This window comes from Streptomyces sp. Tue6028 (assembly GCF_002300165.1).
GTDB lineage: Bacteria > Actinomycetota > Actinomycetes > Streptomycetales > Streptomycetaceae > Streptomyces > Streptomyces siamensis.
In genome coordinates this window covers 1-57191 of sequence record NZ_MLCE01000009.1, presented here as the reverse complement: position 1 = coordinate 57191, position 57191 = coordinate 1, and the positions used below count along the sequence as shown (strand labels likewise).

Genomic DNA, 57191 nt, shown 5'->3' with positions numbered 1-57191 from the left:
CCTGCCCGGCGTCGCGGGCACCGGGATGACGTGGATCGGTGCCTCCGAGGACCCGCACGACGTCGTCGTCGTGTACGACAACGCCAACGGCACGCCGAAGCCGGACGGTTCGGGCACCTACGGCACCTCCGGCTCGGCCACGACCACCGTGCGCACCGACGGCTTCACGGCCCGCTGGATCACCTTCGCCAACGACTGGCTGCGCGCGGACCACCCCGGCATCACCGGCACCCAGGCCGTCGCGGTGAAGGTCCAGGGCGACCGTTCGGCCTTCCACCACTGCCGGTTCCTCGGCCATCAGGACACGCTGTACGCCGACTCGATCGCGCTCGGTACCTTCGCCCGCCAGTACTACCGGGACTGCTACGTCGAGGGCGACGTCGACTTCGTCTTCGGCCGGGCCGCGGCGGTGTACGAGCGCTGTCACTTCCACACGCTCGACCGCACCGACCTGGCGTCCGCCCCGTACGGCTTCGTGTTCGCGCCGTCCACCGCGGTCGCCGCTCCGCACGGCTACCTGGTCGTCCGCAGCCGGGTCACCAGCGCCGCCCCCGACGGGTACTACAAGCTGGCCCGCCCCTGGGTGCCCAGCTCGGACACCACCGCCCGGCCGATGCTGACGGTGCGCGAGACCCGTCTGGACGCCGGGACCGACGCGGTCGCGCCCTACGCCGACATGTCGTCCGCCCACCCGTGGCAGAACCAGCGCTTCGCCGAGTACCGCAACACCGGACCGGGCGCGGCCGTCACGGTCCCCGCCAACCGGCCCCAACTCACGCCCGAGGAAGCCGAGTCCGCGACCCGGGAGGTACATCTCGGCGACTGGGCACCCTGGAAGGACCGCTGATCCGTCGACCGCCGGCGCCGGGTACTTCGGTGCCGCCGGGGCCCGTTGCCTGTGGAGTATGTATCGATCGGGCAACGGGCCTCGCGTTCCCCTGGGTGACGCGCGTAGAAACCTGTCATGCATAAGCCACGCATCGCGGCCATCGCCGCCGCCTGTGCCGTCGCCGGCGCCGCCCTGTACGGCGCCGGTGCGGCCACCGCCGGCCAGTCGACCGCGAACTCGACCCACGAGCCCTACAACATCGGGGTCCTGGTCAAGGACATCGACACCTACTACGGCACGACGCTCGACGGCAACGGCGTGTACCAGGCCTCCCCGGACAGCCCGTACGCCAAGGACCTGGCGCGCATCGAGTCCGACGCCGAGCGCTACATCGACAAGGCGGCGCACAAGGCCCGCCACCACGGCGAGAAGCCCGCGGTCGTCTTCGACATCGACGACACGCTGCTGCTCTCCCTCGACTACGAGAAGAAGACCAACTACACCTACAACTCGGCATCCTGGGCCGCGTACGTCGCCCAGGCCGACCGCCCGGCCGTCTTCGGCACCCCGGCACTCGTCGAGTACGCGCGGTCCAAGGGCGTCGAGGTCTTCTACAACTCGGGCCTAAAGGAGTCGCAGCGCGCCGACGCCGTCAAGAACCTCAAGAAGGTCGGCGCCGACGTCAACCTCGACGCCGACCACATGTTCCTCAAGGACGCGGCCAACCCGCCCGCCTACCTGAGTGACTGTGCCACGGCCACCGCCTGGAACTGCACGACCGTGCAGTACAAGTCCGGCACCCGCAAGCACATCGAGTCCCTCGGGTACGAGATCGTCGCCAACTTCGGCGACCAGTACTCCGACCTCGACGGCGGCTACGCCGACAGGACGTACAAGCTCCCGAACCCGACGTACTTCGTGAGCTGAGCCCTCCCGGGAGACGAACGCCCCCGCCGGTCGTCACCGGCGGGGGCGTTCTCTGCTGACCGAGGGGGGCTCAGGCCAGCAGGTCCGTGCAAAGGAAAGGACGCCGGAATCGAACGTCCGGTTGTTTCCCCCGGCAATCCATTCGTAAGTGACGTCGTGCCGTCGCGAAGCGAGTTCCTCGGACGGCGAGGAGACCTTCGCGTCTTTGGGTCGCCCCCCACGGGAAAAGCGTTGCCGCGTCCTGCGGGGCGGGATCACGAGGTGCCGTCGGACACCGTGCCGTCGTCCGCGTGGACCGCGAAGTCACCCGCGACGACGGACCGTTCGCCGTCCGTCACTGCCGTGGCCGTGTACCGGTCGTCCTTCGCGTCCCGGCCGCCGCGCTCGTGGTCGTACTGTCCCGCGAAGACCCACTCGCCGGGCCAGACCGTACGCCCCGGCTTCAGCACCCAGGTGTAGACGAGGAAGCCGTCCCGCTCCCGGACCGTGGTCGTGAAGTCGTCCTCGGGCAGGGACCGCCAGGCGCCCGTGTCGCTCACCCCACCGGTCTGCCGGATCCTCAACCGGACCGTGAGGGACGTCAGTTGCCGGCTCGTCCTCACCGTCACACTGCTCTGCGCCCAGAAGTCGTTGCTGTGCGGGTCGACCGAGCCGTCGGACCACAGCGGACCGTCCTCGCTGCCGGTGGCCGGCGGGCGGCCCGTCGTGTCCGGCGACGGTTCGGGGGTCGGCGAGACCGCGACGGTCTGCTGCGGTGTCCCGTCCCGCACGGCCGAGGCGACCGCGTAACCGCCCGCCGCGAGGACTCCGGCGACGGCCGCCGTGGCACCCATGACCCGGACCCAGCCGAACAGGGGCGTGCCTGCCCCGCGCCGTGCGGGCCGCCGCTCCCGAGCGCCCGCCATGCCGCGCTCCACCCGGGCCAGGATGCGCGCGCGGTCGGGCTCGTGCGCCTCGACGGCATCCCGCAGCCCGGCACGCAGCTCGTCGTGCACGTCCCGCGCCTTCCTCATCGGTCCGATCCTCCGGCTCCACCCGCGGGCAGCGCTCCCGCATGCACCCGCACCGGCGTCCCGTCGGTGCCGAGGAGCCGCTTCAGTTCCGCCATGCCCTTCGAGGTCTGGCTCTTCACCGTACCCACGGACACACCGAGGGCGAGGGCCGTGTCCTTCTCCGAGAGGTCGAACGCGTGCCGCAGCACGACGCACGCCCGCTTGCGGAACGGCAGTCTGCGCAGCGCCTCCTGGACGTCGATCGCACCCGGCACATCGGGGTTCTCGGCCCTGTCCTCACGGCTCGACCAGAAGAGCGTGATCCGCCGCCGCTCGCGCACCGCGCTGCGGATGCGGCTGCGGGCGAGATTGGCGACCACACCGCGCGCGTACGCCACCGGGTGGTCCGCCGCGCGCACCCGGTCCCAGCGGTGCCACAGGGCGAGCAGCGCGTCCGCCGCCAGATCGTCCGCGACGTCCGGTTCGCCCGTCAACAGGGCGGCGAGACGGGAGAGTTCGGCGTAGTGCCGCTCGAAGAAGGCGTGGAACTCCACGGAGGCGTCGTCGTCGAGGACCGTGCCCACGGGTGACCTCTCCTTGCTGCGGCTTGGGGCACCGGTGCAGGTGCGTGGTCATGCGGCCCCGTGTGCCACCCGTGACGAAGTGGCGTGTCCGTGGGGCGGGATGCGAGAGCGTATCAGCGTCCGTACGGAGCTTCGAACGCCGTATGGCGGGCCGAACTCGATTCCGTAACACGGAGAAAACCTGAAACCGGTGCGACGCGGGAACAATCCAGCCAGCATCCGCACACCCAGCACGCAGGCATCGAGGAGCAACGCCATGTCCGAATCCCAGAAGGTGGCCGACCGGCCAAGTGCCGCGCCCCCCGCGGCGAACAGCGTCGACGGGTTCTTCAAGATATCCGCCAGGGGCTCCACCTTCGGCCGGGAGATACGCGGCGGCTTCGCCACGTTCTTCACGATGGCCTACATCCTTGTCCTGAACCCGATCATTCTGGGCAGCGCCAAGGACAAGTTCGGCCACCAGCTCGACGCCGTCCAACTGACCACCGCCACCGCCCTGGTGGCCGCCGTCATGACCGTCGTCATGGGCCTCGGCGGCAACCTCCCGCTCGCACTCGCCGCGGGCCTCGGCCTCAACGCGGTCGTCGCCTTCCAGATCGCCCCGCTGATGAGCTGGGACGACGCGATGGGCCTGATCGTCCTGGAGGGCCTGCTGATCTGCGTACTGGTGGTGACGGGCCTGCGTGAAGCGGTCATGCACGCCATTCCGCAACCGCTGAAGCAGGCGATCAGTGTCGGCATCGGTCTGTTCATCGCCTTCATCGGCTTCGTCGACGCCGGGTTCGTCACCCGCATCCCGGACGTCGCGAGCACCACGGTCCCGGTGCAGCTCGGCGGCACCGGCACGCTGACCGGCTGGCCGGTCCTGGTCTTCTGTCTCGGCGTGCTGCTGACCATCGGACTGCTCGCCCGCAAGGTCAAGGGCGCGATCCTGATCAGCATCGTGACCATGACGATCGTGGCGATCGTCATCAACTCCGCGGCCGACATCAAGAGCTGGGGACTGACCACGCCGAAGCTCCCCGACGACGTGGTGGCCTCACCGGACTTCGGGCTGCTCGGTCACTTCAGCCTGTTCGGTGCCTTCGGCGAGACCGGCGCGATCACGGTCGTCCTGCTGATCTTCACGCTCGTCCTGTCCGACTTCTTCGACACGATGGGCACCGTCGTCGGCATCAGCGCCGAGGCCGGCCTGCTGGACGAGGAGGGCAAGGTGCCGAACCTCGGCCGGGTCCTGCTCATCGACGGCGCCGCCGCGGTGGCAGGCGGTGCCGCCTCGGCCTCCTCCTCGACCTCGTACATCGAGTCGGCGGCGGGCGTGGGCGAGGGAGCCCGTACCGGCTTCGCGAACCTGGTCACCGGCGGGCTCTTCGCGCTCGCGCTGTTCCTGACCCCGCTGCTCACGATCGTCCCGCTGCAGGCCGCCGCGCCCGCGCTCGTCGCGGTCGGCTTCCTGATGATGACCCAGGTCAAGCACATCGACTGGGACAGGTACGAGATCGCCATCCCCGCCTTCCTGACCATCGCCGTGATGCCGTTCACCTACTCGATCACGAACGGCATCGGCGCGGGCTTCCTGGCCTACGTCCTGATCAGGACGGTCCTCGGCAAGGCGAAGGAGGTCCACTGGCTGCTGTGGGCCTCCTCGGCACTGTTCCTCGTGTACTTCGCGATCGACCCGATCGAGCAGATCCTGGGCGTGAAGTGAAGACGAGGGCCCCGCACCCGGACGGGGGTGCGGGGCCCTCGGCGGGTGGCGCTCAGCCCTTCAGCGCGGCCCGCATCGCGGCCTTCGCGACCGGCGCCGCCAGGCCGTTGCCGCTGACCTCGGAACGGGCCGCGTCGGACTGCTCGACCATCACCGCGACGGCGACCTCCTTGCCGGTGGAGTCGGACTTCGCGTACGACGTGAACCAGGCGTAGGGCGTCTCGCTGTTGTTCTCGCCGTGCTGGGCCGTGCCGGTCTTGCCGCCCACGGTCGCGCCCGAGATCCTGGCGTTCGTGCCCGTGCCGTCCTCGACGACCGTCTGCATCGCCGACTGGAGCTGCTGCGCCGTGGACGAGCTGACGATCTCCTTCGTCCGCGTGTTGTCGTCGTAGTTCCTCAGGACGTTCCCGTCGGCGTCGCTGGTCTGCGCCACCATGTGCGGCGAGACGAGCTTGCCGTCGTTGGCGATCGCGGCGGACACCATGGCCATCTGGAGCGGCGTCGCCGTCACGTCGAACTGGCCGATGCCGGTCAGCGCCGTCGAGGACCTGTCCATGCCCGAGGGGTACACGCTGGCGTAGGCCCGCACCGGCACGTCCTGCTCCTCGTCGTTGAAGCCGAACTTCTCCGCCATCGCCCTGACCTTGTCCTGGCCCAGGTCGACGGCCATCTTCGCGAAGACGTTGTTGCAGGAGTACTGGAGCGCGACGCGGATGGAGGCGTCCTCGCAGGGGGCCGAGGTGTTCTCGTTCTTCAGGACGCGGCTCGTGCCCGGCAGCGTGTACGGGTCGGGACTGTCCGTTTTCGCGTCCACGTCCGAGTACAGCCCGTCCTCCAGCGCGGCGGCCGCGACGACCAGCTTGAACGTCGAGCCCGGCGGCAGCGGCTGCCGGAGCGCGCGGTTGACCAGCGGCTTGTCGGCGTCCTTCTTCAGCTTCTGCCAGACGCTGTCGTTGCCCGCGGAGATCGTCGTCGGGTCGTACGACGGTGTGGAGACGGCCGCGAGGATCTTGCCCGTCTTGGGGTCGATCACGACGGCTCCGCCCTTCTTGTCGCCGAGCGCGTCGTACACCGCCTTCTGCACGTCCGGGTCGATCGTCGTGATCACGTCACCCGGGTCGGCGTGCTTGTTGGTGAGCGCGTCCAGCGGGTTCTTCAGCTGGGTGTCCGTGCCGTCCAGCAGGTCCCGGTAGATGCCCTCCAGCTGGGTCGCCCCGTACACCTGCGAGCTGTACCCGGTGACCGCCGCGTACAGGCTGCCGTCCTTGTACGTCCGCTTGTACTTGAGGTCGCCGCCCTTCGTCGGCGCGGAACCGGTGATCGCGTCGCCGGCCACGATGATGTCCCCGAGCGGGTTCGCGTACAGCGAGATCGCGTTCCGCCGGTTGTCCTTGTCTTCCGCGAGCGCCTTGCCGTCGTAGAACTGCACCCAGGTCGCCCTGACCAGCAGGGCGAGCACGAGCAGCAGAGAGAAGACGGCGGCCCGCCTGATCGTCTTGTTCATCCCGCTCAGGAGGACGAGTGGGGGAGGGCGGATCGTTCCCTTCCGCCCCGGTTTCTCATCCGTCCTTCATGAAGCCGGCCTCGTAGGCGGCGATCACCGCCTGGGTGCGGTCCCGCGTCCCCGTCTTCGCCAGCACCGCCGCCACGTGCGACTTCACCGTGGCGGGACCCACTCCCATGCGTGCGGCGATCTCGGCGTTGGTGAGCCCCGTCGCCATCAGCCGCAGCACGTCGCCCTCCCGCGCGGTGAGCTTCGCCACCCACGGCGGTGGCGCGGGACGGGACCGGGCGTGCCCGGCGGCCAGCGCGCGCACCGCCGACGGGAACAGCAGCGTGTCGCTGCGCGCCACCAGCCGCACGGCCTGCACGAGCGCGTCCGCGTCGGCCCGCTTGAGCAGGAAGCCCGCGGCTCCGGCGCGCAGCGCCTCGTACACGTGGGCGTCGTTCTCGAAGGTGGTCACGACGACGACGCGCGGGGGGTCCGGCAGCGTCGCGAGGATCTGCTCGGTGGCGCGGATGCCGTCGACCTCGGGCATCCGCACGTCCATGAGCACGACGTCCGGGGCCAGCTCCCGCACGACCGACACGGCCTCGGCGCCGGTGGCCGCCTCGCCGACCACCTCCAGGCCGGGCTCGGCGTCGAGGATCACGCGCAGGGCGGTGCGCACCATGCGCTCGTCGTCGGCGACGACGATGCGCAGGGCGGCGGTGCCGGGGGACGGGCCGGTCATGCGGGCTCCTCGGTTCTCGCGGCGGGCGGTCCTACGGGCAGGCGCACGGCCAGGCGCCACAGCCCGCCGGCGGGGCCGGCCTCGGCCGTGCCGCCGAGGAGGCGGGCACGGTCGGCGATGCCGCGCAGACCGTGGCCGCCGCCGGGACGGGGCGCGGGGAGCGCCGCGGCCACCGGGTTCTCGGCGGTCATGCACAGCTCGGTGCGCGGCCCGTCGCCGGTGAGCGCGATCCGCAGCGTGACACGGGTGCCGGGACCGGCGTGCTTCAGCGCGTTGCTCAGTGCCTCCTGCACGATGCGGTACGCCTCGCGGGACACCAGTGGCGGCAGGGTCTCCGGGCGTACCTCGACGGCGGCCATGACGCACAGGCCACCGGCGCGGGTGCGGCGCAGCAGGCCGTCGAGGTCGGCGTCGAGCGTGGGGGTGGCGGGCTCCCTGAGGCCGCGCCCCGGCTCCGCTTCCGGGCCGGGCCGCCGCTCCCGGTCGTCGCCCTCCCTCAACATGCCGAGGACCGTGTCCAGTTCGCCGACCGTGCGCCGCGTGGTGTCCTCGATGGCGGCGAGCGCCTCCCGGACGAAGTCCGGGTCGGTGTCGAGGACCCGGCGGGCGGCGCTCGCCTGGAGGGTGACCGCGCTGAGGGCGTGGCCGACCGAGTCGTGCAGCTCGCGGGCGAGGCGGTTGCGTACGGCGAGGTCGGCGGCCCGGCGTTCGGCCGCCGCGAGCCGGTCCTCGGGTGTGGGGCCGAGCAGCCGGGGCGCCCAGCGGGCCAGCAGCCCGGCGGACCCGGCGGCGCAGGCCGCGAGCGCGATCAGCGTGGCGGTCCCGGCGACCGGGGAGAGCGCCAACGCCCAGCCGTGGTCGAGGACTTCGGGCAGGCCCAGGCGTGAATCGCGCAGCAGGGCGACGGCGGGCAGCGCGATGAGGACGGCCGCGAACGGCGGTACGGCCAGCGACATCCCGCTGATGATCCCGCCGAACCCGAGGTGCAGGGTGAACCAGCCCGCCGCCCGCCGACGGCCCGCCCAGGTCCGCGCGGGTCCTTCGGCGAGCACGTCGCCGTCGATGCCGCACAGGGCGCGCACCGCGGCCACCGACATCGGCCGGGTCAGGGGGAACAGCGCGGTGATCGCGGCGAGCGGCAACCCGACGGCGAACGAGAGGAGTTGGAGCGGCAGCGAGTCGAACACGTGCCGCGCGCCGGTGGCGGGCCCGACGATCACCTCGCCGACCAGTACGTACGGCATGGCGAGCGCGCCGCCGAGGATCAGGTGGACCCATCGCCGACGGGCCCGCCGGCCGAACAGGAAGCGGGCGGCCCCCCTCACGCGGTCCCCCTCACGCGGTACGCCGGGGTGGCCCGGCGGCAGCGGACCGCTCCGCGAAGAAGGAGGCGCCGAGGGTGACCACGAGCACGCCGACGATCATCTGCACAGAGTAGGTGAGGTTCATCAGGCCCGTCGGGCGATCGGCGACGTCGTCCCCACCGCCCAGGCTCGCCAGCGACATCCAGCCGCCCCAGCACGCCACCGCGCCGGAACCGGCCCAGCCGAGGGCGAGCGGCACGGCCAAGGGCAGCTCCCGGCCGCGCCGGAAGGCGAGCATCCAGGCGGCCGCGACGGTGCACAGCAGATAGACCAGGTACATCGCCTCCAGCACCCGGAAGTCGCCGGACCGGTCGGCGATCCGCCCGGCGCTCAGCCCCGACGTGCCGCCGCAGGCCCACACCAGATGCGTGGTGAGCGGGAACAGCGTGAGCACGGCGGCGGCGACCGCCGTGGCCCGCCGGGCGGCGTCGCCCGGACCGGCGGACAGCTCCCGGACCCGGCCCCGCCACAGATGGGCCCAGCGGTCCCGCGCGTACAGCACGAACAGCGTGCCCAGCGTGAGGCCCTGCACGATGAATCCGGTGTAGACGACGCCGAAGACCCATTCGTCCAGGAACGGTTCGCGGCCCGCGGCGGCCGGCTCGCGACCCGAACCGCCGAGGAGCCGTACGAGGAGTTGCATCGGATAGCCGGTCATGATCGGCGTGAGCAGGCCGGTCGCCACCCACATGGGGAAGGCGAGCAGCCAGGCGGGGACGCGCAGGCCCCACGGCCGGGTCAGCAGCAGCGCGAGCACGATCACCGCGCTGTCGAGCAGCACGCTCAGACCGTTGGCGACGGCCATGCCGACGCGGTGGTCCAGCAACGAGCTGCCTTCAGGGATGCCGATACGGCTTCCTGCCACCCAGGCGATCTTGAGGGACAGATAGGGCACGCAGGAGACGACGGCGACGGTGCGAAGGGCCCGGCGCACCCGGCCGGGCCCTCCCCAGGACGGTTCCGACTGCGACGGCGTGTCCGGCCCGGCGGTGGATGTCTGCGTCATGCACTCCACGCTGCCGTGACGGGTCCCGCCGCACGTCCTGCCGGGCGACGATCCGCCTCCGCCGCGCGGGGGAGGCGCGCCTCCCCTGTCAGAGCCGGCGCGTCGCCAGGGTCAGACGGTCGCGCGCGTCGAACAGCGCGTCCTTGACCATCTGTTCGTGCGCGGGGGTGAGTCGGGCCACCGGCACCGAGCAGCTGATCGCGTCGCGGGCCGGCGTGCGGTAGGGGATGGCGACGCCGAAGCAGCGCAGCCCCAGCGTGTTCTCCTCGCGGTCCACCGCGAAGCCCTGCTCCCGTACCTGGTGCAGCTCCTCGATGAGCTTCTCCCGGTCGGTGATCGTGTGCTCGGTCAATGCCGGCAGGGTCTCCGGGAGCATCTTGCGGACCTGCTCGTCCGTGTGCGTGGCGAGCAGCGCCTTGCCCAGCGACGTGGAGTGCGCGGGGAGCCGGCGGCCCACCCGCGTGAACGGGCGCAGGTAGTGCTGGGACTGGCGGGTGGCGAGGTAGACCACGTTCGTGCCGTCCAGGCGCGCGAGGTGGATGGTCTCCGTGGTGTCGTCGGACAGCCGGTCGAGCGTGGGGCGGGCCGCGGCCACCACCTCGTCGCCGTCGATGTACGACGTGCCGACGAGCAGCGCGCGCACCCCGATGCCGTACCGCGTGCCCGTCGCGTCGGTCTCCACCCAGCCGAGCTCCACGAGCGTGCGCAGCAGCATGTACAGGCTGGACTTGGGATAACCGACGGCCTCCTGGACCGCGGCCAGGGAGTGCATTCCGGGCCGGCCGGCGAAGTACTCGAGCAATTCCACGGTCCGCACCGCGGACTTGACCTGCGCCCCGCCGCCTGTCTCGCCTGCCGACATCGCCCTTGACCCCTTCGTTGGACGGGAAATAGTCTCCGACAGCATATTCATCATCAGAGACAGCGTTCAGTATATCGAACGCCCTGGTGAGTGACACAAGAACTGCGGCATCACATCTGGAGGGACCCGCGGTGGCAGCAGCACCAGTCTGGAGTGTCGACCCCCGTACCGGGAAGCAGCGTGAACAGGTTGCGGTGGAGGCCACAGCCGAGGAAGTGGACGACGCCGTCCGCGCCGCCCACGCCGCCCGCCCGGCCCTCGCCGACCGCACCGTGCGCGCCGCGTTCCTGCGCACCGCCGCGGACCTCCTCGAAGGCGCCCGCGAGCAACTCGTCGAGGCCGCCGACGCGGAGAGCGCGCTCGGCCCGGTCCGGCTCACCGGGGAACTCGCCCGCACCTGCTACCAGTTGCGGGCCTTCGCGGACATCGTCGATGAAGGTGCCTTCCTCGACGTGATCATCAACCACCCCGACGACACGGCGACCCCGCCCGTCCCGGACCTGCGCCGCTACAAGGTGCCGCTCGGCGTCGTCGCCGTCTACTCCGCTTCCAACTTCCCCTTCGCGTTCTCGGTCGCGGGCGGCGACACCGCGAGCGCGCTGGCGGCAGGCTGCCCGGTCGTCGTCAAGGCCCACCCGGACCACCCCGCCCTCTCCGAACTGGTCGCGGCCGTCCTGCGCCGGGCCGCCGCCCGCCATGACGTCCCTGAGGGCGTCATCGGCCTGCTGCACGGCTTCCAGGCCGGCGTCGACCTGGTCAAGCACCCGCTGATCGCCGCCGCCGGGTTCACCGGTTCGGTCCGCGGCGGCCGGGCCCTCTTCGACGCCGCCGCCGCACGCCCCGTGCCGATCCCCTTCCACGGAGAACTCGGCTCGCTCAATCCCGTGGTCGTCACCGAGGCCGCCGCCGCCGAGCGCGCCGAGGCGATCGGCGCCGGCCTCGCGGGCTCGATGACGCTGGGCGTCGGCCAGTTCTGCGTGAAGCCCGGCCTCGTGCTCGCGCCCGCCGGAGCCGCCGGCGACCGGCTGCTGAAGTCCCTGACCGACGCCGTCAGCGACACCGATGCCGGTGTTCTGCTCGACCACCGCATGCGCGACAACTTCATCGCCGGGGTCGCCGAGCGCGCCGAACTCCCCGAGGTGGAGACCCCGGTGACCCCGGGCGCCGGCAGCGAGCACACGGTGAGCCCCGGCTTCCTGACCGTGCCCGCGCACCGGCTCGCCACCGAGGGCGAGCACGACCTGCTCCTGGAGGAGTGCTTCGGACCCCTCACGGTGGTCGCGCGCTACGAGGACGAGTCCGAGGCGAGCGCGGTCCTCTCCCGGCTGCCCGGCAACCTCACCGCGACCGTGCAGCTCTCCACCGAGGAGGCGGCGGGTGAGGGCCGTGGCGCCGAGATCCTCGCCGAGCTGACCCCGCTCGCCGGACGCGTCCTGGTCAACGGCTGGCCGACCGGTGTCGCGGTCGCCCCGGCGCAGCACCACGGCGGCCCGTACCCGGCGACGACGTCCACCTCGACCTCCGTCGGCGGCACGGCCGTCGAGCGGTGGCTGCGGCCGGTGGCGTACCAGAACGCCCCCGAGGCGCTGCTGCCGCCGGAACTGCGCGACGACAACCCGCTGGGGCTGCCGCGCCGCTTCGACGGGCGCCTGGAGCGGTAGCCGCGCCGGAGTCGCGTGTGCCACTTTCCCGCGCCCCCTCCGGGGCGCGGGGACGGACCTGAGAGACTCGCGCAATGGACGTCGAACTCCCCGAACTTCCCTTCTCCCTGCGCACGTACGGACCCGACGGTCACTGGTCCTACGAGGACGGGGTGCTCGCCGGCTGGGCGGGTCCCCGCCAGGACCGGTTCGTGCCGCCCACCGGTGAGGGGCTCGACCCCGCCTCCGACGCGCCCCGGCTGCTGGGCGCGCCCGAGGGGGACTTCCAGCTGATCGCCCGGGTCACGGTCGGCTTCGGGGCGGCCTTCGACGCGGGCGTCCTCTACGTCCATGTGGGCGAGCGGGCCTGGGCGAAGCTCTGCCTGGAGTACTCGCCGGACGTGCCGACGGTGTGCACGGTGGTCACCCGTGGCCACTCCGACGACGCCAACTCCTTCACGGTGGAAGGCAGTTCCGTCTGGTTCCGGGTCAGCCGGACCGGGCGGGCCTTCGCCTTCCACGCCTCGCGCGACGGCGAGCGGTGGACCTTCGTCCGGCTCTTCACGCTCGGCGAGGAGAAGGAGACCGGGGCGGCCCTCGTCGGCTTCATGACCCAGTCACCCATGGGCGAGGGCTGCGTCGTCACCTACGACGGCATCGAGTACCGCCCGCACTGGCCGAAGGACCTGCGCGACGGCAGCTGACCCGCGGTCGGCGGTCGGCAGGGCGCCCGCGGGGAGCAGCCGGAGACAGGTCGCCCGCGGGGCGCGGCCGGAAGCAGGGCGCCCGCCAGGACCGGCCCTGGACGAGGCGCCCGCGGCCACCGGCTAGCGAGGCGTCCGCAGGCCGACCGTCGCCGCGGCCGTCGCGGCGAGCAACCCCGCGCTCAGCGCCAGACTCACCCGCATTCCGGACTCGAAGTCCCCGGCCACCAGGGAACCGAAGGCGGCGACCGCGAGCCCGCCCGACACCTGGCGCGCCGAGTTGAGGACGCCCGCCGCCAGCCCCGCCCGCGCGGACGGCACCGCGTCCATCATCGCGGCCGTCAGCGGCGGGACGGTCAGGGCGCACCCCAGGGCCGTCGGCACCAGCAGCAGCGCCACCGCCCAGGGCCGCGTCGCCGGACCGACGACCAGCAGGAGCAGCAGCCCCGCGGCGGCCAGCGACTGCCCCAGCAGCATCGGCAGCCGCGGCCCGAACCGGCCCGCCAGCTTGCCCGCCACGACGTTCGTGACCGCGATCAGACCGGTCATCGGCAGGAACATCAGCCCCGCGTACAGCGGGGAGCGGCCCTGGACCTGCTGGAAGAACAGGGAGAACACGAACACCACACCGTAGAAGGCCACACTGCACGCGGCGCCCGCCGCGACCGCGACGGTCACCTGCCGGCTGCGGAACAGGCCGGGCGGGACCACCGGATGCGGCTGCCGTGCCTCGACGCGGACGAAGACCACCCCCGCGACGACGGCCACCGCCAGGGCGACGAGCCCGGTCCCGCCGCCCTCGATGACCGCGAAGGTCAGCGCGGCGAGCGCCACGACGGCCGTCAGCTGGCCGGGCAGGTCGAGCGGCGCGGGCCGGGGACGGGACCGCGGCGCCCGCACCAGCAGGGCCAACGCGACCGCGCCGACCGGCACGTTGATGAAGAAGATGCCGCGCCAGTCCCACAGCGTGGTCAACGCACCGCCCGCCACCGGGCCGAGCGCCACCGCGACCGAGCCGCCCGCGGCCCACAGGGACACCGCCCGGGCCCGACGGGCCGCGTCCGGATACGCCTGGCGGACCAGGGCGAGCGACGCGGGCAGGACCACGGACGCCGCGACGCCCTGCGCGACCCGCGCGCCGACCAGTACCGGCAGGTTCGGAGCCAGCCCGCAGGCCATGGACGCGAGGGTGAACACCGTGATCCCGATGCCGTAGGCCCGGCTCGCCCCGACCCGGTCGGAGAACGCCCCGGTGGACAGCATCAGCGCCGCGAACGCCAGCGTGTACGCGTCGACGACCCACTGCAGGCCCGACATCCCGCCGCCGAGATCCGCCCGGATCGACGGGAGCGCCACGTTCACGACGGACGCGTCGAGGGTGATGAGCGCGAAGCCGAGCAGGGCGGCGACGAGCGTGAGCGAGGCGGACTGCCCGGGCGACCGGCCTGGTACGGACGGGAGTGGGGTGTCGAGCGGGGGCGCCTCGGTGGCCGGGTTCGTTGACATGCCCTCATGCTGCGGAAGAGCGTCGGCCTACAGTAGTGGCCCGAATGCCATACGTCCGGAGGTTCTGGCCATGCCCGTCACGCAGGGGACACCGCACCGCATCGCCGTCATCGCCCCGTCCCCCGTGTCGATGTTCAACCTCGCCATCCCCGAGCTCCTCTTCGGGAAGGTCGAGGTCGACGGACGGCCGGGCTACGAACTCGCCGTGTGCACCCCGCGCCCGGGCCCGATCGCCACCACCGGCGGACTCGACCTGCACGTCGGACGCGGCCTGGACGCGGTGGCCGACGCGGACACGGTGATCGTCGCGGGCACCGGGCGGCGGTACGCGCCCGATCCGGCCACCGTGGCCGCCGTGCGCGAGGCGGACGCCGCCGACAAGCGGATAGCCTCCATCTGCAGCGGCGCCTTCGTGCTCGCCGAGGCGGGACTTCTCGACGGCCGGAGCGTCACCACGTACTGGCAACTCGCGGACGAGTTGCGCGAGCGCTACCCGGCCCTCGACCTCAAGGGCGACGTTCTGTACGTCCAGGACGACCGGATCATGACCTCGTCCGGATACGCCGCCGGGATCGACCTCTGTCTGCACATCATCCGCACCGACTACGGTGCCGCGGTGGCCAACCGGGTGGCGCGGCTCGCCCTCGTCGCCCCCGTACGGCCCGGCGGACAGACCCAGTTCACCCAGACCCCGCTGCCGCCCGAGCGCGGCGAGGCCTGCGCCGACACCCGGGGCTGGGCGATGCGCAACCTCGACAAGCCGCTCACACTCACCGACCTCGCCCGGCACGCGGGCGTGAGCGTGCGCACGCTCACCCGCCGCTTCCACGCGGAGAGCGGAGTGAGCCCCTTGCAGTGGCTCCTGCATCAGCGCACCGAACGGGCCAAGGAACTCCTGGAGACGACCGCCCTTCCCATGGACCAGGTGGCCCGCGCCAGCGGCCTGGGCACGGCCGACTCGCTGCGTGGACACCTGGTCCGGCGCACCGGGCTCACCCCGAGCGCCTACCGCGCCCAGTTCAGCAGGCTGGGAACCGCGGCCTGACCGGGAGCGTCCTGGCCTGCATGATCGAAGACCGTGTCAGCTGTGTGAGCCGTGTGATCAGAACCGCGCTGCCCGCCGAGGCCGACGTCGTCACGGCACTGCACGCCCGTGCGCGGGCCACCTACTACCCGGACGGCGTACCGCAGGACAGCACGGACTGGCTCGCCGCCTGGCGCGGCGCCATCGAGCGGCCCGACGGGCACGTGCTCTGCGTCGTCGAGGGCGGCCGGATCACCGGAGTCGCCTCCTTCCGCACCGCCGAGGGCGCCGCGGCCGACACCGTCAAGCTGTTCCAGTTCCATGTGGACCCCGACCACTGGCGGGCCGGGACCGGTACCGAGCTGCACAGGGCGTGCGTCGAGGAGTGGAGCGCCGACGGGAAGCGCACGGCCACCCTGGACGTGCACGTCGACAACCGGCGCGCGCAGGCCTTCTACGCCCGCCAGGGCTGGGTCCCCGACCCGGAGAACGCGCCGGCCGAGGGGGACCACCACCTCTTCCTGCGGTACGCGGTGCCGACGCCGGGGAAGTGACCGGGCGGCCCTCGCGGAGCGAGCCCACGACGCCAGGGGAGTGGTCGCACGACGCCCGGGGTGCGGTCTCGCGACGCCCGGGGTGCGGACCGGCCGGCACGGAATAGAACGAGCCGCTTGAACGTTCACACACCGACCCGCCCGAGGGTCCACCGGTACCCGCACGACCTGGAGAGAGCCGAGACATGCGCGTCGAGATCTGGAGCGACATCGCCTGCCCGTGGTGCTACGTGGGCAAGGCCCGCTTCGAGAAGGCGCTGGAGGCCTTCCCGCACCGCGACGACGTCGAGGTCGTGCACCGGTCGTTCGAGCTGGACCCGGGCCGTGCCAAGGGCGACATCCAGCCCGTGCTCACGATGCTCACCAAGAAGTACGGCATGAGCGAGGCGCAGGCGCAGGCCGGCGAGGAGAACCTGGGCGCGCAGGCCGCCGCCGAGGGCCTGAAGTACCGCACCCGGGGCCGCGACCACGGCAACACCTTCGACATGCACCGCCTGCTGCACCTCGCCAAGGAGCAGGGCCGCCAGGACGAGCTGATCGGCCTGCTCTACAAGGCGAACTTCGCGGAGGAGCGGACGGTCTTCGACGACGACGAGCGGCTCGTGGAGCTGGCCGTCACCGCCGGGCTCGACGCCGACGCCGCCCGCACGGTGCTCGCCGACCCGGCCGCGTACGCCGACGACGTCCGTGCCGACGAGCGCGAGGCGGCGGAGCTGGGCGCGAACGGCGTCCCCTTCTTCGTCCTCGACCGCAAGTACGGCGTCTCCGGCGCCCAGCCCGCCGAGGTCTTCACCCAGGCGCTCACCCAGGCGTGGGGCGAGCGCGAGCCGCTGAAGCTGATCCAGCAGGGCTCCGCCGACGCGGAGGCCTGCGGGCCCGACGGCTGCGCAGTGCCCGGGCACTGAAAACCGCAGGTCGGGGCGGACATATAAGGGTTCCTTGGCAGAACCACGCAGAAATCCGCAATGGACGGGGAGTTCCCGGGGCCGCAGAGTGGACCCATGGAGACCTTCGAGACCCTCGTCCGAGCCGAGTTCGCCCCGAAGAACACCTATCTGAACACCGCGAGCACCGGACTCGTGCCGGCCCGCACGGTGACCGCCATGCGGGCCGCCGTCGAGTCCGTCGCCGCCGGGCAGCCCTCCGACATGTTCGCCGACGTGGAGGCCGCCCGCGCGTCGTTCGCGCGGCTCGTCGGGGTCCCGGCGAGCCGGGTGGCCGCCGGGGCCTCCGTCGCCGTGTACAGCGGCCTGATCGCCGCCTCACTGCCGCCGGGCGCCGAAGTCCTCACCGCCGAGGCGGACTTCAGCTCCGTCGTCACGCCCTTCCACATCCGCGGCGACCTCAAGGTCCGCTCCGTACCGCTGGAGCGGATCGCCGAGTCCGTCCGTCCCGGCACGGCGCTCGTCGCCGTCAGCGCCGCGCAGTCCGCCGACGGCCGGATCGCCGACCTGGAGGCGATCCGCGACGCGGCGCGGACGCATGGGGCGCGTACGTACATCGACGCGTCCCAGGCGGCCGGATGGCTGCCCCTGCGGGCGGACGCCCACGACTACGTCTCCTCCGTCGCCTTCAAGTGGCTCGTCTGCCCGCGCGGCGTGGCCTTCCTCGTCGTCCCGGAGGACCTCGGCGGGCTCACCCCGGTGTTCGCGGGCTGGGTCGCGGGCGAGGCCCCCTGGGACAGCTGCTACGGCCCGGTCGAGGAACTGGCGCACTCCGCACGGCGGTTCGACGAGAGCCCCGCGCTCTTCTCCTACGCGGGCGCGCGACGGTCGCTGGAACTCGTCGAGGAGCTGGGCGTGGAGCGCGTGCACGCCCACGACCTCGCCCTCGCCGACCGCTTCCGGGCGGGCCTGCTCACCCTGGGCAGGCAACCGGTCGAGGCCCCTGGCTCGCCCATCGTCTCCGTTCCCGGGCTCGGCCACCGGCAGCCCGATCTGAGCCGTGCCGGGGTCGAGGTCTCCGACCGCGCGGGCAACCTGAGGGCGGCCTTCCACCTGTACAACACGGTCGCGGACGTCGACCGGCTGCTGGACGTGCTGTCCGGCTGAGCGCCCGTGCGCCCGCCCCGGCCCCCTGGCGCGGGGTCCGGCGGGGCGCTAGGAAGGGCACCACGAGGTGGTGGTGCCGGTGGAACCTACGCTCGTCGACGCCGAGTTGCATCGGCGGCTGGTGTACGGGGACGAGTCCGCGCTGGGCGAGGCGTATGCCGCCTACGGCGGGCTGGTCCGGCGGGTCGCCCTGCGCGTCACGCGCAGTCAGGCCGCCGCCGAGGACGTGGCGCAGGAGGTCTTCGCCCACCTGTGGAGCCGGCCCTACGCCTTCGACGCGCGCCGGGGCTCGCTGCGCACCTGGCTGTCCATGCTCGCCCATCGCAGGGCCGTGGACTGGGTGCGCAGCGAGGCCCGGCACCGCAAGGACGCCCGCGCCGACGACTCCGCGCTGCACGCCATCCCCGACTCCGGGCCCGGTCCCGACGAGACCGTCGTCGACCGCGAGCGCGCCCTGCTGCTGCACAGTGCGCTCGCCGAACTCCCGCTGCCCCAGCGGGAGGTGGTCCATCTCGCCTACTTCGCGGGCCGCACCTACCGCCAGGCGGCGGTGGAACTGGGCATCCCGGAGGGCACCGCGAAGACCCGGCTGCGATCGGCCCTGCGCAAGCTCGCCGAGTCACTGGCCGATCCACCGGACCCGGCCCTGGAAAGGGGCGCGTGATGGCGGCGCGGACGGTCCCGGCCGGGCCGGGCGTGCGTATCGTGGCCCCAGCGGGGCGGGGCCCGGCCGTCCCGTCGGCCGTGCCCCGGAAGGGCGGTGGACGATGAGCGGCGAGCACGAGGCGGTACGGGACCTGCTGGCGGCCTGGGCCGTCGGCGCGCTGACCCCCGCCGACGAGAGGACCGTCCCCCGGCACCTCGCCGCGTGCGAGTCCTGCGCGGCGGAGGCGGAACGCCTGCGCGAGACGGTACGGCTCCTGGACGGCCCACGCGCCACACCCTCCGGACCGACGACCGGACCGACGACCGGCCCGGTGAACGGAGCGGGGACCGGCCGCGCGGCGCGGGGCACCCGGGACAAGGCACCGGCAGGACGGGGCCGGCCCACGGGAGAGGACGGTCCGGACGGCCGGTCGGCCGGACCGGACGGGGCGGCCGGCCTCCCGCCCGCCCTGCTCGCCGCGGCCCGGCGCGCCCGCCCCGCCGCTCCCCGCGTCGCCGCGCACGCCGCTCCGTACGCGGCGGCCGTCGCCGGGCTCGGGGCGCTGCTGCGGGAGCTGGACGTCCCGGGGCGCTGGTCGACCCCGGTCGTGCACGACTGGGACGTGCAGGACACGGTCGCCCATCTGATCGCGGCGGACGAGCCGTTGGCGCGACTGCTGGGGCTCGTGCCGCGCGTGCCCCGGCCCGGGGGCGCCGAGAAGGCGGGTTGGGAAGCGGCCTGGGCCGCGCGGACCGCCGAGGTGATCGCGCACCAGCGGGCCCGGCCCCCCGCCGAGACCGTCGCCGTCTGGTCCGCGCAGGCCGCCGCGCTGCTGGCCGCGCCGGAGGCGGCGGACGCCGGGCGGGCAGGGCACGCGACCACGCTGATGGGCGTACGGCTGCCCGTGGCCGACCACTTCGTCGTGCGGGCCTTCGAGGCGTGGATCCACACCGACGACATCGGGCGGGCCCTCGGGCTCGCCGTGCCCCCGCCGCCCGAGCCCCACTTGTGGCAGCTCGTCCGGCTGGCGGTGCGCATCCTCGGCAGGGCGCTCGGCCCCACGGCGGCGCCGGTCCTGTTCGCGCCGGCGGGCGGCGGGAGCGACGCGCAGTGGGTGCTCGGCTCCGAGGACGAGCCCGTGGCCGCGGAACTCGTGCTGGACCCGGTCGACTTCTGCCTGCTGATCGGCGGACGGTACGCGCCCGGCGAGGTGCCCCGGGGCGCGGTGGGAGATGCCGCCGCCGTCACGGCCGTGCTGGAGCGCGCCGCGTCACTGGCGTGGCTGTAGCACCCGGACCGCTGGTGGCCCGCATCCAACTCCCCGGCCTACCGGTGGGCTTCAACTCCCGGGCCCGCGGCGGTTCTTGCGCGCACACGCATGTGGCCGGTGCCTCCCCACCCGGGAGGCACCGGCCACGTGCGGACGTCACTTCACCGGTGTGAAGTCCCGTGCCCCGATGAACTCGGGCCGGCGCACCGGCGCCGCGAACGGCTCCACCGCCGCGTTCTCCACGCTGTTGAACACGATGAAGACGTTGCTGCGCGGGAACGGGGTGATGTTGTCGCCCGAGCCGTGCATGCAGTTGCAGTCGAACCAGGTCGCCGAACCGGCCCTGCCGGTGAACAGCTTGATGCCGTGCCGCGAGGCGAAACGGGTGAGCGCCTCGTCGGACGGCGTGCCCGCGTCCTGCATCTGCAGCGACTTCTTGTAGTTGTCCTTCGGCGTGGCCCCCGCGCACCCGAGGAACGTCTTGTGCGACCCCGGCATGATCATGAGTCCGCCGTTGGTGTCGTGGTTCTCGGTCAGCGCGATCGACACGGACACCGTCCGCATGTTCGGCAGACCGTCCTCGGCGTGCCACGTCTCGAAGTCCGAGTGCCAGTAGAAGCCGCTGGCCCCGAAGCCCGGCTTCACGTTGATCCGCGACTGGTGGACGTACACGTCCGAGCCGAGGATCTGGCGGGCCCGTCCGACCACGCGCTCGTCGCGCACGAGCCGGGCGAAGACCTCGCTGATGCGGTGCACCTCGAAGACGGAGCGGATCTCCTGGGACGCCGGCTCCACGATGGACCGCTCGTCGGCACGGATCGCCGGATCGGCGACCAGGCGCTCCAGCTCCTGCCGGTAGACGGCGACCTCGTCGTCGGCGAGCAGGTCGCCGACGGGCAGGAAGCCGTCGCGCTCGTAGCACTGGAGCTCGTGCATCGTGATCGGGCCGGGCTCGCCCGGCGCGCTCCACACGACCGGGTCCTTGCGGGGTACGGACACCTCCGTGGCGCCGCGGCTGGGGTAAAGATCGGTGACTTCGGCGACGGTGGTCATCTGTCTCACACCTCCTCGGTGATCAGCGGGTAGACGCCGTTCTCGTCGTGGTCCTCCCGTCCGGTGACGGGCGGATTGAAGACGCAGACGCACCGGAAGTCGGTCTTCGGGCGCATGGTGTGGCGCTCGTGACCGTCCAGGAGATACATGGTCCCCGGGGTGATCCAGTGCTTCTCGCCGGTCTCGTCGTTGGTCAGTTCGGCCTCGCCCTCCACGCAGAGCACGGCCTCGATGTGGTTCGCGTACCACATCGACGTCTCGGTACCCGCGTAGAGAGTCGTCTCGTGGAGGGAGAAGCCGACCCGCTCCTTGGCGAGCACGATGCGCTTGCTCTCCCAGGTGCCGGACTTCGCCTTCACATGACGGTCGGTTCCCTCGATGTCCTTGAACGATCGGACGATCACGGTGCGTTGCTGCCTTTCTGCTCTGCTGATGCGGGCTGCGCACGTCCGCCGTACGCGGGGGCGTACGGCGGACGCGGGCGCGTCGTACGGCTGCCGTACGCGGTCAGGCGGCCGTCTCGTGGACGGCGCGGGCGAGGGTGCGCAGCCCCTCGTCCAGCTCGCCGGAGGTGATGGTGAGCGCCGGGAGGAGTTTGACGACCTCGCTCTCCGGACCGGACGTCTCGATGAGCAGCCCGAGTTCGAAGGCGCGCTGCGCGACGCGGCCCGCACGCGCCTTGTCCTTGAACTCCAGGCCCCACACGAGTCCCCGGCCCCGGTACTCCTTGACGTCGGCCAGGTTCTCCTCGGTGATGGAGATGAGCGCCTGCTCGATCTGCTCGCCGCGGGCGCGGGTCTGCTTCTCCATGGCGGAGCCGTCGGTCCAGTACGTCTCCAGGGCCGCGGCGGCGGTGACGAACGCCGGGTTGTTGCCGCGGAAGGTGCCGTTGTGCTCGCCCGGCTCCCAGATGTCCAGCTCGGGCTTGAACAGGCACAGGGACATGGGCAGGCCGTATCCGCTGATGGACTTCGAGACGGTGACGATGTCGGGCACGACCCCCGCCTCCTCGAAGGAGAAGAAGGCGCCGGTGCGGCCGCAGCCCATCTGGATGTCGTCCACGATGAGCAGCATGTCGCGGCGGGCGCAGAGGTCGGCGAGGGCGCGCAGCCACTCGGGGCGCGCGACGTTGATGCCGCCCTCGCCCTGCACGGTCTCGACGATCACCGCGGCGGGCTGGTTGAGGCCGGAGCCCTGGTCCTCCAGGAGCCGCTCGAACCACAGGAAGTCCGGAACCTGGCCGTCGAAGTAGTTGTCGAAGGGCATCGGGGTGCCGTGCACGAGCGGGATGCCCGCGCCGGCCCGCTTGAACGCGTTGCCGGTCACGGCGAGTGACCCGAGGGACATGCCGTGGAAGGCGTTGGTGAAGGACACGATGGCCTCGCGCCCCTTCACCTTCCGCGCCAGCTTCAGCGCGGACTCCACGGCGTTGGTGCCCGTCGGCCCGGGGAACATGACCTTGTACGGCAGGTCGCGCGGGCGCAGGATCAGGTTCTGGAAGGTCTCCAGGAAGCCGCGCTTGGCCGTCGTCGACATGTCGAGGCCGTGCGTGACGCCGTCGCGCTCCAGGTAGTCGATCAACGCCCGTTTCAGTACGGGGTTGTTGTGGCCGTAGTTCAGGGATCCCGCGCCGGCGAAGAAGTCGAGGTACTCGTGGCCGTCCTCGTCGTACATCCGGCTGCCCCGGGCCCGGTCGAAGACGGTGGGCCAGCCGCGGCAGTAGCTGCGCACCTCGGACTCCAGGGTCTCGAAGACGCTCAGGTCGGGCTGGGTGATGGTCACAGCGAATCGCTCCTCGGAACGTGGGGGGAGGGGGATCGGCGAAGTCTCGGGGGGAGGTCGGCGCGGGTCACAGGGAGAGCGGGCCGATGCGGTGCAGCACTTCCGGCTCGTGCGGTCCGTCGGGGAAGTGGGCCGTCCCGAACAGCACTTCGCGCTCGACGCTCGCGCCGTGGCGTCGGGCGTACGACGCGAACAGGCGCTCGGAGGCGGTGTTGCCGGGCGTGATGGTGGTCTCCAGGGCGGTCGGCGCCTGGGTGCTCTCCTCGGCGAGCCGGGCGGTCAGGCCGTCGAGCAGGGCCGCGGCCAGTCCGCGTCCGCGATGCGCCTCGTCGACGGCCACCTGCCAGATGAACAGGGTGCGGGGGCGCTCGGGGCGGACGTACCCGGTGACGAAGCCGACCGGCGTCCCTTGCGCGTCGCGTGCCACCGCGGACGTGCGGGCGAAGTCACGGCACCAGAGGAGATAGCTGTACGAGGAGTTCAGGTCGAGGGTTCCGGAGTTCTTGGCGAGATGCCAGAGCGCGGCCCCGTCGACCACCTCGGGACGGTCGATCCGAAGGCCCTCCGGCATTTCTCGGAATTCCGCTTGCAGGTCTGCTTGTGCGGCGGTCATGCGAATTGAATTTACCGAGGGAAAGCTGAAATTGCATCGCCGCGAGGGGTTACGGGAGGCGTGCCTGTGTGTTATCACGCGCCCGCGGGTGAGCGCGCGAAAAGGCGGCGTTAGATGCAGTTCTGTCCGGAAAATACCGCACAAAAGGGATGCGTTGTGGAGTGCGTCACAGGCGCGTAATGAGTGGGAGACCTGCCCGAATTACGTCGGTCGGCGTTCGCGAAATCTTTGCGTTTAGGGCCGGGAAAAGCGGGCAGAAGAATACGGGAAGCTGCGCTTGATTAATATATGGATAAGCGGACGGAGTGGTCCTGAAATTCTTTTCGGAGAGTGTTCCGTCCGACGCGTTCCCGGCGTCGCCCCGGAGAACCGCGGGTCGCTTCGGGCAGGACGGCGTCCGGCGGAGGTGCTCCACCGGACGCCGGGGAACCGGCGGGAGCTCAGTCCCAGACCTGCGCCACGGCCCGGCGTGCCGCCTCCAGATCCACCGGGAAGCCGGACTCGGCCAGCGCGGCCCCCAGTCCCGCGAGGCTGGAGTGGACGACGCCCCGCGTCGCGTCGGGCCCGTAATGGTTCACCCGGATCATCTCCTGGGCGAGCGCACCCCCGCCCGCGACCAGCGGCAGCACCGGGTCGGCGGCCAGCGCCTTCGCGACCAGTGCGGACGCGTCGGCCCCCGCGGGCACCCGCAGCGTGGTGGCGACCGGCGCCGCGTCGGAGGCCGCGTACACGTACGGCTCCAGGCCGCCGCCCAGGGCGAGCGCCCCGGCCCGGGTCGCCGCCGCGGCCGAGGTGTGGCGGTCCATCACCGCGCCCAGTCCTTCGCTCTCGATGCGCTCGACACAGGCCTCCAGCGCCAGCATCTCCAGCTGCGCCGGCGCGTGCAGCAGCGCCTTGCGGCCACCGTCGACCCATCGCTGCTTCCAGTCCAGCAGCGACAGGTACGACCGGCGCGGCGCCGCCGGGTTGGCGGCCATCCGTGCCCACGCCCGCTCGCTCACCGAGACCGCCGACACACCCGCGGGGCCGCCCATCGCCTTCTGCGCCCCGATCACGCACAGGTCGACGCCCCAGGTGTCCGGCAGCACCGGCTCGGCGCCGATCGACGCGACCGCGTCCAGATAGAACAGGGCGCCGTGCTCCCGGACGACCTCCCCGATCTCCGCGACGGGGTTGGTGTTGCCGGTGGCCGCCTCCGCGTGCACGAGCGAGACGAAGTCGATCGACGGGTGCTCGGCGAAGGCCTCGCGGATCTGCTCGGCGGTGACCGCCGTGTGGAACGGCACCGCCAGGTCGATCACGGTCGCGCCGCAGTCCCGCAGCCAGTCGCCGAAGGTCTGCCCGTACGGACCGGTGATCACGTTGAGCGCGGTCGTGCCGGGACCGGCCGTCGCGCGGATGGCCCCCTCCAGTGGGAGCAGCGCCTCGCCCTGCATGATCACGACGTCCTGCTCGGTGGAGAGCAGCCCGGCCACGCGGTCCTCGATCGAGGCGAAGTGCGCGGCGCTCAGCGGCGCCAGGTCCAGGAAGGGGTGGGTCACGGCGGTGCTCTCTTCGCTCACGGGTCCGGTACGCGGGTGCGTGCCTCCCGTGCGGGTGCGCGGGGGGACTCGTCCGTGAGCGTAACCGGAGGTCTCCCCGACGGCCGGACCACCCGTCGCCGCCTGCGCGGGGCTCGGGACGGGAGGCCGGGCGGCCCTCCGCGGGCGCGGGATCCGAGGCCGGACGGCCGCGTGACCATCGGATTGATTTGAGCAACCCAAACCTTTCCTTATAATCGGAACCCACAGTTCCCCCACAGGAGGTCCCCCGTGAACTCGGTCCTCGGACGCCGGACGCGCATTCTGGCCGCCACCACTGCCACGGCCGGGCTGCTGCTCGTGGCCGGTTGTTCCTCGGACGGCAAGGACGGCGGCACCGCCAAGGGCGTCCCCGTCGTCAAGGCGGGCAAGCTCACGACCTGCACCCACCTCCCGTACCCGCCCTTCCAGTCGGAGATCGACGGCAAGGTGCAGGGCTTCGACGTGTCGCTGATCGACCTGGTCGCCAAGGATCTGGGTGTGAAGCAGACCATCGTCGACACCCCCTTCGAGAACTTCAAGACGGGCGCGTTCCTCAACTCCGGCCAGTGCGACCTCGCGGCGGCCGGCATGACGATCACCGAGGAGCGCAAGAAGAACGTCGACTTCTCCGACCCGTACTTCGACGCCACCCAGGCCGTCCTCGTCGACAAGAAGAGCGGCATCGACTCGCTCGCCGACGTGAAGGCCAAGGGCAAGAAGCTGGGCGCCCAGGCGCAGACCACGGGCGAGGAGTACGCGAAGAAGCAGGGCTTCGACCCGGTCTCCTTCGAGTCCTCCGACGCCGTCATCAACGGCCTGCGCACCGGCCAGGTCCAGGCCGTCGTCATCGACTATCCGGTCGTGCAGGGCTGGCTGAAGGACAAGGCCACCGCCGACGCCTTCAAGGTCGTCGACAACCTGAACACCGGTGAGCAGTACGGCTTCACGGTGAAGAAGGGCAACACCAAGCTCGTCGACGCCATCAACAAGGCGATCAAGGACGCGAAGGCCGACGGCACGTACAAGAAGCTCTACGAGAAGTGGATCGGCCCGTACGACGCGTCCGCGGCGACCGCCTCCCCGTCCGCCTCATGAGCGGTGCCGACACACAGGTCCAGCCCCGCAGGTCCGGCCTGACCCGCCGGCAGAAGCGCGCGCTGTCGCGCGGCGTCCAGTACGCGGTCTTCATCGCCGCCGTGGCCCTCTTCGCGGCCACGGCGGACTGGGCACGTCTGAAGAACCAGTTCGCCCAGTGGGACCTGGTCCAGCAGATGTTCCCGGACGTCATCACGCTGGCGCTGAAGAACACCGTGCTCTACACGATGTCCGGCTTCGTCGTCGGCCTCGTGCTCGGCATGGTCATCGCCCTGATGCGGCTCTCCCCGGTGGGCCCCTACCGCTGGGTCGCCGGCATCTACATCGAGATCTTCCGCGGCCTGCCCGCCCTGCTGATCTTCGTCTTCGTCGGCGTCGCGGTGCCGCTGGCCTTCCCGGGCACGGAGATCCCCGGCGGCACCTACGGCAAGGTCGCGCTCGCGCTCGGCCTGGTCTCGGCCGCGTACATGGCCGAGACGATCCGCGCCGGCATCCAGGCGGTCCCCAAGGGACAGATGGAAGCGGCCCGTTCCCTCGGCTTCTCGCACGCGCGGGCCATGGTCTCGATCGTCATCCCGCAGGCGTTCCGCATCGTGATCCCGCCGCTCACCAACGAACTGGTCCTGCTGTTCAAGGACTCCTCCCTGGTGCTGTTCCTCGGCGTCACGCTGGAGGAGCGCGAACTGACCAAGTTCGGGCGCGACCTGGCAAGCCAGACCGCCAACTCCACACCGATTCTGGTGGCGGGCCTGTGCTACCTGCTGGTGACCGTGCCGCTCGGATTCGTCGTACGGCGTCTTGAGGCCAAGGCGGGGGAGGCCACCCGATGAGTGCAAGCGGTACCCCGGAGATCCAGGTCCGCGACCTGCACAAGTCCTTCGGTGACAACGAGGTGCTGCGCGGCATCGACCTGGAGATCCGCCAGGGCGAGGTCGTCTGCGTGATCGGTCCGTCCGGCTCCGGCAAGTCGACGCTGCTGCGCTGCGTCAACCTGCTGGAGGAGCCCACCAAGGGCCAGGTCTTCGTCGGCGGCACCGAGGTCACCGACCCCGACGTCGACATCGACGCCGTACGCCGCCGGATCGGCATGGTCTTCCAGCAGTTCAACCTCTTCCCGCATCTCTCGGTGACCGAGAACCTCACGCTGCCGCAGCGGCGGGTGCTGAGGCGGGACAAGGCCGAGGCCGCCCGGATCGCGGCGGCCAACCTGGACCGCGTGGGCCTGGCCGAGAAGGCGGACGCCTACCCCTCCTCGCTGTCCGGCGGCCAGCAGCAGCGCGTGGCCATCGCCCGCGCGCTCGCCATGGGTCCCGAGGTGATGCTCTTCGACGAGCCGACCTCGGCACTCGACCCCGAGCTCGTCGGCGACGTGCTCGCCGTCATGCGGATGCTCGCCGACGAGGGCATGACCATGATGGTCGTCACCCACGAGATGACGTTCGCCCGCGAGGTGGCCGACCGGGTCGTGTTCATGGACGGCGGCGTGATCGTCGAGGACGGCACCCCGGCCCAGGTCATCGGTGCCCCGAGCCACGAACGCACCCGCCACTTCCTGTCCCGGCTCCTCGACCCCGCGATGGCGGACGTCGAGGAGGAGGCGCCGGACGCGGCCGAAAAGGGCTCGTAGCGCCCGCCCGTACGGCACGAACTAAGGTGCGGTGCATGAGCGATCGCGCGGTGCTGCACGTGAAGGGGCGGGTGCTCGTCGGGCCCGACGACGTCCGGGACGACCTCTGGGTCGTCGGCGGCAGGGTCACGTACGAGCGCCCGGCGGGAGCCCGTGACGTCCGCACCGTCGAGGGCTGGGCGCTGCCCGGCCTGGTGGACGCGCACTGCCACGTCGGCCTCGACGCGCACGGCCCCGTCGAGCCGGACGTCGCCGAGAAGCAGGCCCTCACCGACCGTGAGGCCGGCACCCTCCTCGTCCGGGACGCGGGCTCGCCGTCCGACACCCGCTGGATCGACGACCGCGAGGACCTCCCGAAGATCATCCGTGCGGGCCGTCACATCGCCCGCACCCGCCGCTACATCCGCAACTACGCCCACGAGATCGAACCCGAGGACCTCGTCGCGTACGTCGCCCGGGAGGCCCGGCGCGGCGACGGCTGGGTCAAGCTGGTGGGGGACTGGATCGACCGGGGCACCGGCGACCTGAGCGCCTGCTGGCCGCGCGACGCCGTCGAGGCCGCGATCGCCGAGGCGCACCGGCTGGGCGCGCGGGTCACCGCACACTGCTTCGCGGAGGACTCGCTCCGGGACCTCGTCGAGGCGGGCATCGACTGCGTCGAGCACGCGACCGGGCTGACCGAGGACACCGTCCCGCTGTTCGCCGAGCGCGGCGTCGCCATCGTGCCGACCCTCGTGAACATCGCCGTCTTCCCGCGCCTGGCGGCCGGCGGCGAGGCCAAGTACCCACGCTGGGCGGCCCACATGCGACAGCTGCACGCACGGCGTCACGACACCGTGCGCGCCGCCTACGACGCCGGGATCCCCGTGTACGTGGGCACCGACGCGGGCGGCACCCTCGCGCACGGGCTCGTCGCGGCGGAGGTCGCCGAACTCGTCACCGCGGGCATCCCGCCCGTGGAGGCCCTCTCCGCCACCACGTGGGGCGCCCGGCGCTGGCTCGGGCGGCCCGGCCTCGACGAGGGAGCGCCCGCGGACCTCGTGGTCTACGAGGGCGACCCCCGCGAGGACGTCCGGGTCCTCGCCGCTCCGCGGCGGGTGGTCCTGAACGGGCGGGTCGTCGGCTGACCCGGCGCCCTCGGGCCGACCCCGGTCGACCGGCTCGGCCGGCGCCCGCGTGCCCAGCGTGTGGACCGGCGCCCGCACGCCGAGCCGGGCCGGCCGGCACATGCCCGTCGGCCGGCACTCCGTCCGTTGACTGACGGTGACGAGCGGGGCGGGCCGCTCGTTGTGCACTCCTGCGTGCGCTCCGGCGCTCCGACCGGTGCTTTCGTCTCCGCGGGGTGGTCCGGGTGACGGTGGGGAACAGGCGTGCCGGGAGAATCGAATGTGTTCACGGAATTCCCACGTTGGAGTGAAGTGGCGGAAGGTCGCTGACTGTTCACTCTCAGTGCGCAATTCTTTCCGGGTCCCGAGCTTTTCTCCCAGGGGGTCCCACCCGTGAACACCAACAGCTTCCGCCTGCCCGCACGCCGTCTCGCCGCCACCGCGGCCGCCACCGCCCTCGCCGCCGGTCCCGCGGCGCTGGCCGGCGCGGGCACCGCCCACGCGACCACCGACCACGGTCGCGCGAGCGCCGTCGTGCTCCGCACCGGACTCGACGTCTCCCTGCTCAACAAGACCGTGGACGTCCCGCTCGCGGTCTCCCTCAACGAGGTGCAGGCACCGCAGAGCGCGCAGAAGACCGCGCTCACCGCCCAGTTGGACGGGGTCGACGGAGGACGCCCGTTCAGCGTGCTGCGCGCCGACGTCGCCACCGCCAAGGCCACCGTGTCCGCGGACAAGGCCGAAGGCTCCACCAGCCTCGCGCACGCGGCGGTCCATGTCCCCGGACTGCCCCTGCTCTCGGTCATCGAGGTCGAGCAGGTGACGTCGAAAGCGACGTGCGAGGCGGGGAAGAAGCCGGTCGCCACCGCGAACCTGCTCGGATCGGTCACCGTGCTCGGCAAGAAGGTGACGCTCTCGGCGGGCGGGCCGACGGAGGTCAAGGTGCCCGGCGTCGGCGAGGTCCGCCTCGACCTGTCCAAGACGCGGACGACGACCCGCACGGCCGCCGCCTCCGCCCTCGAACTCAAGATCTCCATCAACCCGTTGAAGCTGAACGTGGCCGAGGTCGAGGGCACCCTGACCCTCGCGGGCGCGACCTGCGAGGCTCCGTCGGCGCCGGCCGAGCCGGCCGACCCGGCGGCCGACGTGAAGCCGCAGGGCGCGCCCGCGGAGGCGAACCTCGCGGAGACCGGGGGAAGTTCGACGACTCCGTACATCGCCGCCGGGGCGGCGGCGCTCCTCGCCACGGGCGCCGGAGTGGTGGTCCTGGCCCGCCGCCGCCGGGGCTGAGGCCGCCGGGGCGGCCCCGCCGAGGAGCCGCGTCGGCCGGAACGGCCCCGTCCCCGGGTGCCGGGCGGGCATCCCGGCCCGTCCGGCACCGGCGTCGCGGGACCCGGGGGCGAAGACCCCTCAGTCCCGCGACAGCGTGATCGCGCGATCGACGGCCTGGAGCAGCAGGTTGACCGTCGCCCGGTCCCGGACGGCGATCCGGAGCCAGTCCTCGTCGAGCCCGGGAAACGTGTCGCCGCGCCGTACCGCGAACCCGAGGGCGCGCAGATGGCGGCGCACCGCGGCCGCCCGCGGAAGACGGACCAGCACGAACGGCCCCTCCGACGGCTCCACGACATACAGCCCGTCGGAGGCGAACTCCCGGAGCCCGGCCACGAGATGGGCCCGGTCCGCGGCGACCCGGTGCGCCGCGTGCGCGGCCTCCGCGAGCGCCTGGGAGGACACGCAGGCCTCGGTGGCGGCGAGCGCGGGCGTGGACACGGGCCACAGCGGCTGGGCCCGCTCCAGCTCCTCGACCGTCCCGGGATCGGCGAGCACGTACCCGACGCGCAGCCCGGCCAGTCCCCACGTCTTCGTGAGACTGCGCAGCACGACGAGCCCGGGGACGTCCGTGCGGCCGGCCAGCGACTCCCGCTCCCCGGGCACCGCGTCCATGAACGCCTCGTCGACGACCAGCACCCGCCCGGGCCTGGCGAGCCGCGCGATCGACGCGGCCGGGTGGAGCACCGAGGTCGGGTTGGTCGGATTGCCGATCACGACGAGGTCCGCGTCCTCGGGCACGGCCGCGGGATCCAGCCGGAAACCGTCCTCGGCCCGCAGCAGGACCCGGTCGACGGTGTGCCCGGCGTCCCGCAACGCGGCCTCCGGCTCCGTGAACTGGGGATGCACGACCACCGGCCGGCGCACCTTCAGGGCGCGCGCGAGCAGCACGAACGCCTCGGCGGCCCCGGCGGTCAGCAGCACCCGCTCCACCGGGAGCCCGTGCCGCGCGGCCACCGCCGCCCGCGCCGGCCGCCCGTCCGGGTAGGCGGCCAGCCCGGTCAGCGACGCGGCGATCCGCTCGCGCAGCCACGGGGGAGGCGTGCCGGCGCGGACGTTCACGGCGAGATCGGTGAGCGCGGAGCCGTCGTCGCGCACCTCGGCGTCACCGTGGTGACGCAGGTCGTGGCCGCCGTCGCCCGTGGTCGGAGCGTCCGACCCGGGCGCGTCCGCGCGGCCCGCACCGCTCCCGTGCCCGCCGTCAGTGGGCATGCGAGTGGGGGTGCGAGTGGCCGCCGTGGTGGTGTCCGTGGTGGTGACCGTCGTCGTCCGGGTGGAAGTGCGGCTGCTGGGGGAGCCCCACCTTGTCCTCGAACCCGGGCATCGCGATCCGGTACACGCAGGAGTCGCAGTTCATCCGCAGATCGCCCCTGACGGCCTCCTCGTACCGCTCCATGACGAGGTCGAGCAACTCCGGCTCGGGGCCGATGACATCGGCGGAGCGCACCTCGACGTCCGGGTGCGCTGCGGCCCAGCCCTCGGTCTGCTGCCGCACCCGGTCGGGGAGGATGCCGGTGAACAGGAAGTAGGGGAGCACGACGATCCGGCGGGCGCCCAGCTTCACGCACCGGTCGAGGCCGGACGGCACGTCCGGCGCCGCCAGCGACACGAACGCCGTCTCGACCCCCGCGTAGCCGCGGCCCTCCCACAGCAGCCGGGCCGCCTTGTGCACCTCGGCGTTGGCGTCCGGGTCGGTGGAACCGCGGCCCACGAGCAGCACGGTCACGTCGGCACGGTCCTCGGGCGTCCGCGCCGTCCCGCCGAGCGCCTCGTCGAGCCGCCGTTCCAGGACGGCGAGCAGCGACGGGTGCGGGCCCAGCGGACGCCCGTACGTGTACGAGATGCCGGGGTGCCGCTCCTTCTCGCGGGCGAGCGCCGCCGGGATGTCGCCCTTGGCGTGCCCGGCGGACACCAGCATCAGCGGTACGGCCGCGAAGCGTCGCACGCCCCGTCCGACGAGCTCGGCGACGGCCTCGCCGAGCGGCGGCGGCGACAGCTCGATGAACCCGCCCGCGACGGGCAGGTCGGGGTGGCGGCGGCCCAACTCCCGTACGAAGTCGCGAAAGGCCTCGGCTCCGGCCTCGTCCCGGGTGCCGTGTCCGGCGATGAGCAGGGCGGGGGCAGGGGTGGTCACGATGTCTCCTTGGCGGATTGTGAAGCCTCGGCGGCCTGTGGAACGGAGTGGTACGGCGGGACGCCGGCTGCGGCGGTGACCGCCGGCCGGAGCCCGCCGGACACGGTGCGGACGGCGGTCGGGCCGCTCGCGCCGTGCGGTTCGGATGCGGGGACGCCGGGCCGGAGGGTGCGGGGCCACCGGCCGGACGCCCGCCCGACGGGCCGCGCCGGACGGGCCGGTCCGTCGGTGTGCGGGGCCCGCGCCCGCGGGGAGCGCGGGCTCATCCGGCCGTCTCCTGCCAGCGGTAGCCGCGCGGCGTCACCATGCGCCCGGCGATGTCACGGGTCGCCGTGTTCCCCACGGTGACCACGGTCATCATGTCCACCGTCGCCGGGTCGAGCGCCGAGAGGCTGGTGAGCCGGCTCGACTCGTCCGGACGCGACGCGTTGCGCACGACACCCACCGGTGTCCGCGGCTCCCGGTGCTCGGCGAGGATCGCCAGCGCCTTCGGGAGCTGCCAGTCGCGGCCCCGGCTACGGGGGTTGTAGAAGGTCACCACGATGTCGGCCTCGGCGGCGGCCCGCACCCGGCGCTCGATCACCTCCCAGGGCGTGTGCAGGTCGGAGAGGCTGATCGACACGTGGTCGTGGCCGAGCGGGGCACCGAGGATCGCTCCCGCAGCCAGCGCCGCCGTCACCCCGGGCACCCCGACCACGTCGATGTCGTCGGACGCCTCGGCCAGCGCGGGCGACGCCATCGCGTACACGCCCGCGTCGCCGCTGCCGATCAGGGCGACGGCCTGCCCGCGCCGGGCCTCGGCCACCGCGGTCCGCGCCCGCTCCTCCTCCGCGCCCAGCCCCGACTCCAGGACCCGGGTGCCCGGGCGCAGCAGATCGCGGATCTGGTCGACGTACTGGTCGAGCCCGACGAGCACCGACGCACGCCGCAGTTCCTCCTTGGCGCGCGGGGTGAGCAGGTCGCGGGCGCCCGGTCCGAGACCGACGACCGCGAGCCGGCCGCGGGCCACCCGCCGCACGACCGCGCAGGTCGCCATCGCGGGCCGCCCGTCCGCGCGCTCCGACTTGCGCTTGGGGACGAGGAGTTCGCCACCGCCGACGAGGGCGGCGGCCTCCGCCACCGAGGGGGTGCCGACGGCGGCGAGCGGTGCGCCCGACGGGTTCGGCACGTCCACGCGCGCCAGTTCGTCCGCGGCGTACGTCACCAGCGGCACCCCGAGGCGCTCGGCGGCCCCGACGATGCCGGGCTCACCCGCCTTGGCGTCCACGGTGGCGAGTTCGCCCACCGACCGCACGGACAGCCCGGCCTCCCGCAGGGCGTCCTCGACGAGCCCCAGCACCTCGTCGACGGGCGCGCCGCTGGACGCGCCGACGCCCACGACGAGGGACGGCGGACGCAGCACGACCTCCCGGTCGGCGGCCGGCACGAGCCGGTCGGTGACCCGGATCGTGCACACGCCCTCGTCCGTGACCGGCAGCGGGGGCAGCGGCCACGCCAGCTCGGCCGACAGCCCGACGGGTTCACCGTCCAGCAGGGCGCGGGTGACACCGGCGACGTCCCCCTCCACGGGGAAGCCGAGGGTGTCCAGACCGGGCACGCCCACCGCGTCGGTCGCCGTGGTCACCACGGGCGCGGCGCCGAGCACCTCGCCGACCTCGCGGGCGAGTTCGTTCGCCCCGCCGCCGTGACCGCCGACCAGCGACACCGCGAAGCGCCCCGCCTCGTCGACGCACACGATCCCCGGGTCCGACGTCTTGTCGCCCAGCAGCGGTGCGACGAGCCGTACGACCGCGCCGGTGGCGAGGAAGCACACGAGCTGGTCGCACTCCGCGAACGCGCGCCGCACGGCGTCGGCGACGGACCCGTCGTACACCCGCGTACGGGAGGGCCAGGCCGCGGCCAGCCGGTCACGTGCCGCCGCGCCGGCCGCCGTGGCGGAAATCAGGCCGATCACTGGGGGACTCCTTCGATACGGGCCGGGGGCCTGACACCCCACAGCAGGAAGACGGGGTTGGTGGCGGCGAGCCGGTCGACACCGCCGGGCAGCGGCGCCAGCCGGGACGACTGCAACAGCACGCCGTCGCAGTCGAACCCGGCGGCGACGAGCGCGTCGCGGGCCGCCGGCACCCGGTCCAGCGCGGCCATGGCCACCACCACCGCACGCCGGGCCCGCCGCGCGCAGGCCGTGACGATGGCGGGCAGTTCACGTCCGCCGCCGCCGATGAACACGGCGTCCGGATCGTCCAGGTCGGACAGCACCGTCGGCGCCGCCCCGTGCACGACGCGTACGTCCACGCCGTGCGCCTCGGCGTTGGCGCGGATCCGCTCGACCCCGTCCACGGTCTTCTCGACCGCGGCGACCGCGGCGCCGAACCGCGCGCACTCGACGGCGACGGACCCGGAGCCCGCGCCGACGTCCCAGACCAGGTCGCCCGGGCGCGGACCGAGCCGGGCCAGCGCGAGCGCGCGCACCTCGAACTTGCTGATCATCGAGTCGCGATGGGTGAACTCGCGCTCGTCCAGGGCCCATCGGTCCGGCCCCGGGCGGGGCCCGGCGACGGTCCGCACCGGGCCGAGGGCGCGCGCCTCGTCCAGGCACAGCACGAGGCTCACCGCCGTCCCCCAGTCACGGGCGGCGGCCTCGGCGGGCGTCACCCGCTCCACGCGTTCGCGGCCGGGGTTGCCGAGGGCGCTCGCCACGACCAGGACACGTGTCCCGCAGCGGTGCGCGAGAGCCGCGCCCAGCTCGGCCGGCCCGGAGCCCGGGCCGGTCAGCACGGCCACCTTCGGATGGGCGCGGCACACGTTCACCGCGGTGCGCAGATCACGTCCGTGCGCGCTCACCACCACCGCGTCGTCCCACGGCACTCCGAGCCGCGCGAACGCGGTCGCGACGGACGAGACTCCGGGGTGCACGTCCAGCAGGTCCGGCCCGAACCGTCCGGCCAGCGCCCGCACGATCCCGAAGAACCCCGGGTCGCCGGAGGCGAGCACCACGACCCCGTTGCCGTGCGCGCCGTCCGAACCCGCCCCGTCCGGCCGCGCGGACCCCGCCGCCCGCTCCGCGGAGCGTTTCTCCACGTACTGCTCGATCGCGTCCAGCGCGGGTGCCAGCGGCCCGAGGACGATCCGCTCCACCGCGTCCGGCAGCCGTGCCGCCACCAGATGACGGCGGGCGCCCACCACCAGCCCGGCCCCGGCGAGCGCGGCCTCGGCGTCCGGGGGCAACGGCGCCCCCGTCCCGGTACCGACGACGGTGATCACGACGAACCGCTCTTCCGTGCCGCGCGCAGCTCCGCGCGCGCCTGCGGGTCGGCCTTGCGGAAGCCGTGGAAGTGACCGGGGTGGTAGAGGTGCGAGCGGGTGCCGCTCGCGTCGAGCGCCGGACCGACCAGGAACAGCGTGTGCTTCCACAGCTTGTGCTCCTTGACGGTCTCCTCCAGGGTGCCGATCGTGCACCTGACGACCAGTTCCTCGGGCCAGGTCGCCTGGTAGGCGACCACGACCGGCGTGGACGTCGGATAGCCGCCCTCCAGCAACTCCCGTACGAGCTGCCCGCTGCGCGCGGCGGACAGGAACAACGCCATCGTCGTCCCGTGCCGGGCGAACTCCCGCACCTCCTCCCCGGGCGGCATCGGCGTCTTGCCGCCGCCGAGCCTGGTGAGGATCACGGACTGCGCGACCTCGGGGATCGTCAGCTCGCGCTGAGCGAGCGCGGCGACCGCGGAGAAGGAGGAGACGCCGGGCACGACCTCCGTCTCGATCCCGATGGCGGCACACCGGTCGACCTGCTCCTGCGTGCCGCCCCAGAGCGCCGGGTCGCCGGAGTGGATCCGGGCCACCCGCAGCCCCCGCACCGCGGCCCGCTCGTACACGGCGACGACGTCCTCCAGGGACATCGTCGCGGAATCCAGGATCTCCGCCCCCTCCCGCGCGTGGTCGAGGACCTCGGCCTGCACCAGGCTGGCCGCCCAGATCACGACGTCCGCCTCGGCGATGGCGCGCGCGGCGCGGAACGTCAGCAGGTCGGCGGCGCCGGGGCCGGCACCGACGAACGTCACCTTGCCGGTGGGGGCTTCGGCCATGGGAATCGGTCCTCTCCTACACAGTGCGAGTACTACGGCTGCGGGCACCGCGGATGCGGTGATCGCGAAAAGTCAGCGGATGATCCGCCGTCGGACGTGCGCGAACGGGGGTTGATCGGATAGCAAGGGCGTATGGCGGTCCTCGTAGCGCTCGGCGCGTTCCTGATGACGCTGGCCGGCGGCTGGACGGCACAGCGTGTGACCGACCGCCGCCACCTGGTCCTCGGCCTGGCCGGCGGGCTGATGCTCGGCGTGGTCGGCCTGGACCTGCTGCCCGAGGCGTTGCAGGCGGCGGGCGAGGAGGTGTTCGGCGTACCGGCCGCGCTGCTGCTGTTCGTCGCGGGATTCCTGCTGGCGCACCTGGTGGAGCGGCTGCTGGCCCATCGTCAGGCCGCGCACGGCGGCGAGGAGGACGGTGGACGCGCGCCCGAGGTGGGACTGACGGCCGCCGCGGCGATGGTCGGTCACAGCGCGATGGACGGCGTCGCGATCGGCGCGGCCTTCCAGGTCGGCGGCGGGATGGGTCTCGCGGTCGCCCTCGCAGTGGTCGCGCACGACTTCGCGGACGGCTTCAACACGTACACGATCACGAGCCTGTACGGGAACGCCCGCCACAAGGCGATCATGATGCTCGTCGCGGACGCCTGCGCCCCCGTGGTCGGCGCGGCCTCCACGCTCTTCTTCACCATCCCGGAGCAGGCGCTCGGCTGCTATCTCGGGCTCTTCGGCGGTGTCCTGCTCTATCTCGCCGCCGCGGAGATCCTCCCCGAGGCGCACCACGAGCATCCGGCCCGCTCGACCCTGCTGTGCACGGTCGCGGGCGTGGGCTTCATCTGGCTGGTGGTCGGCATCGCGGGCTGAGCACGGGCGGTTCACAGTTTTCCGCCGCGGGTGCCGTCACGTCGCGCGGGCGCGATGAGCGTCGACAGGTAGGGGAGGGCTGCGCCGTCCAGTTCGGCCGCGGAGCGGATGGACTCGCCCTCCAGGCCGAGCGCGGAACCCCACACGGCGTCGTCGATCCGGCCGGTCTCGCGCAGTGCCTCGGCCACCTCCCGCGCCTGCCGCCCGAACTTGTACGCGACGACGGTGCCCGGTCCGCCGAGGGCGTCCTTCAGCACGGTGGCCCCCGCGGTCACCGGGACCAGCACCAGCGGCTCGGTCCCCTCGGTCAGCACCGCGCCCGACCGTGCGGCGAGGTCCTGCATGGCGGTGATCCCGGGCACGGTCTCGATCACCGTCCCCGGCACGAGTTCGCCGATCGTCTGGGCGAGATAGGTGAACGTCGAATACACGTTGGGGTCGCCGATGGTCGCGAACGCCACCGTGGCGTGCCGGGTGAGGAGCTCCGCGACCCGCCCGCCGGCGGCGTCCCAGGCGGCCTCGCGGCGTGCCCGGTCGGTCCGCTCGTTGAGCGCGAACACCACCCGTACGACCTTCTCCTCGGGCACGTAGTGCAGCACGGTCGCCTCCGCGCGCCCGGGCTCGCCGCCGTCCTGTCCGTCCGGCGCGGCCATGACGGGTACGACGACGACCTCGGCGGCGCGCAGGGCGTTGACACCCTTGACGGTCACCAGCTCGGGGTCACCGGGGCCGACCCCGACTCCGATCAGCTTGCTGCTCATGACGTCAGGCACCTCTCCACGAACCGACGGGCGACACCGGGTTCGGACGCCCAGTGCGTGTGCAGATAACTCGCGTGCACACCTTGTTGTACGAAACCTTCGAGCCGCCGCTCAGGGGCGCGTACGCCCCAGGCGGGAGCCGCCCCGGCGCCGGGGTCGACGACGGTCCGGTGGAACTCGTGCCCGCGCATCCGTGTTCCGGCGGCGGCGAGCACACTGTCGGACACGGCGACGGCATCGCGGTAGCCCAGCGTCAGCCGTTCCGTCATGCGTGCCGTGGCGTCGAGCACCCCGCACATGGGCCGCCCGTCGAGCTCACGGCACAGGTACAGCAGCCCGGCGCACTCGGCGGCCACGGGAGCACCGCTCAGCGCCAGCTCCGCGACCGCCTTGCGCAGCGGCTCGTTGGCCGACAGCTCGGCCGCGTACACCTCGGGGAAACCGCCGCCGACGACCAGCCCCGCGGTACCGTCCGGCAGTTGCTCGTCGTGCAGCGGGTCGAAGGTGACGACCTCGGCACCGGCGGCGGCCAGCAGCTCACCGTGCTCGGCGTAGGAGAAGGTGAACGCGGCGCCGGCCGCGACGGCGATCCTCGGCCGTGGCCCGTCCGCCGCCCGGGGGCGGGAGCGTCCGTGCAGCTCCGAGGGGTCCGCGGGCGCGCTCTGCGGAGACGGGCCGGGCCAGGGTTGCGGGAGCGGACCGGCCAGGGCCTCGGCCGGATCCCACGCGGCGCCCGGCAGCGCCCCGGCGCCCTGTGCCAGCGCGGCCAGGGCCTCCAGGTCGCACCCCTCGGCCACCTGCGCGGCCATGGCCGCCACGGCCTGAACGGCGGCGGGCCGCCGCTCGGCGACGGGCACCAGCCCGAGGTGCCGCGACGGCGTGTCCACCTGCGGAGCGCGGCGCAGCACACCCAGCACGGGCACGCCCGCCGAGTCCAGCGCGTCGCGCAGCAGCGCCTCGTGCCGGTCGGAGCCGACCTTGTTCAGGACGACCCCGGCGACCCGCACCTCGGGGTCCCAGGACGCGAAACCGTGCACCAGCGCGGCCACCGACCGCGACTGCGACGAGGCGTCCACGACGAGCACGACCGGCGCCCGGAGCAGCTTCGCGACCTGCGCGGTGGACGCCAGTTCGCCCTCCCCGGCGGCCCCGTCGTACAGACCCATCACGCCCTCGACGACCGCCAGGTCGCAGCCGCGCGCACCATGCGCGAACAACGGCGCGACGAGCTCCGGCCCGCACAGGTACGCGTCGAGATTCCGTCCCACGCGCCCGGTGGCGAGCGCGTGATACCCGGGATCGATGTAGTCCGGCCCCACCTTGTGCGGGGACACGGCGAGCCCCCGCGCGGCGAACGCCGCCATCAGCCCCGTGGCAACGGTGGTCTTGCCGCTGCCCGAGGAGGGCGCGGCGACGACCAGCCGGGGGACGGACATCACCACTCGATGCCCCTCTGGCCCTTCTGACCGGCGTCCATGGGGTGCTTCACCTTGGACATGTCGGTCACCAGGTCCGCGAGGTCCACCAGCTTCTCCGGCGCGTTCCGCCCGGTGATCACCACGTGCTGGGTCCCCGGCCGGTTCCGGAGCACGTCGACGACCTCGTCGGTGTCGACCCAGCCCCAGTGCATCGGATACGCGAACTCGTCGAGCACGTACAGCCGGTACGTCTCGGCGGCCAGGTCCCGCTTGACCTGCTCCCAGCCCTCCCGGGCCTTCTCCTCGTTGTCCAGCTGCTCGTCGCGCTGGACCCACGACCAGCCCTCGCCCATCTTGTGCCAGTCGACGGTCCCGCCCTCGCCGGAGGCGCCGAGCACCTTGAGCGCGTTCTCCTCGCCGACCTTCCACTTCGCCGACTTGACGAACTGGAACACCCCGATGGGCCACCCCTGGTTCCAGGCGCGCAGCGCGAGCCCGAACGCGGCCGTGGACTTGCCCTTGCCGACGCCCGTGTGCACCACGACCAGCGGACGGTTGCGTCGCTGACGTGTCGTCAGACCGTCGTCCGGCACCACGCTCGGCTGTCCCTGCGGCATTACGCGGCCCTCCTGTCGCCCTGAACTTCCCTGACCAGCCCGGCGATCGAGTCCGCCCGCAGCTCGTCCAGCGTCACCGCCGTACCGGCCAGCTCACCCGCCAGCTGCCCGGCGAGACCCAGCCGTACCGGCCCCGTCTCGCAGTCGACGACCACGGACGCGATCCCGTCGGCCGCGAACAGCCGCGCCGCACGCCCCGCGAGCGCGACCGGCTCCGTCCCACCCGTCGTCCGGCCACCACCCCGGCCCGAGGCGCCTCGCGCCGCCCCTGCGTCCGTGGCCCGTCCGTCCGTCACCAACACGACCAGCGGCCGCCGTGCCGCGTCCCGCAGCCGCTCGACCCGCAGCACCTCGTGCGCCCTGAGCAGCCCCGCGGCGAGCGGCGTGCGCCCGCCGGTGGGCAGCGACTCCAGCCGCGCCGCCGCCGCGTCCACCGACGACGTGGGCGGCAGCGCCACCTCGGCGGCCGACCCGCGGAAGGTCACCAGCCCCACCTTGTCCCGCCGCTGGTACGCGTCGAGGAGCAGCGACAGCACGGCACCCTTCACCGCGCTCATCCGCTGCCGGGCCGCCATCGAACCGGAGGCGTCCACCACGAAGAGGACGAGGTTCCCCTCGCGGCCCTCCCGCGTCGCCTGCCGCAGATCGTCGCGCCGGACGACCAGACCGGGCCCGGACCGCCCGCGCGCCCGCTGGTGCGGCGCCGCCGCCCGTACGGTCGCCGCCAGGTGCAGCTTGGTCAGGGTGCCCCGGGGCCGCCGCGACCCGGTCGTGCGGCCGTGCTCGGTCCGCGCGCGCGAACGCCGCCCGGCCGCGCCCTCACCGAGCCCGGGAACGCTCAGCATCTTCGTGCGGAACGGCTCCGCGGCCCGCACCGGCGACTGCTCGCCCGCACCGGAGGCCTGCGGCTCCCCGCCCTCCCCGGACTCGGGACGGGCGGCCGTGTCGCCGCCGGCCGGACCCTCGTCCGGCGCCGGCTGCCCACCGCCACCGGGGCCGTCCGGCCCGGGGTCCGGATCGTCGTCGCCCTGGTCCGTGTCCTGACCGCCGAACTCCTCCAGCGTCTCGTCGAGCTTGTCCTCGTCCAGGCCGGGCGCGTCGAAGGGGTTGCGGCGCCGCCGGTGCGGCAGCGCCAGCAGTGCCGCCTGGCGCACGTCCTCGGCGAGCACCTCGGTGCGCCCCGCCCACGCGGCGAGCGCGGTCGCGGTCCGCGCCATGACGATGTCGGCCCGCATGCCGTCCACCTCGAAGGCCGCGCAGGTCGCCGCGATCTGCCGCAGCGCCCCGTCGCCGAGCCGCACCGACGGCAGCAGGGCGCGCGCGGCCACGATCCGGGCCCGTACCGCGGCCTCCTCGTCGGCCCAGCGCGCGGCGAAGGCTTCCGGGTCGTCGTCGTGGGCGAGCCTGCGCCGGACGACCTCGACGCGCTGGTCGGGCTCCCGGGACGCCGCGACCTCGACGGTCAGCCCGAACCGGTCGAGCAACTGCGGCCGCAGTTCGCCCTCTTCCGGGTTCATCGTCCCGACCAGCAGGAAGCGGGCCGCGTGCCGCACCGAGACGCCCTCGCGCTCCACGTACGAGGCGCCCATCGCCGCCGCGTCCAGCAGCAGGTCGACCAGATGGTCGTGGAGGAGGTTGACCTCGTCGACGTACAGGATGCCGCGGTGCGCGTCGGCCAGCAGGCCCGGCTCGAAGGCCTTCACGCCCTCGGCGAGCGCCCGCTCGATGTCGAGCGCGCCGACCAGCCGGTCCTCGGAGGCGCCGACCGGCAGCTCCACCATGCGGGCCGGACGCGACTCGGACGCCCCCGGCCCGTGGGGCCCGTCGGGGCACGCCGGGTCGGGTGCCGCCGGGTCGCAGGAGAACCGGCATCCGGAGACGACGTCCACCACCGGCATCAGGGCCGAAAGGGCGCGCACGGCCGTGGACTTGGCGGTGCCCTTCTCGCCGCGCACCAGCACGCCGCCCACCGCGGGCGACACGGCGTTCAGCAGCAGCGCGAGCCGCAGGTCGTCCTGGCCGACGACGGCCGTGAACGGGAACGGGGTACTCACTTCTCGTCGCCCTCCAAGTCGCCTTCGAGCTCCAGATAGGTGGCGCGCAGCTGTTCGATCGTGTCGGCGTCCGGCTCGGCCCACAGCCCGCGGTCGGCGGCCTCCAGGAGCCGTTCGGTGATGCCGCGCAGCGCCCACGGGTTGGACTTCTTCATGAAGTCCCGGTTCTCGGCGTCGAAGACGTACTCCGCGCTGAGCTTCTCGTACATCCAGTCGTCCACGACCCCGGCGGTGGCGTCGTAGCCGAAGAGGTAGTCGACCGTCGCCGCCATCTCGAAGGCGCCCTTGTAGCCGTGACGGCGCATCGCCGCCATCCAGCGCGGGTTGACCACCCGGGCGCGGAAGACGCGGTGGGTCTCCTCGCCGAGCGTGCGGGTCTTCACCTGGTCCGGGACGGCCGAGTCGCCGACGTACGCCTCGGGGGAGGCTCCCGTCAGGTGCCGCACCATGGCGACCATGCCGCCGTGGTACTGGAAGTAGTCGTCGGCGTCCACGAGGTCGTGCTCGCGGGTGTCGACGTTCTTCGCGGCCACCGCGATCCGCCGGAACGCGGTCTCCATGTCGCCGCGCGCCGCCCGCCCGTCGAGCCCGCGCCCGTACGCGTAACCGCCCCACACCGCGTACACCTCGGCGAGGTCGGCGTCGGAGCGCCAGTTGCGGGCGTCGATCAGCGGCAGCAGACCGGCGCCGTACGCGCCCGGCTTGGAGCCGAAGACCCGGGCGGTCGCCCGCCGCCGGTCCCCGTGCTCGGCGGTGTCCTCGTCCGCGTGCGCCTTCACGAAGTTCTGCTCGGCGGACTCGTCCAGCTCGGCCACCGCCCGCACCGCGTCGTCGATCAGCCCGACGACGTGCGGGAACGCGTCCCGGAAGAAGCCGGAGATACGGACCGTCACGTCGATGCGCGGCCGGCCGAGTTCCTCCAGGGGCACGATCTCGAAGCCGGTGACCCGGCGCGAGGCGTCGTCCCAGACCGGACGGCAGCCCAGCAGCGCCAGGATCTCCGCGATGTCGTCGCCCTGGGTGCGCATCGCCGAGGTGCCCCACACGGTGAGCCCGACGGAGGTCGGGTACGCGCCCGTGTCCTGGAGGTAGCGCTGCACGAGCGAGTCCGCGAGGGACTGCCCGACCTCCCAGCTGAGCCTGGACGGGATCGCCTTGGGGTCGACGGAGTAGAAGTTCCGGCCCGTCGGAAGGACGTTGACCAGTCCGCGCGTCGGCGAACCCGAGGGCCCCGCCGGCACGTAACCCCCGTCCAGCGCCTTGAGGATGTGGCCGATCTCGTCCGTCGTCCGGGCGAGCCGCGGCACCACCTCGCGGCAGGCGAACTCCAGCACGGCCACCGCGTCCGGCAGTTCGGTGCCGAGGACCTCCCGGACGAGGCCCGGGCCCTCGGCGACCGCCCAGCCGCGCTCCTCCATGCCCTCCGCGAACCGCCGGCACAGCTGCTCCAGCAGGTCGATCGCGTCCGCGCCCGTCCGGGAGGGCCCGGCGACCAGGTCGGTCAGCCCGTCCGGCACCTTGACCGGCGCGCCCGGCTCGGCGAGCAACTCCTTCTCGACCAAACCGAAGTGCGCGGCCAGGCAGGCCCGCAGACCCGGCAGGGCGTTCGCCGTGCCGCCCCACACCTGCGAGGCGCGCAGCACGGCCAGCACCAGGTTCACGCGCGGCTCGGCCTCGGGACCGCCACCGAGGACGTGCAGGCCGTCCCGGATCTGCACGTCCTTGATCTCGCACAGATAGCCGTCGATGTGCATGACGAACTCGTCGAAGTCGTCGTCGCCCGGCTGCTCGTCGACGTGCAGGTCGTGGTGCAGCTCGGCCGCCTTGACCAGCGTCCAGATCTGCGCGCGCACCGCCGGGGCCTTCGTCGGGTCCAGGTCGGAGACGAGCGCGTACTCGTCGAGCAGCTGCTCCAGCTTGGCCAGGTCGCCGTAGGTGTCCGCGCGCGCCATCGGCGGCACGAGGTGGTCGACGACGGTGGCGTGCCCGCGGCGCTTGGCCTGGGTGCCCTCGCCGGGGTCGTTGACGATGAACGGGTAGATCAGCGGCAGCTCGCCGAGTACGGCGTCCGGCGCGCAACCCCCGCCGAGCCCGAGGCCCTTGCCCGGCAGCCACTCCATCGTGCCGTGCTTGCCCATGTGGACGACCGCGTCGGCGCCGAAACTGTTCTCCAGCCACCGGTAGGCCGCCATGTAGTGGTGGGAGGGCGGCATGTCGGGGTCGTGGTAGATCGCGATCGGGTTCTCGCCGAAGCCGCGCGGCGGCTGGATCATCACGACGACGTTCCCGAACTGCAGGGAGGCGAGCACGATCTCGTCCCCGTCGACGTACAGGCTGCCCGGCGGCTCGCCCCACGCCTCCAGCATGGCGTCCCGCAGCCCCGGGTCGAGCTCGTCGAACCAGGCCCGGTAGTCGGCGAGCGGCACCCGCGCGGGAGCGGCGGCCAGCTGGTCCTCGGTGAGCCATTCGACGTCGTGGCCGCCCGCCTCGATCAGCCGGTGGATCAACTCGTCACCGTTGTCGGGGTATTCGGTCAGGGAGTACCCGGCGTCCCGCAGCGCGTCCAGGACCCGTACCGCAGAGGCGGGCGTGTCCAGGCCGACCGCGTTGCCGACCCGCGAGTGCTTGGTCGGGTAGGCGGTGAAGACCAGCGCGAGCTTCTTCTCCTCGTTCGGCTTGTGCCTGAGCCGGGCGTGCCGCACCGCGATCCCGGCGACCCGCGCCGCCCGCTCGGGGTCGGCGACGTACACCGGGACGTCGTCCGGGCCCTGCTCCTTGAAGGAGAACGGCACCGTGATCAGCCGCCCGTCGAACTCCGGGATGGCGACCTGCATCGCCGCGTCCATGGGGGACAGGGCGGCGTCCGAGGCGTCCCAGGCGCTCCGCGAGGAGGTCAGGCACAGCCCCTGGAGGACGGGCACGTCCAGGTCGGCGAGCGCGCCGATGTCCCACGCCTCCTCGTCGCCGCCCGCGGACGCCTGCGAGGCGTGCGTGCCGCCCGCCGCGAGCACGGTGGCGACCAGCGCGTCGGCCCTGCCGAGGATCTCGTACAGGCCCGGGTCCGCGCCGCGCAGCGAACCGCAGAACACCGGCAGCGCGTTGGCGCCCCGCGCCTCGATCGCGTCGCACAGCGTGTCCACGAACGCGGTGTTCCCGGACAGCTCGTGGGCTCGGTAGAACAGCACGCCGACCGTGGGACGGCCCTCGGCGACCACGCGCTCGCCGTGCACACCGAACTCGGCCGTCCGGTGCGGCTCCTCGAAGCCCTCCCCGGTGAGCAGCACGGTGTCGGAGAGGAACCGCGCCAGTTCGGTGAGGTTGACCGGGCCGCCCTCCACCAGGTAGCGCAGCGCCTCCGCGACCACACCGGCGGGCACCGACGACTCGGCCATCAACTCGGCGTCGGGCACGGACTCGCCGCCGAGCAGGACGGTCGGCACACCCGACGCCCGCAGCACGGCCAGGCCCTCCTCCCAGGCGCGCTTTCCGCCCAGCAGCCGTACGACGGCGACGTCCGCGCCGTCGAGGAGGGCGGGCAGCTCCGCCACGACGTCCACCCGGGTCGGATTGCCGATCCGGTACGGGGCACCGGAGGCACGGGCCGCCAGCAGATCCGTGTCGGCGGTCGACAACAACAACACTGTGCTCATGCGGGCGCTCCCGGTGGAATGAAAGGCAGTCCTTGCGGCGCGCCCGACTCGATGAGCCGCAACAGCGCGTCCGTGTCCGCGTGTTCCTCGATCAGATCGCCGAGCCGGTCCAGCTGCTCCTCGCGCAGCGCCGCGAACGACGTGTCGGCGGCCGGCACGAAGCGGCGGCCCGCGGCGGCGGCCACCTCGCGCAGGAAGGCCCGCCGGAATCCGTCCGACTCCAGCGAACCGTGCCAGTGGGTGCCCCACACGGAGCCGACCCGGCATCCGTCCAAGAAGGGTTCCCCACCGGTGACCTCGGCGACACCGTGGTGGATCTCGTACCCCTCGACCCGTTCGCCCAGGGCCTCGCCGACCGGTCTGGTCAGCGTCTTCTCGTGCGCGAACCGCACCCGCACCGGCAGCAGTCCGAGCCCGTCGACGTGGCCGGCGCGGCTCTCCACGTCGTCCTCGATGTGCTCGCCGAGCAGCTGGAAGCCGCCGCAGATGCCGAGCGTGGGCCGCCCCTCGGCGGCCCGGCGCAGCAGCGCGTCGGCGAGTCCGCGCTCGCGCAGCCACTGCAGCGCCTTCACGGTTCCCCGCGTCCCGGGCACCACGACCAGGTCGGCGTCGGCGAGTTCCTCGGCCCGGTCCACGAACCGCACGACCACGCCCGGTTCGGCGGCCAGCGCGTCGACGTCCGTGAAGTTGGACATGAGCGGCACCGCGCAGACGGCGACCCGCAGAACGTCCTCGCCGACAGGGGCGGTGACCTCCGACTCGCGGACCGCTCCGCGCAGCGACACCCGCAGCCCGTCCTCCTCGTCGATGCCGAGGCCGTGCCGGAACGGCAGCACACCGTAGGAGGGCCGCCCGGTGAGGTCCTTCAGCATGTCGAGACCGGGTTCCAGCAGCGACACGTCACCGCGGAACTTGTTGACGAGGAATCCGGCGACGAGCGCCTGGTCCTCGCGCGACAGCAGCGCGACCGTCCCGAAGAAGGAGGCGAACACACCGCCGCGGTCGATGTCGCCGACGACGAGGACGGGCAGCCCCGCATTGCGGGCGATGCCCATGTTCACGATGTCGGTGCGCCGCAGATTGATCTCGGCAGGACTGCCGGCCCCCTCACAGATCACCGCGTCATACGTGCCCCGCAACTCGGCCAGACAGTCCAGGACCGTGCCGAGCAGCGCCTGCTGGCGGCCCCCGTGGTAGCCGCGCGCGCTCATCTCGCCGACGGGCTTGCCCATGAGCACGACCTGACTGCTGCGGTCGCTGCCCGGCTTGAGCAGCACGGGGTTCATGAGCGCGGTCGGCTCCACGCGCGCGGCCTGCGCCTGCATGGCCTGCGCGCGCCCGATCTCGGCACCCTCACGGGTGACGAACGAGTTGAGGGACATGTTCTGCGCCTTGAACGGCGCGACCTTGACGCCACGTCGCACCAGCCACCGGCAGATCCCGGCGGTGACGACGCTCTTGCCGGCGTCGGAGGTCGTTCCGGCGATCAGCAGTCCGCCGCTCATGACACGGCTCCTTCGCGCACTCCGGTATCCATGGCGTACCCCTCCCCGGTCATGCCCCGGTCCCTCTCCGTGCGGCGGCGCGCCCGACGAGCGTCCGCCCGACGGCGCACGCGCCCAGCGCCAGCCAGCCCACGCGACGCGACAGCCGTACGGCCCGTTCGATGTCGGCGACGGCCACCGCACGGCCGTCGCCGTTGAGGACGGGCCGGTGCTCGACCCGGCCCGCGTACGAGAGCGTCCCGCCGAGCCGCACCCCGAGCGCCCCCGCGAACGAGGCCTCCACCGGACCGGCGTTGGGACTCGGATGCCTGCGGGCGTCCGTGCGCCAGGCGCGGGCGGCGCTGCGCGGGGCGCCACCGGCGACGGTCGCGAGCACGGCGGTCAGCCGCGCCCCCGGCCAGCCGGCGACGTCGTCGAGCCGCGCGGAAGCCCAGCCGTACCGCCGGTACTTGGGCGACTTGTGCCCGACCATCGCGTCGAGCGTGTTCACGGCGCGGAAGGCGACCAGACCGGGCGCACCGCCGACGGCCCCCCACACCAGGGCTCCCACCACGGCGTCGGAGGTGTTCTCGGCGACGGACTCGACGACGGCCCGCGCGATCCCGTCGGCGTCCAGCGCCTGGGGGTCGCGCCCGCACAGGTGCGGCAGCCGTTCCCGGGCCACCACCACGTCGCCCGCGGCGAGCGCCGAGCCGATCGCCCGCGCCTCACGGCCGAGTGTGGTGCCGCCGACGACGGCCCAGGTGGCGGCGGCGGTCAGCGCGACGGAGGCGGCGGGGGAGGGCCGGACGGCACGGCGGGCGAGGGCGGCGAGGGCGGTGGCACCGCCCACGCACACGGCGGTGTGCAGCGCACCCCGTCCGCGGTCGTCCCGCCACAACACCCGTTCCACGGCGCCCGCGGCCCGCCCGAACACGGCGACCGGATGCCCCCGGCGAGGATCGCCGAGCAGCAGGTCGCCGAGAAGGCCGGCGGCGGCGCCGTACGCGAAGACGCGATCGGCACGCATCGGTTCAGCCGGCCGTCAGGTCGGTCTCAACCGTCGTTCGCGTCCTGCGCAGAGCACTTGGGCAGCCGTGCATGGCGACATGTCCTCACTCAGGGTGTCCACGCCCTGGTTCGACGAGACCGGCGGTGAGAGTTCCTGGCTCCCGGGACATCTCTTCCCCGGTGACAGTGGCGGGACCGCGCCGGACTTGCACCGGCTTCCTCTCTTGCCGCCGTACTTGGCTCCGGCAGTCCACCACGGGGCGAGAACAGCCGTCAACTTGCTGTTGACCTGCGAGGAGAGAGTGTGCTGAGCCCCACACCGCGACCACGCCCGGCTGCCCGCCAAGACCGAATTGCACCGTGTTCCGGGGCCGTTGCGCAGGCGCGCGGACCGCCTTCCGACGACCCGGGACGCATCCCGCCGCGCACGACCGCCTGTCGTCCCCTCGCGCCCCAGGGCTCCGGCACGACGAAGGGCGGGTACGGGACACCGTGTCCCGTACCCGCCCTTCGTGCGGCAGAGCGTCGCCCGTGTCAGGAGACGATGATGAAGATCCCGTACGCCACGGCCGCCGCGCAGGCCGCGAAGCAGGCGTACGCGCCGGTGACCGCGAGGGCCGCCGAGTCGCCCCGGGCGGACGCCGACTCGCGCTTGGAGAGGCCGACGATGCCGAGGGTGAAGAGGCCGACGAGTGCCACGGTGGCCCCGAGGCTGACTCCGAAGACGGAGCCGAGGGCTGCCCAGTCGATGTTCATGCTGTTCGTTCCTTACACCGTGGCCGGGCGGGTGGGTTCGGCGGAGGGGCCGGGGTCCGGCACCGGGATGGTGGCCTTGAGCTCGGTGTCGACCGCGGTGACCGGGCCGGCCGGCGGCACGGCGACGGCGGCCATCGCCGTGGTGACGACACCCGCGGGCTCGGCGTCGACGTCGTTCACGTTGTCGACGGTGACCGGCTGGCGGCGCGACAGCGTCCAGATGACGCCGGCGCCGGCGACCAGCAGCACGCCCGTGAGGACGATGCCCCAGGTGCCCTGCTTGGTCAGGAACTCGGCGGAGGCACCGGCCAGACCCGCGGCCGGCAGGGTCAGACCCCAGGCCACGAACATGCGGGTCGCGGTCGACCAGCGGACCACACCGCCCTTGCGGCCGAGGCCCGAGCCCATCACGGCGCCGGAGCAGACCTGGGTGGTGGAGAGGGAGAAGCCGATGTGCGAGGAGGCCAGGATGGCCGTCGCGGCGCTGGTCTGGGCGGCGAAGCCCTGCGGCGGCGCGAGGTCGGTGAGGCCCTTGCCCATGGTGCGGATGATGCGCCAGCCGCCCAGGTAGGTGCCGAGCGCGATGGCCATACCGGCCGAGACGATGACCCAGGTGGGAGGGTTCGAGCCGGGGGCGATGACGCCGCCGGTGACCAGGGCCAGGGTGATGATGCCCATCGTCTTCTGCGCGTCGTTCGTGCCGTGGGCGAGGGAGACCAGGCCGGCGGAGGCGATCTGGCCGGCGCGGTAGCCCTTGGCGGTCGCCTTCTCCTCGACGCGACCGCCGATGCGGTAGGTCAGCCGGGTGGCCAGCATGGCGGCGATTCCGGCCACGATCGGCGCGGCCACCGCGGGGATGAGCACCTTGGTGACGACGGTCGAACCGTTCACCGACGACCAGCCCGCCGACATGACGGCGGCACCGATGAGGCCGCCGAAGAGTGCGTGGGAGGAACTGGAGGGCAGACCCAGGAGCCAGGTCAGCAGATTCCAGAGGATGGCGCCGACGAGCGCCGCGAAGATCACTTCGGTGCGTATGCCCTCTTCGTTGATGATTCCGCCGGAGATCGTCTTGGCGACCTCCACCGAGAGGAACGCACCGACGAGATTCAGCACGGCGGACATGGCCACCGCCGTCTTGGGCTTGAGAGCGCCGGTCGAGATGGTCGTCGCCATCGCGTTGGCAGTGTCGTGGAAACCGTTCGTGAAATCGAACACGAGAGCGGTGACGATCACGATTCCGAGGAGGAGCGTGATGTGTTCCATTTACCCAGGCTTCTGTTGGACGTCAGTGGCATGTGGACCGTAAGCAACCTGGGTGAACGGAAGATGAACTGAGGCGGACTGTGGGGTGTCTCAATCGGTGGGACGCCCCTCCGTTTGCGCTGGAGGGGTCCCCCGTTCCTCGAACGCAGGCGGAATATCGGGCTCCGCTCCCAGTGTCTAGCCTCGGGTGAGCCTCTTGAGTGCGGATATGGACCCATTGAAGAGATTTTGGTCACCCGGCAGGCTGCCGCTGTTGTCGTACTGCCAGAACGTCCAGTACGACCAGCCGGCGGGCAGGGTGCCGGCGTCCGCGGAGTCGTAGCGCGCAAGCCACAGGGCGTGGTTCGCGCCGAAGGCCCGGCTGGCACCGGTGCAGGTGTTCCACCAGTGCGTGGTCGTGTAGATCACCGGGCGGCGGCCGGTCTGCCGCTTGACCTCGTCGCTGAACGCCTTGATCCAGCTCACCATCCTGGCCTTGCTCAGGCCGTAGCACTTGCGCTTGCCGTACGGGTTGTACTCGATGTCCAGCGCGGGCGGCAGCGTCCAGCCGTCCGCGCGCCAGGCGCCGCCGTTGCGCACGAAGTACGCGGCCTGGGTGGTGCCGGAGGACTTGTCCGGCACCGCGAAGTGGTAGGCGCCGCGGAGGATGCCCGCGTTGCGCGCGCCGTTGTACTGCCGGCCGAAGTAGGGGTTGCGGTACGTGTGGGACTCCGTCGCCTTGACGTAGACGAACCGGGCACCCTTCGCCCTGGCGCTCGGCCAGTCGACGTTCTTCTGGTGAGAGGAGACGTCGTGCCCCTTGGGTTTGCCCGCGGCGCTCGCCGGGAGCTCGGCAAGGGCGGTGCCCGCCGCGGTGAGCGCCGCCACGACGGCCGTCGTGGCCGTGGCGCGGACACGGCGACGGAGTGGTTTGTGATCACGGGCCATATTTCCCCCCGGAATGGCGACGTGTACGACAAATCCCCCAGAGGCTACTGGAAGATCGGTGATCAGAGGTCGATCACCGGCCAATCCACCTCGGAGGGTGATCCGTCCCCATATGTGCCCTTACGGAGGCGTGGGCTCCGGCCTAAAGTGCCCTCGCCCGCGACACCGCGAGGTCGCCTGCTGGCAGGATCGCGGCATGGCTGAACAGCGGCGGGACGCACGGGACGTGCGGGAGGAAGCACAGGCCGCGGGTGCGCGGGACGCGGGGGACGCGGTGGCGCGGGCCTGGGAGGAGCTCGTGGCGACGGCCCGTCGGACAGTGGCCGACGGGCTGGTCGTCGGAACGTCGGGCAACGTGTCGGTCCGGGTCGGCGACACCGTCCTGGTCACGCCGACGGGAGTGCCGTACGACCGTCTCGCGCCCGAGGACGTCGTCGGCGTCGGCCTCGACGGGCGGCAGGTGCTCGGTTCGCTGCTGCCGACGAGCGAACTGCCGATGCATCTCGCGGTCTACCGCGCCACGGACGCCGTCGCCGTCGTCCACACCCATGCGGCCCACGCGACGGCCGTCTCGACACTGGTCCCCGAGCTCCCGCTGATCCACTACATGGCCGGCGCCCTCGGCGGACCGGTCCGTGTCGCCCCCTATGCGACGTACGGCACCGCGGAGTTGGCCGAGAACATGCTCCGGGCCCTCGACGGCCGCAGCGCCTGCCTCCTCCAGAACCACGGCACCGTCGCCCACGGCGCCTCCCTGTCCCAGGCCTACGACCGCACGGCCCAGCTGGAGTGGATGTCCCGCGTCTGGCTCCTCGCCGCGTCGGTCCCCGGCCTCACCCCGAACCTGCTGACCCCGGCCCAGGTGACCCGGGCGGGCGAACACCTGAAGACCTACGGCCAGAAACCGTAGCCCCGACCGCCACCTTCACTCCTCCGGCCGACTCCGGCCGACTCCGGACACGGGGCCACGCAGGACAGGGCATCCCCGGCGGGGGATGCCTTTTCCTCCGCTGTGACACTCGGCCGGGGGTGCCTCTCCCGTCGCCGTGGCGCTCGGCCAGGACGGACTGTTCCGGCGGTGCCGAGCCCGGGCACGGGCGGAGTCCTGCCCGCCTCGGCCAGGGGAGAGATTCCCCTCCCAGCGACGCGGCGTCCGGCCGCGACGGGCCACTCCGGCGGTGCCGAGCCCGGCGCGTCCCGCCCCACGGAAAGCCCCCGCCCCGGGTGTGCCCCCGCGCTCCCACTGGCCGACCACGGGCTGCCCCGGGACACTGAACCCGTGCGCACTGTCAAAGCGACGGCCGCAGCCGTCACCGTAGCCATCGCCGCGGGCGCAGCCTCCGTGGCGGCGGGCCGGTTCGCCAGCGACGCCGCACTGAAGGCGTCACCCGGTCGGCCCCTGCCCACCGAACCCCGGCTCACCGTGCACGCCACGACGGCCGGCGGCATCACGCTCACCCGTGATCTGGCCTCACTGCGTCCGGGCACCTACGGCCTCGCCGGCAACGGCTCCCACGCCGTCGTCGGCCCGGTCCTGCGCGGCACGCCCCACCCCGCCGACACGGTCGTCCGCCGCCTGGAGCGCGTCACCCACGGCGCCCTGGAACCCGGCGACAAGGTCTGGCTCACCCCCAACCTGCACATCGGCGACCCGAGCTCCGCCCTCGGCCTGGAGACCGCCGACGTCGACATCCCCGGCGAACTCGGCGCGCTGCCCGCCTGGTTCGTGCCCGCCGTCCGCGACACCTGGGTGATCGCCGTGCACGGCCTGGGCACCACCCGCGAGCACCCCATGAACGTCATGGAGTTCCTGAACCGCTACCACTTCCCGGTGCTCGACATCGCCTACCGCGGCGACCTCGGCGCCCCCCGCCCCCAGGACGGGCTGAGCCATCTCGGCGAGACCGAGTGGCGCGACCTCGACGCCGCCATCCGCTACGCCGTGCGGTACGGCGCCGAACAGGTCGTCCTGTACGGGTGGTCCACCGGCGCCACCATGGCCCTGCTCGCCGCCACGCGCTCCGCCCTGCGCGAGCGGATCTCCGGGCTCGTCCTGGACTCCCCGGTCCTCGACTGGAAGGCCACGCTGCGCGCCCTCGCCACGGCCCGCCACACGCCGGGTGCCCTGCTGCCCCTCGCGGTGCGCGCCGCCCAGGGCCGCACGGGTCTGCGCGACGAGCGGCTCGACGGCGCGCATCCCGACCACCTCAAGGTGCCCACCCTGCTGGTGCACGGGCCGGACGACACCATCGCCCCCTGGGGCCCCTCGCGCCGCTTCGCGCAGCGCCGCCCCGACCTGGTCACCCTGCACACCGTCCCGCAGGCCCCGCACGGCGCCATGTGGAACGCCGACCCGGAGACCTACGAGGAGGCACTGCGCCGCTTCCTCACCCCCTTGATGTAGTCCTGGGCCGGCTCTTCCGCCGCTTCGCCGGAACCCCTCCGGCGGGGCCGTGCACCCGCTTCCGGTTCGACGTCGGACGACTCCCGCGACGGCCCGTTCCCGCGTGTGAAGAGCACCCGGAGCCCCGCCCCGCGAGCACCCCCGTCGCCCTCCGTGGCATTCCGTTTGGGTTTTCGGACCGTCAACCGGAAGACTGCACCCGTGACGTCCCGTAATCCGCGCGACTCCAGGCTCCGACTCGTCAGCCCACGGCCCCTGGCCGCCGCCCCCCGAGCGGTGACCCAGCGCCGCACGCGCCGCCCCGCACCGCGGCCGCCCGAGGGCACGCCCCCGCCCGCGGAGCTGGCCCGCATGGCGCGCACCCGCCTGGCCGGCGCGGCCCGTGTCGCCCGCTGGGCGGACGCCGCCCTGCGCCCGGGCCGTGACGGCGGAACCCCCGACGGCCAGGGCACCCTGTCCGAGGCCACCGCCGAACGGGCGGCCGCCGACCTCGGGCTGAGCACGGCTCAGGTCCGCGCGGACTGGGACACGGCACGCCTCGCGGGCCTCGTCGAGGTGCACGGCGACAGCGCCCGCCCGGGATGGCGGCTGCGCGCCTGGAACCGTGACGACAGCGCCGTCCTGCGCGGCTGGGTCGCCCTGTTCGACGCCTGGTCGCTCGCCCACCCGGAACCCGAGGAGCGCGAACCCGCCGCCGTCGCCGAGGTCGTCTCCGCGATGCCCCAGGTGCTCTCCTTCCTCCAGCTCTCCGCCGGGCCCGTCCCGATGGAGCAACTCCTCGACCTGCTGGAGCAGCGCGTCACGGAACTGCGCACCGCGCGCTGCGAGGTCTCCTACGGCCCCCAGCCCGAGGCCGCGCCGGAGGGCCCCGGGGTCGCGGACGCGGAACTCGCCCCCCTCCTCGACTGGGCCCTGCACGCCCTGGCCTCCGTCGGTGCCCTCACGTACGGGGACGGACAGGCCACCCTCACCCCGCTCGGCAGCTGGGCGGTCTGGGTCAAGCTGGAGCAGATCTGCGTCGCCGCGCAGAGCCCCGCCGGGAACATCGAGCAGTCCGCCGAGGACATGCTCCGGGGCTGCGCCCAACTGCGCCCGAACGCCGCCCGTGCCGAGTACCGCGCCTGGCTCGCCGCCCGTCCCGTCGGCAGCGCGGTCACCGAACTCCTCGACGCCGCCCGCGGCGAGGACGCACTCACCCGCGGCCTCGCCTTCGAAGCCCTGCGCGTCGTCGGCGCCCCCGCCGAGCCCGATGTGCGTGCCGTGGCCGGCGAGAATCCGCTGCGTCCGTACGCCCTGCTGTGGCTGGCCGAGCACGACGGCCACGACCCCGAGGACGCCCACGAGGTGCTCACCCGGGAGGAAGCGACCTGGCTGTGGGTGGACACCGCAGCCGCCGTCGCCGACCACGGCGAAGCACCGCTCCTCGTACGGCACTTGGAGTCCGCCGTGCAGCCGACCGTGCCCGCGCTGCTCGACGCGGTCCGCGCGGTCGGACACCCACGCACGGTGCAGGTCCTGGTCGCGCTCGCGGCCGCCCACCCGGACCCGGCGCTCGCCAAGGCCGTACGCCGGGCGGCCTTCCAGGTGCACACCGGAGGCAGCTGACGGGCGCGTCCCGCGAGCCGGTCCTGGAGCCCTACGCCCCTGTCTCGGGGGCGTAGGTGCCGAAGCTCCAGATGTTGCCCTCCAGGTCGCGGGCCATGTAGTCGCGGGAGCCGTAGTCCTGGTCGGTCGGGGGCATCACGATCTCGGCGCCGTGGTCCACGGCCCGCTGGTGGTGGGCGTCGATGTCGTCCACCACCACGTACACCCCGGCGGGGCCGGCGTCCTTCATCGCGGTGTCGAACGCTCCGCCGCGGCCCTTGGACCCGAGCATCACCGCGCCGTGGCCCTGGACCAGCTCGGCGTGCATCACCGTGCCGTCCTCGCCCTCGTACACCGACGCCTCGGTGAAGCCGAAGGCCTCCGTGAGCTGCCTGATGGCCGCTTTCGCGTCCGCGTACAGCAGGGTCGGGTAGATGCTCGGGCGCCCGCCGTCCAAACCTGCCATGCCGATCACTTCCTCTGGTCCCGCCGCCGGATCTCGACCTGTCGCCCAGTGTTGCACCGGCCACTGACAACGCCCCGCCGATCGCGGGCCGCCACGACGGCGACCGGCGGGACGTGCGACGCGGCGGAGCGTGGAAGCCACCGGACCATGTGATCTGACGGGGCGTACGGACCGGGGGAACGGCGGCTCAGCGGAACGTGTTGCACTGCGCCATGTCGCCGCTGCTGAAGCCCCGGTAGAACCACTGCTGCCGCTGCTCGGAGGAGCCGTGCGTCCAGGTCTCCGGTGTCACCCGGCCCTGGAACCTCTCCTGGATCCGGTCGTCCCCGACGGCCGCCGCCGCGTCCAGGCCGTCGCGGATGTCGGCGTCCGTGAGGCTGGTCAGCAGCGCCTTGCCGGTCACCGGGTCCTTCGTGGTCGTCGCGTGGCTCGCCCACACCCCGGCGTAGCAGTCGGCCTGCAGCTCCGTCCGCACCGAGTTGCTGTTCGCGCCGGTCACGCCGTCCTGTGCCTTGGCCAGCGTGCCCATCAGGTCCTGCACGTGATGCCCGTACTCATGCGCCACCACGTACGCCTGGGCGAACGGCCCGCCGCTGGAGCCGAACTGGTCGCGCAGTTCGTCGAAGAAGCCGAGGTCCAGGTAGACCTTCCGGTCTCCCGGGCAGTAGAAGGGCCCGACGGCGGACGTGGCCGTGCCGCACGCCGTGCCGACCCTGTTGGTGAAGAAGACCGTCGAGGAGGGCGTGTAGGTGCCGCTGCGGCGCGCGAACTCCTGTGTCCAGAAGTCCTGGACGCTGTTGACCACCGCCACCATGCGGCAGTCCTCCTTGGTGTTCGCGTCGCTTCCCTTCTTGCAGGTCTGCTGGACCTGGGCGAGGGAGGAGCTGGCGGCGTCCGGCTGGCCGTCGCCCGAGGACAGACCGAGCTGGTCGGGGCCGACCCCGAAGAACAGACCGAGGATCAGGGCCATGAGCGCGGCGACGCCGCCGCCGACGGTCGCTCTGCCGCCGGGGATTCGACCGCCGCGCACATCCTGGACCTCGGAGGTGTCCAGGTCGGCGTCGTCGTCGAACTGCATGCGCACACCACCCTCTGCCGCACCTCTCTCCGTGCCGCCATCCTCGTACGCCCCCGGACGCCCGGCCATTCGGGCGGAGGTCCGAACGGGCTACGCGCCCGCCCCCGCCCGTCGTGTCGGCGGCCTCCCGCGGACCGCGCGTCTAAGCTCTGCGCCTGTCCCGTGGGACGGTCCGTGACCGTCGGAACACCCGGGACGGTCCGTGCTCCTTGCGCGGGCCGCCGAACGTGGCCGTCGGGGCGAGGGGGCAAGGTGGTCGTCGCGCGCATCGGTGGACCGGACGCGCCGCCCACGGCCCCGGACACCTCGCCCGCCCCGACCGCTCCGGACCCTGCCGGTCCGGCGGCACCGTCAGCCCCTCCAGGTCCGGCCACGTCGACCGTCTCTGCGGGTCCGGCCCAGCCGTCCGCCCGTGCCACTCCGGCCGCCCCGGTGACCCTGGCAGCACCCGCCGCCCTGGCGGCCTCGGCCGCCCCCATGGGTCCGGTGTCCCTGGTCGCAACCCCGCGCCCGGTGACCCCGGCCCGGCCCACCGCCCCGGTCCCTCGCGCCGCCCCTCCCACCGCC

General features: G+C 73.0%; 50 protein-coding genes and 1 riboswitch (1 of these 51 running past the window's edge). Of the genes, 20 read left to right on the top strand and 30 right to left on the bottom strand.

Annotation, left to right across the window (positions count from 1 at the left end; translation table 11 throughout):
• Both BKI49_RS07805 and BKI49_RS07800 read left to right on the top strand, forming a co-directional pair.
• Positions 1-847, top strand: partial view of a pectinesterase family protein gene (locus BKI49_RS07805; protein ID WP_095933473.1) — the 3' portion only. It extends 317 nt beyond the left edge of the window; the window shows 847 of its 1164 coding nt (coding positions 318-1164); its start codon lies off the left edge, out of view; its stop codon occupies positions 845-847.
• A gap of 117 nt (positions 848-964) precedes the next feature.
• Positions 965-1756 (top strand): HAD family acid phosphatase, encoded by a 792-nt coding sequence (locus BKI49_RS07800; protein ID WP_095933472.1) that lies wholly within the window; start codon positions 965-967, stop codon positions 1754-1756.
• A 254-nt stretch (positions 1757-2010) separates the two neighbouring features.
• Here BKI49_RS07800 and BKI49_RS07795 read toward each other — a convergent pair whose 3' ends face one another.
• Together BKI49_RS07795 and BKI49_RS07790 are read right to left on the bottom strand one after the other, a co-directional pair.
• Positions 2011-2769, bottom strand: coding sequence for a hypothetical protein (locus BKI49_RS07795; RefSeq protein ID WP_095933471.1), 759 nt, complete (start codon positions 2767-2769; stop codon positions 2011-2013).
• Complete coding sequence (locus tag BKI49_RS07790; RefSeq protein WP_095933470.1) at positions 2766-3332, bottom strand: SigE family RNA polymerase sigma factor; 567 nt, start codon at positions 3330-3332, stop codon at positions 2766-2768. Before BKI49_RS07790 ends, BKI49_RS07795 begins: the two co-directional genes overlap by 4 nt.
• Before the next feature lie 256 nt (positions 3333-3588).
• On the opposite strand from BKI49_RS07790, the gene BKI49_RS07785 reads away from it, so the two are divergent.
• The gene (locus BKI49_RS07785) at positions 3589-5040 is read left to right on the top strand and encodes an NCS2 family permease (RefSeq protein ID WP_095933469.1); all 1452 of its coding nucleotides are present in this window, start codon (positions 3589-3591) and stop codon (positions 5038-5040) included.
• A gap of 52 nt (positions 5041-5092) precedes the next feature.
• On the opposite strand, the gene BKI49_RS07780 is transcribed toward BKI49_RS07785, so the two are convergent.
• The 5 genes from BKI49_RS07780 to BKI49_RS07760 form a co-directional block, all read right to left on the bottom strand.
• Positions 5093-6544, bottom strand: a complete 1452-nt coding sequence (locus BKI49_RS07780; protein ID WP_095933468.1) for a peptidoglycan D,D-transpeptidase FtsI family protein — start codon at positions 6542-6544, stop codon at positions 5093-5095.
• Between the two features lie 55 nt (positions 6545-6599).
• Positions 6600-7274: a response regulator transcription factor gene (locus tag BKI49_RS07775; protein ID WP_095933467.1), complete on the bottom strand. Its 675-nt coding sequence runs from the start codon at positions 7272-7274 to the stop codon at positions 6600-6602.
• Positions 7271-8599 carry a sensor histidine kinase gene (locus BKI49_RS07770; protein ID WP_095933466.1) on the bottom strand — a complete coding sequence of 443 codons (1329 nt, stop codon included), beginning with the start codon at positions 8597-8599 and terminating at the stop codon, positions 7271-7273. Before BKI49_RS07770 ends, BKI49_RS07775 begins: the two co-directional genes overlap by 4 nt.
• A 10-nt stretch (positions 8600-8609) precedes the next feature.
• On the bottom strand, positions 8610-9644 hold the full coding sequence (locus tag BKI49_RS07765; protein ID WP_257004656.1) for a hypothetical protein: 1035 nt from the start codon (positions 9642-9644) through the stop codon (positions 8610-8612).
• Positions 9645-9732: 88 nt separating this feature from the next.
• A complete protein-coding gene (locus BKI49_RS07760; RefSeq protein ID WP_028803360.1) occupies positions 9733-10506 on the bottom strand; it encodes an IclR family transcriptional regulator in 774 nt (257 codons plus the stop codon).
• Between the two features lie 131 nt (positions 10507-10637).
• Between BKI49_RS07760 and BKI49_RS07755 the strand changes: the two genes are divergently transcribed.
• Together BKI49_RS07755 and BKI49_RS07750 are read left to right on the top strand one after the other, a co-directional pair.
• Complete coding sequence (locus tag BKI49_RS07755) at positions 10638-12167, top strand: aldehyde dehydrogenase (NADP(+)) (protein WP_095933465.1); 1530 nt, start codon at positions 10638-10640, stop codon at positions 12165-12167.
• A gap of 74 nt (positions 12168-12241) precedes the next feature.
• Positions 12242-12850 carry a DUF1349 domain-containing protein gene (locus tag BKI49_RS07750; RefSeq protein ID WP_095933464.1) on the top strand — a complete coding sequence of 203 codons (609 nt, stop codon included), beginning with the start codon at positions 12242-12244 and terminating at the stop codon, positions 12848-12850.
• A gap of 123 nt (positions 12851-12973) precedes the next feature.
• On the opposite strand, the gene BKI49_RS07745 is transcribed toward BKI49_RS07750, so the two are convergent.
• Positions 12974-14356 (bottom strand): MFS transporter, encoded by a 1383-nt coding sequence (locus BKI49_RS07745; RefSeq protein WP_095933463.1) that lies wholly within the window; start codon positions 14354-14356, stop codon positions 12974-12976.
• 70 nt (positions 14357-14426) lie between these two features.
• On the opposite strand from BKI49_RS07745, the gene BKI49_RS07740 reads away from it, so the two are divergent.
• The 6 genes from BKI49_RS07740 to BKI49_RS07715 all read left to right on the top strand — a co-directional run bounded on the left by BKI49_RS07740 (position 14427) and on the right by BKI49_RS07715 (position 19919).
• Positions 14427-15401, top strand: a complete 975-nt coding sequence (locus BKI49_RS07740) for a GlxA family transcriptional regulator (RefSeq protein ID WP_257004655.1) — start codon at positions 14427-14429, stop codon at positions 15399-15401.
• 20 nt (positions 15402-15421) lie between these two features.
• Positions 15422-15934 carry a GNAT family N-acetyltransferase gene (locus tag BKI49_RS07735; protein WP_179332362.1) on the top strand — a complete coding sequence of 171 codons (513 nt, stop codon included), beginning with the start codon at positions 15422-15424 and terminating at the stop codon, positions 15932-15934.
• Between the two features lie 185 nt (positions 15935-16119).
• Positions 16120-16839: a DsbA family oxidoreductase gene (locus BKI49_RS07730; protein WP_095933462.1), complete on the top strand. Its 720-nt coding sequence runs from the start codon at positions 16120-16122 to the stop codon at positions 16837-16839.
• Between the two features lie 60 nt (positions 16840-16899).
• Positions 16900-17985, top strand: a complete 1086-nt coding sequence (locus BKI49_RS07725) for an aminotransferase class V-fold PLP-dependent enzyme (RefSeq protein ID WP_095933461.1) — start codon at positions 16900-16902, stop codon at positions 17983-17985.
• A 67-nt stretch (positions 17986-18052) separates the two neighbouring features.
• The gene (locus tag BKI49_RS07720; RefSeq protein WP_095933460.1) at positions 18053-18649 is read left to right on the top strand and encodes an RNA polymerase sigma factor; all 597 of its coding nucleotides are present in this window, start codon (positions 18053-18055) and stop codon (positions 18647-18649) included.
• Between the two features lie 103 nt (positions 18650-18752).
• Positions 18753-19919: a maleylpyruvate isomerase family mycothiol-dependent enzyme gene (locus tag BKI49_RS07715; protein ID WP_095933459.1), complete on the top strand. Its 1167-nt coding sequence runs from the start codon at positions 18753-18755 to the stop codon at positions 19917-19919.
• Between the two features lie 138 nt (positions 19920-20057).
• On the opposite strand, the gene thpD is transcribed toward BKI49_RS07715, so the two are convergent.
• From thpD to BKI49_RS07690, 5 genes are all read right to left on the bottom strand, one after another.
• Positions 20058-20954 (bottom strand): ectoine hydroxylase, encoded by an 897-nt coding sequence (gene thpD, locus BKI49_RS07710; RefSeq protein WP_095933458.1) that lies wholly within the window; start codon positions 20952-20954, stop codon positions 20058-20060.
• A 5-nt stretch (positions 20955-20959) separates the two neighbouring features.
• A complete protein-coding gene (locus BKI49_RS07705) occupies positions 20960-21358 on the bottom strand; it encodes an ectoine synthase (RefSeq protein ID WP_095933457.1) in 399 nt (132 codons plus the stop codon).
• Between the two features lie 103 nt (positions 21359-21461).
• A complete protein-coding gene (gene ectB / locus BKI49_RS07700) occupies positions 21462-22736 on the bottom strand; it encodes a diaminobutyrate--2-oxoglutarate transaminase (RefSeq protein WP_095933456.1) in 1275 nt (424 codons plus the stop codon).
• A 67-nt stretch (positions 22737-22803) separates the two neighbouring features.
• Complete coding sequence (gene ectA / locus BKI49_RS07695) at positions 22804-23349, bottom strand: diaminobutyrate acetyltransferase (RefSeq protein WP_095933455.1); 546 nt, start codon at positions 23347-23349, stop codon at positions 22804-22806.
• A gap of 440 nt (positions 23350-23789) precedes the next feature.
• Entirely contained in the window at positions 23790-24911 is a 1122-nt protein-coding gene (locus tag BKI49_RS07690; RefSeq protein WP_257004654.1) for a pyridoxal-phosphate-dependent aminotransferase family protein, read from the bottom strand.
• A 249-nt stretch (positions 24912-25160) separates the two neighbouring features.
• On the opposite strand from BKI49_RS07690, the gene BKI49_RS07685 reads away from it, so the two are divergent.
• From BKI49_RS07685 to BKI49_RS07665, 5 genes are all read left to right on the top strand, one after another.
• The gene (locus tag BKI49_RS07685) at positions 25161-26006 is read left to right on the top strand and encodes a transporter substrate-binding domain-containing protein (RefSeq protein WP_095933454.1); all 846 of its coding nucleotides are present in this window, start codon (positions 25161-25163) and stop codon (positions 26004-26006) included.
• Complete coding sequence (locus tag BKI49_RS07680) at positions 26003-26836, top strand: amino acid ABC transporter permease (RefSeq protein ID WP_095933541.1); 834 nt, start codon at positions 26003-26005, stop codon at positions 26834-26836. The genes BKI49_RS07685 and BKI49_RS07680 overlap by 4 nt, the downstream gene beginning before the upstream one ends.
• Positions 26833-27633, top strand: a complete 801-nt coding sequence (locus BKI49_RS07675) for an amino acid ABC transporter ATP-binding protein (RefSeq protein WP_095933453.1) — start codon at positions 26833-26835, stop codon at positions 27631-27633. The genes BKI49_RS07680 and BKI49_RS07675 overlap by 4 nt, the downstream gene beginning before the upstream one ends.
• Before the next feature lie 35 nt (positions 27634-27668).
• Complete coding sequence (locus BKI49_RS07670) at positions 27669-28760, top strand: amidohydrolase family protein (protein WP_095933452.1); 1092 nt, start codon at positions 27669-27671, stop codon at positions 28758-28760.
• A 372-nt stretch (positions 28761-29132) separates the two neighbouring features.
• On the top strand, positions 29133-30029 hold the full coding sequence (locus BKI49_RS07665) for an SCO1860 family LAETG-anchored protein (protein WP_095933451.1): 897 nt from the start codon (positions 29133-29135) through the stop codon (positions 30027-30029).
• A 120-nt stretch (positions 30030-30149) separates the two neighbouring features.
• Here the strand turns inward: BKI49_RS07665 and cobC are convergent, their stop codons facing one another.
• The 5 genes from cobC to cobM all read right to left on the bottom strand — a co-directional run bounded on the left by cobC (position 30150) and on the right by cobM (position 36287).
• A complete protein-coding gene (gene cobC, locus BKI49_RS07660; RefSeq protein WP_095933450.1) occupies positions 30150-31280 on the bottom strand; it encodes an Rv2231c family histidinol phosphate aminotransferase CobC in 1131 nt (376 codons plus the stop codon).
• Positions 31270-32202: a sirohydrochlorin chelatase gene (locus BKI49_RS07655; RefSeq protein ID WP_095933449.1), complete on the bottom strand. Its 933-nt coding sequence runs from the start codon at positions 32200-32202 to the stop codon at positions 31270-31272. The genes cobC and BKI49_RS07655 overlap by 11 nt, the downstream gene beginning before the upstream one ends.
• A 262-nt stretch (positions 32203-32464) precedes the next feature.
• A complete protein-coding gene (gene cobJ / locus BKI49_RS07645) occupies positions 32465-34156 on the bottom strand; it encodes a precorrin-3B C(17)-methyltransferase (protein WP_095933447.1) in 1692 nt (563 codons plus the stop codon).
• Entirely contained in the window at positions 34153-35466 is a 1314-nt protein-coding gene (gene cbiE, locus BKI49_RS07640) for a precorrin-6y C5,15-methyltransferase (decarboxylating) subunit CbiE (RefSeq protein ID WP_095933446.1), read from the bottom strand. The genes cobJ and cbiE overlap by 4 nt, the downstream gene beginning before the upstream one ends.
• The gene (gene cobM / locus BKI49_RS07635) at positions 35463-36287 is read right to left on the bottom strand and encodes a precorrin-4 C(11)-methyltransferase (protein WP_095933445.1); all 825 of its coding nucleotides are present in this window, start codon (positions 36285-36287) and stop codon (positions 35463-35465) included. Before cobM ends, cbiE begins: the two co-directional genes overlap by 4 nt.
• A gap of 132 nt (positions 36288-36419) precedes the next feature.
• On the opposite strand from cobM, the gene BKI49_RS07630 reads away from it, so the two are divergent.
• A complete protein-coding gene (locus tag BKI49_RS07630; RefSeq protein ID WP_095933444.1) occupies positions 36420-37148 on the top strand; it encodes a ZIP family metal transporter in 729 nt (242 codons plus the stop codon).
• Between the two features lie 11 nt (positions 37149-37159).
• Here the strand turns inward: BKI49_RS07630 and cobI are convergent, their stop codons facing one another.
• The 10 genes from cobI to BKI49_RS07580 form a co-directional block, all read right to left on the bottom strand.
• Positions 37160-37909 (bottom strand): precorrin-2 C(20)-methyltransferase, encoded by a 750-nt coding sequence (cobI, locus tag BKI49_RS07625; protein ID WP_095933443.1) that lies wholly within the window; start codon positions 37907-37909, stop codon positions 37160-37162.
• Positions 37906-39345, bottom strand: coding sequence for a cobyrinic acid a,c-diamide synthase CobB (locus BKI49_RS07620; protein WP_095933442.1), 1440 nt, complete (start codon positions 39343-39345; stop codon positions 37906-37908). Before BKI49_RS07620 ends, cobI begins: the two co-directional genes overlap by 4 nt.
• Positions 39345-39944 (bottom strand): cob(I)yrinic acid a,c-diamide adenosyltransferase, encoded by a 600-nt coding sequence (gene cobO, locus BKI49_RS07615; protein ID WP_095933441.1) that lies wholly within the window; start codon positions 39942-39944, stop codon positions 39345-39347. The genes BKI49_RS07620 and cobO overlap by 1 nt, the downstream gene beginning before the upstream one ends.
• Positions 39944-41998 (bottom strand): putative cobaltochelatase, encoded by a 2055-nt coding sequence (locus tag BKI49_RS07610; RefSeq protein WP_095933440.1) that lies wholly within the window; start codon positions 41996-41998, stop codon positions 39944-39946. The genes cobO and BKI49_RS07610 overlap by 1 nt, the downstream gene beginning before the upstream one ends.
• Complete coding sequence (gene cobN / locus BKI49_RS07605) at positions 41995-45648, bottom strand: cobaltochelatase subunit CobN (protein WP_095933439.1); 3654 nt, start codon at positions 45646-45648, stop codon at positions 41995-41997. The genes BKI49_RS07610 and cobN overlap by 4 nt, the downstream gene beginning before the upstream one ends.
• Positions 45645-47153, bottom strand: a complete 1509-nt coding sequence (locus BKI49_RS07600; RefSeq protein WP_095933438.1) for a cobyric acid synthase — start codon at positions 47151-47153, stop codon at positions 45645-45647. Before BKI49_RS07600 ends, cobN begins: the two co-directional genes overlap by 4 nt.
• 49 nt (positions 47154-47202) lie before the next feature.
• Positions 47203-48162, bottom strand: a complete 960-nt coding sequence (locus tag BKI49_RS07595; RefSeq protein ID WP_095933437.1) for a cobalamin biosynthesis protein — start codon at positions 48160-48162, stop codon at positions 47203-47205.
• Between the two features lie 110 nt (positions 48163-48272).
• A riboswitch (cobalamin riboswitch) is annotated at positions 48273-48413 on the bottom strand.
• A gap of 264 nt (positions 48414-48677) precedes the next feature.
• Entirely contained in the window at positions 48678-48899 is a 222-nt protein-coding gene (locus BKI49_RS07590) for a hypothetical protein (protein ID WP_095933436.1), read from the bottom strand.
• Positions 48900-48911: 12 nt separating this feature from the next.
• Positions 48912-50165, bottom strand: coding sequence for an inorganic phosphate transporter (locus BKI49_RS07585; RefSeq protein ID WP_095933435.1), 1254 nt, complete (start codon positions 50163-50165; stop codon positions 48912-48914).
• A gap of 177 nt (positions 50166-50342) precedes the next feature.
• Complete coding sequence (locus BKI49_RS07580) at positions 50343-51092, bottom strand: lysozyme (RefSeq protein WP_095933434.1); 750 nt, start codon at positions 51090-51092, stop codon at positions 50343-50345.
• Positions 51093-51288: 196 nt separating this feature from the next.
• Between BKI49_RS07580 and BKI49_RS07575 the strand changes: the two genes are divergently transcribed.
• From BKI49_RS07575 to BKI49_RS07565, 3 genes are all read left to right on the top strand, one after another.
• Positions 51289-52002 (top strand): class II aldolase/adducin family protein, encoded by a 714-nt coding sequence (locus BKI49_RS07575; protein ID WP_095933433.1) that lies wholly within the window; start codon positions 51289-51291, stop codon positions 52000-52002.
• Positions 52003-52371: 369 nt separating this feature from the next.
• Complete coding sequence (locus BKI49_RS07570; RefSeq protein WP_095933432.1) at positions 52372-53496, top strand: alpha/beta hydrolase; 1125 nt, start codon at positions 52372-52374, stop codon at positions 53494-53496.
• 201 nt (positions 53497-53697) lie between these two features.
• Positions 53698-55101: a hypothetical protein gene (locus BKI49_RS07565; protein WP_179332361.1), complete on the top strand. Its 1404-nt coding sequence runs from the start codon at positions 53698-53700 to the stop codon at positions 55099-55101.
• A gap of 31 nt (positions 55102-55132) precedes the next feature.
• On the opposite strand, the gene BKI49_RS07560 is transcribed toward BKI49_RS07565, so the two are convergent.
• Together BKI49_RS07560 and ypfJ are read right to left on the bottom strand one after the other, a co-directional pair.
• Positions 55133-55546 (bottom strand): VOC family protein, encoded by a 414-nt coding sequence (locus tag BKI49_RS07560; protein ID WP_095933540.1) that lies wholly within the window; start codon positions 55544-55546, stop codon positions 55133-55135.
• Between the two features lie 187 nt (positions 55547-55733).
• Entirely contained in the window at positions 55734-56624 is an 891-nt protein-coding gene (gene ypfJ / locus BKI49_RS07555) for a KPN_02809 family neutral zinc metallopeptidase (RefSeq protein ID WP_095933430.1), read from the bottom strand.
• Positions 56625-57191 lie beyond the last annotated feature (567 nt).

Excerpts from the sequence above, each read along its gene's own strand:
- BKI49_RS07800 (WP_095933472.1), top strand. The coding sequence starts at position 965 with ATGCATAAGCCACGCATCGCGGCCATCGCCGCCGCCTGTGCCGTCGCC.
- BKI49_RS07795 (WP_095933471.1), bottom strand. The coding sequence starts at position 2,769 with ATGAGGAAGGCGCGGGACGTGCACGACGAGCTGCGTGCCGGGCTGCGG.
- BKI49_RS07785 (WP_095933469.1), top strand. The coding sequence starts at position 3,589 with ATGTCCGAATCCCAGAAGGTGGCCGACCGGCCAAGTGCCGCGCCCCCC.
- BKI49_RS07780 (WP_095933468.1), bottom strand. The coding sequence starts at position 6,544 with ATGAACAAGACGATCAGGCGGGCCGCCGTCTTCTCTCTGCTGCTCGTG.
- BKI49_RS07775 (WP_095933467.1), bottom strand. The coding sequence starts at position 7,274 with ATGACCGGCCCGTCCCCCGGCACCGCCGCCCTGCGCATCGTCGTCGCC.
- BKI49_RS07765 (WP_257004656.1), bottom strand. The coding sequence starts at position 9,644 with ATGACGCAGACATCCACCGCCGGGCCGGACACGCCGTCGCAGTCGGAA.
- BKI49_RS07760 (WP_028803360.1), bottom strand. The coding sequence starts at position 10,506 with ATGTCGGCAGGCGAGACAGGCGGCGGGGCGCAGGTCAAGTCCGCGGTG.
- BKI49_RS07750 (WP_095933464.1), top strand. The coding sequence starts at position 12,242 with ATGGACGTCGAACTCCCCGAACTTCCCTTCTCCCTGCGCACGTACGGA.
- BKI49_RS07745 (WP_095933463.1), bottom strand. The coding sequence starts at position 14,356 with ATGTCAACGAACCCGGCCACCGAGGCGCCCCCGCTCGACACCCCACTC.
- BKI49_RS07740 (WP_257004655.1), top strand. The coding sequence starts at position 14,427 with ATGCCCGTCACGCAGGGGACACCGCACCGCATCGCCGTCATCGCCCCG.
- BKI49_RS07735 (WP_179332362.1), top strand. The coding sequence starts at position 15,422 with ATGATCGAAGACCGTGTCAGCTGTGTGAGCCGTGTGATCAGAACCGCG.
- BKI49_RS07730 (WP_095933462.1), top strand. The coding sequence starts at position 16,120 with ATGCGCGTCGAGATCTGGAGCGACATCGCCTGCCCGTGGTGCTACGTG.
- BKI49_RS07725 (WP_095933461.1), top strand. The coding sequence starts at position 16,900 with ATGGACGGGGAGTTCCCGGGGCCGCAGAGTGGACCCATGGAGACCTTC.
- BKI49_RS07715 (WP_095933459.1), top strand. The coding sequence starts at position 18,753 with ATGAGCGGCGAGCACGAGGCGGTACGGGACCTGCTGGCGGCCTGGGCC.
- thpD (WP_095933458.1), bottom strand. The coding sequence starts at position 20,954 with ATGACCACCGTCGCCGAAGTCACCGATCTTTACCCCAGCCGCGGCGCC.
- ectA (WP_095933455.1), bottom strand. The coding sequence starts at position 23,349 with ATGACCGCCGCACAAGCAGACCTGCAAGCGGAATTCCGAGAAATGCCG.
- BKI49_RS07680 (WP_095933541.1), top strand. The coding sequence starts at position 26,003 with ATGAGCGGTGCCGACACACAGGTCCAGCCCCGCAGGTCCGGCCTGACC.
- BKI49_RS07675 (WP_095933453.1), top strand. The coding sequence starts at position 26,833 with ATGAGTGCAAGCGGTACCCCGGAGATCCAGGTCCGCGACCTGCACAAG.
- BKI49_RS07670 (WP_095933452.1), top strand. The coding sequence starts at position 27,669 with ATGAGCGATCGCGCGGTGCTGCACGTGAAGGGGCGGGTGCTCGTCGGG.
- cobC (WP_095933450.1), bottom strand. The coding sequence starts at position 31,280 with ATGCCCACTGACGGCGGGCACGGGAGCGGTGCGGGCCGCGCGGACGCG.
- cobM (WP_095933445.1), bottom strand. The coding sequence starts at position 36,287 with ATGGCCGAAGCCCCCACCGGCAAGGTGACGTTCGTCGGTGCCGGCCCC.
- BKI49_RS07630 (WP_095933444.1), top strand. The coding sequence starts at position 36,420 with ATGGCGGTCCTCGTAGCGCTCGGCGCGTTCCTGATGACGCTGGCCGGC.
- cobI (WP_095933443.1), bottom strand. The coding sequence starts at position 37,909 with ATGAGCAGCAAGCTGATCGGAGTCGGGGTCGGCCCCGGTGACCCCGAG.
- BKI49_RS07620 (WP_095933442.1), bottom strand. The coding sequence starts at position 39,345 with ATGTCCGTCCCCCGGCTGGTCGTCGCCGCGCCCTCCTCGGGCAGCGGC.
- cobO (WP_095933441.1), bottom strand. The coding sequence starts at position 39,944 with ATGCCGCAGGGACAGCCGAGCGTGGTGCCGGACGACGGTCTGACGACA.
- cobN (WP_095933439.1), bottom strand. The coding sequence starts at position 45,648 with ATGAGCACAGTGTTGTTGTTGTCGACCGCCGACACGGATCTGCTGGCG.
- BKI49_RS07600 (WP_095933438.1), bottom strand. The coding sequence starts at position 47,153 with ATGAGCGGCGGACTGCTGATCGCCGGAACGACCTCCGACGCCGGCAAG.
- BKI49_RS07595 (WP_095933437.1), bottom strand. The coding sequence starts at position 48,162 with ATGCGTGCCGATCGCGTCTTCGCGTACGGCGCCGCCGCCGGCCTTCTC.
- BKI49_RS07590 (WP_095933436.1), bottom strand. The coding sequence starts at position 48,899 with ATGAACATCGACTGGGCAGCCCTCGGCTCCGTCTTCGGAGTCAGCCTC.
- BKI49_RS07585 (WP_095933435.1), bottom strand. The coding sequence starts at position 50,165 with ATGGAACACATCACGCTCCTCCTCGGAATCGTGATCGTCACCGCTCTC.
- BKI49_RS07580 (WP_095933434.1), bottom strand. The coding sequence starts at position 51,092 with ATGGCCCGTGATCACAAACCACTCCGTCGCCGTGTCCGCGCCACGGCC.
- BKI49_RS07575 (WP_095933433.1), top strand. The coding sequence starts at position 51,289 with ATGGCTGAACAGCGGCGGGACGCACGGGACGTGCGGGAGGAAGCACAG.
- BKI49_RS07560 (WP_095933540.1), bottom strand. The coding sequence starts at position 55,546 with ATGGCAGGTTTGGACGGCGGGCGCCCGAGCATCTACCCGACCCTGCTG.
- ypfJ (WP_095933430.1), bottom strand. The coding sequence starts at position 56,624 with ATGCAGTTCGACGACGACGCCGACCTGGACACCTCCGAGGTCCAGGAT.